This is a genomic window from Sphingobium sp. B7D2B (genome assembly GCF_025961895.1).
GTDB lineage: Bacteria > Pseudomonadota > Alphaproteobacteria > Sphingomonadales > Sphingomonadaceae > Sphingobium.
Map to the genome: position 1 here is coordinate 3,415,001 of NZ_JAOQOM010000001.1, position 57,236 is coordinate 3,472,236.

At 65.3% G+C, this 57,236-nt stretch carries 52 protein-coding genes (2 of these 52 running past the window's edge); 17 read left to right on the plus strand and 35 right to left on the minus strand.

Annotation, left to right across the window (positions count from 1 at the left end):
* From M2341_RS15740 to hisS, 4 genes are all read right to left on the minus strand, one after another.
* Positions 1–513 carry the 5' portion of a DUF4167 domain-containing protein gene (locus M2341_RS15740; protein WP_264577223.1) on the minus strand. It extends 273 nt beyond the left edge of the window, so the window shows 513 of its 786 coding nt (coding positions 1–513); its start codon is at positions 511–513; its stop codon lies beyond the left edge, outside the window.
* A 273-nt stretch (positions 514–786) separates the two neighbouring features.
* The gene (prmC, locus tag M2341_RS15745) at positions 787–1,656 is read right to left on the minus strand and encodes a peptide chain release factor N(5)-glutamine methyltransferase (RefSeq protein ID WP_413715650.1); all 870 of its coding nucleotides are present in this window, start codon (positions 1,654–1,656) and stop codon (positions 787–789) included.
* A 40-nt stretch (positions 1,657–1,696) separates the two neighbouring features.
* The gene (gene prfA / locus M2341_RS15750) at positions 1,697–2,776 is read right to left on the minus strand and encodes a peptide chain release factor 1 (RefSeq protein ID WP_264585877.1); all 1,080 of its coding nucleotides are present in this window, start codon (positions 2,774–2,776) and stop codon (positions 1,697–1,699) included.
* Positions 2,773–4,098, minus strand: coding sequence for a histidine--tRNA ligase (hisS, locus tag M2341_RS15755; protein WP_264585878.1), 1,326 nt, complete (start codon positions 4,096–4,098; stop codon positions 2,773–2,775). Before hisS ends, prfA begins: the two co-directional genes overlap by 4 nt.
* A 95-nt stretch (positions 4,099–4,193) precedes the next feature.
* On the opposite strand from hisS, the gene M2341_RS15760 reads away from it, so the two are divergent.
* The 4 genes from M2341_RS15760 (at position 4,194) to ppa (ending at position 8,801) form a co-directional block, all read left to right on the plus strand.
* Positions 4,194–4,601 carry a GFA family protein gene (locus M2341_RS15760; protein ID WP_264585879.1) on the plus strand — a complete coding sequence of 136 codons (408 nt, stop codon included), beginning with the start codon at positions 4,194–4,196 and terminating at the stop codon, positions 4,599–4,601.
* A gap of 122 nt (positions 4,602–4,723) precedes the next feature.
* A complete protein-coding gene (locus M2341_RS15765; RefSeq protein WP_264579895.1) occupies positions 4,724–6,187 on the plus strand; it encodes a carotenoid oxygenase family protein in 1,464 nt (487 codons plus the stop codon).
* Positions 6,188–6,274: 87 nt separating this feature from the next.
* The gene (locus tag M2341_RS15770; RefSeq protein ID WP_264586066.1) at positions 6,275–8,230 is read left to right on the plus strand and encodes a M61 family metallopeptidase; all 1,956 of its coding nucleotides are present in this window, start codon (positions 6,275–6,277) and stop codon (positions 8,228–8,230) included.
* Between the two features lie 19 nt (positions 8,231–8,249).
* Entirely contained in the window at positions 8,250–8,801 is a 552-nt protein-coding gene (ppa, locus tag M2341_RS15775; protein ID WP_181558429.1) for an inorganic diphosphatase, read from the plus strand.
* Positions 8,802–8,916: 115 nt separating this feature from the next.
* On the opposite strand, the gene M2341_RS15780 is transcribed toward ppa, so the two are convergent.
* Positions 8,917–9,339 (minus strand): hypothetical protein, encoded by a 423-nt coding sequence (locus tag M2341_RS15780; protein WP_264585880.1) that lies wholly within the window; start codon positions 9,337–9,339, stop codon positions 8,917–8,919.
* 156 nt (positions 9,340–9,495) lie between these two features.
* Between M2341_RS15780 and gyrB the strand changes: the two genes are divergently transcribed.
* The gene (gyrB, locus tag M2341_RS15785) at positions 9,496–12,030 is read left to right on the plus strand and encodes a DNA topoisomerase (ATP-hydrolyzing) subunit B (protein ID WP_264585881.1); all 2,535 of its coding nucleotides are present in this window, start codon (positions 9,496–9,498) and stop codon (positions 12,028–12,030) included.
* A 72-nt stretch (positions 12,031–12,102) separates the two neighbouring features.
* On the opposite strand, the gene M2341_RS15790 is transcribed toward gyrB, so the two are convergent.
* Genes M2341_RS15790 through M2341_RS15800 form a run of 3 tightly spaced genes read right to left on the minus strand, consistent with a single transcriptional unit; the run spans position 12,103 to position 16,279 of the window.
* Entirely contained in the window at positions 12,103–13,632 is a 1,530-nt protein-coding gene (locus tag M2341_RS15790) for a DHA2 family efflux MFS transporter permease subunit (RefSeq protein ID WP_264585882.1), read from the minus strand.
* Between the two features lie 27 nt (positions 13,633–13,659).
* Positions 13,660–14,814 (minus strand): HlyD family efflux transporter periplasmic adaptor subunit, encoded by a 1,155-nt coding sequence (locus tag M2341_RS15795; RefSeq protein WP_264585883.1) that lies wholly within the window; start codon positions 14,812–14,814, stop codon positions 13,660–13,662.
* A complete protein-coding gene (locus M2341_RS15800) occupies positions 14,807–16,279 on the minus strand; it encodes an efflux transporter outer membrane subunit (protein ID WP_264585884.1) in 1,473 nt (490 codons plus the stop codon). Before M2341_RS15800 ends, M2341_RS15795 begins: the two co-directional genes overlap by 8 nt.
* Before the next feature lie 90 nt (positions 16,280–16,369).
* Between M2341_RS15800 and M2341_RS15805 the strand changes: the two genes are divergently transcribed.
* Positions 16,370–17,008 carry a TetR/AcrR family transcriptional regulator gene (locus M2341_RS15805; protein ID WP_264585885.1) on the plus strand — a complete coding sequence of 213 codons (639 nt, stop codon included), beginning with the start codon at positions 16,370–16,372 and terminating at the stop codon, positions 17,006–17,008.
* Between the two features lie 92 nt (positions 17,009–17,100).
* Entirely contained in the window at positions 17,101–18,219 is a 1,119-nt protein-coding gene (ald, locus tag M2341_RS15810) for an alanine dehydrogenase (protein ID WP_264585886.1), read from the plus strand.
* On the opposite strand, the gene M2341_RS15815 is transcribed toward ald, so the two are convergent.
* Together M2341_RS15815 and M2341_RS15820 are read right to left on the minus strand one after the other, a co-directional pair.
* Positions 18,216–19,139, minus strand: a complete 924-nt coding sequence (locus M2341_RS15815; protein WP_264585887.1) for a hypothetical protein — start codon at positions 19,137–19,139, stop codon at positions 18,216–18,218. The two genes, ald and M2341_RS15815, sit on opposite strands and share 4 nt — an antisense overlap.
* Positions 19,140–19,141: 2 nt before the next feature.
* Positions 19,142–20,149, minus strand: coding sequence for an aldo/keto reductase (locus M2341_RS15820; RefSeq protein ID WP_264585888.1), 1,008 nt, complete (start codon positions 20,147–20,149; stop codon positions 19,142–19,144).
* A 169-nt stretch (positions 20,150–20,318) separates the two neighbouring features.
* Between M2341_RS15820 and M2341_RS15825 the strand changes: the two genes are divergently transcribed.
* The 4 genes from M2341_RS15825 (at position 20,319) to M2341_RS15840 (ending at position 24,233) form a co-directional block, all read left to right on the plus strand.
* A complete protein-coding gene (locus M2341_RS15825) occupies positions 20,319–20,879 on the plus strand; it encodes a nuclear transport factor 2 family protein (protein WP_264585889.1) in 561 nt (186 codons plus the stop codon).
* A complete protein-coding gene (locus tag M2341_RS15830) occupies positions 20,876–21,367 on the plus strand; it encodes a nuclear transport factor 2 family protein (protein WP_264585890.1) in 492 nt (163 codons plus the stop codon). The genes M2341_RS15825 and M2341_RS15830 overlap by 4 nt, the downstream gene beginning before the upstream one ends.
* A gap of 132 nt (positions 21,368–21,499) precedes the next feature.
* Positions 21,500–21,676, plus strand: coding sequence for a YezD family protein (locus tag M2341_RS15835; RefSeq protein ID WP_264571822.1), 177 nt, complete (start codon positions 21,500–21,502; stop codon positions 21,674–21,676).
* 106 nt (positions 21,677–21,782) lie between these two features.
* Positions 21,783–24,233 (plus strand): TonB-dependent receptor, encoded by a 2,451-nt coding sequence (locus M2341_RS15840; protein WP_264585891.1) that lies wholly within the window; start codon positions 21,783–21,785, stop codon positions 24,231–24,233.
* Between the two features lie 174 nt (positions 24,234–24,407).
* Here M2341_RS15840 and M2341_RS15845 read toward each other — a convergent pair whose 3' ends face one another.
* The gene (locus tag M2341_RS15845) at positions 24,408–25,874 is read right to left on the minus strand and encodes a carotenoid oxygenase family protein (RefSeq protein WP_264585892.1); all 1,467 of its coding nucleotides are present in this window, start codon (positions 25,872–25,874) and stop codon (positions 24,408–24,410) included.
* A 216-nt stretch (positions 25,875–26,090) separates the two neighbouring features.
* Between M2341_RS15845 and M2341_RS15850 the strand changes: the two genes are divergently transcribed.
* Complete coding sequence (locus tag M2341_RS15850) at positions 26,091–28,376, plus strand: S8 family serine peptidase (protein WP_264585893.1); 2,286 nt, start codon at positions 26,091–26,093, stop codon at positions 28,374–28,376.
* Positions 28,377–28,532: 156 nt separating this feature from the next.
* On the opposite strand, the gene M2341_RS15855 is transcribed toward M2341_RS15850, so the two are convergent.
* The 10 genes from M2341_RS15855 to M2341_RS15900 all read right to left on the minus strand — a co-directional run bounded on the left by M2341_RS15855 (position 28,533) and on the right by M2341_RS15900 (position 36,461).
* Positions 28,533–28,892, minus strand: coding sequence for a HesB/IscA family protein (locus tag M2341_RS15855; protein ID WP_264585894.1), 360 nt, complete (start codon positions 28,890–28,892; stop codon positions 28,533–28,535).
* Positions 28,893–28,986: 94 nt separating this feature from the next.
* Positions 28,987–29,484, minus strand: a complete 498-nt coding sequence (locus M2341_RS15860; RefSeq protein ID WP_264585895.1) for an SUF system Fe-S cluster assembly protein — start codon at positions 29,482–29,484, stop codon at positions 28,987–28,989.
* Positions 29,481–30,749, minus strand: a complete 1,269-nt coding sequence (locus M2341_RS15865; protein WP_264585896.1) for a cysteine desulfurase — start codon at positions 30,747–30,749, stop codon at positions 29,481–29,483. The genes M2341_RS15860 and M2341_RS15865 overlap by 4 nt, the downstream gene beginning before the upstream one ends.
* 244 nt (positions 30,750–30,993) lie before the next feature.
* A complete protein-coding gene (locus M2341_RS15870) occupies positions 30,994–31,746 on the minus strand; it encodes a SufD family Fe-S cluster assembly protein (RefSeq protein ID WP_264586067.1) in 753 nt (250 codons plus the stop codon).
* Positions 31,746–32,090: a hypothetical protein gene (locus M2341_RS15875; RefSeq protein WP_264585897.1), complete on the minus strand. Its 345-nt coding sequence runs from the start codon at positions 32,088–32,090 to the stop codon at positions 31,746–31,748. The genes M2341_RS15870 and M2341_RS15875 overlap by 1 nt, the downstream gene beginning before the upstream one ends.
* Positions 32,087–32,833 carry a Fe-S cluster assembly ATPase SufC gene (gene sufC / locus M2341_RS15880; protein WP_264577202.1) on the minus strand — a complete coding sequence of 249 codons (747 nt, stop codon included), beginning with the start codon at positions 32,831–32,833 and terminating at the stop codon, positions 32,087–32,089. Before sufC ends, M2341_RS15875 begins: the two co-directional genes overlap by 4 nt.
* Entirely contained in the window at positions 32,833–33,300 is a 468-nt protein-coding gene (locus tag M2341_RS15885) for a hypothetical protein (RefSeq protein WP_264571816.1), read from the minus strand. Before M2341_RS15885 ends, sufC begins: the two co-directional genes overlap by 1 nt.
* Before the next feature lie 153 nt (positions 33,301–33,453).
* Positions 33,454–34,941 carry a Fe-S cluster assembly protein SufB gene (gene sufB / locus M2341_RS15890; protein WP_264585898.1) on the minus strand — a complete coding sequence of 496 codons (1,488 nt, stop codon included), beginning with the start codon at positions 34,939–34,941 and terminating at the stop codon, positions 33,454–33,456.
* Complete coding sequence (locus M2341_RS15895; protein WP_264573823.1) at positions 34,938–35,426, minus strand: RrF2 family transcriptional regulator; 489 nt, start codon at positions 35,424–35,426, stop codon at positions 34,938–34,940. Before M2341_RS15895 ends, sufB begins: the two co-directional genes overlap by 4 nt.
* 156 nt (positions 35,427–35,582) lie before the next feature.
* On the minus strand, positions 35,583–36,461 hold the full coding sequence (locus tag M2341_RS15900; RefSeq protein WP_264585899.1) for an AraC family transcriptional regulator: 879 nt from the start codon (positions 36,459–36,461) through the stop codon (positions 35,583–35,585).
* Positions 36,462–36,832: 371 nt separating this feature from the next.
* Here M2341_RS15900 and M2341_RS15905 point away from each other — a divergent pair, with 371 nt between their 5' ends.
* The 3 genes from M2341_RS15905 (at position 36,833) to rpsT (ending at position 39,525) form a co-directional block, all read left to right on the plus strand.
* Positions 36,833–37,870, plus strand: a complete 1,038-nt coding sequence (locus tag M2341_RS15905; RefSeq protein ID WP_264585900.1) for a quinone-dependent dihydroorotate dehydrogenase — start codon at positions 36,833–36,835, stop codon at positions 37,868–37,870.
* An 89-nt stretch (positions 37,871–37,959) separates the two neighbouring features.
* Positions 37,960–39,156 carry an AI-2E family transporter gene (locus tag M2341_RS15910; protein WP_264585901.1) on the plus strand — a complete coding sequence of 399 codons (1,197 nt, stop codon included), beginning with the start codon at positions 37,960–37,962 and terminating at the stop codon, positions 39,154–39,156.
* 105 nt (positions 39,157–39,261) lie between these two features.
* Positions 39,262–39,525, plus strand: a complete 264-nt coding sequence (gene rpsT, locus M2341_RS15915; protein ID WP_181558404.1) for a 30S ribosomal protein S20 — start codon at positions 39,262–39,264, stop codon at positions 39,523–39,525.
* Between the two features lie 119 nt (positions 39,526–39,644).
* On the opposite strand, the gene M2341_RS15920 is transcribed toward rpsT, so the two are convergent.
* From M2341_RS15920 to M2341_RS15940, 5 genes are all read right to left on the minus strand, one after another.
* Entirely contained in the window at positions 39,645–40,718 is a 1,074-nt protein-coding gene (locus M2341_RS15920; protein ID WP_264585902.1) for an AI-2E family transporter, read from the minus strand.
* A gap of 70 nt (positions 40,719–40,788) precedes the next feature.
* Positions 40,789–41,583 (minus strand): DUF1206 domain-containing protein, encoded by a 795-nt coding sequence (locus M2341_RS15925; protein WP_264585903.1) that lies wholly within the window; start codon positions 41,581–41,583, stop codon positions 40,789–40,791.
* Between the two features lie 130 nt (positions 41,584–41,713).
* The gene (locus tag M2341_RS15930) at positions 41,714–42,610 is read right to left on the minus strand and encodes a transglutaminase family protein (RefSeq protein ID WP_264585904.1); all 897 of its coding nucleotides are present in this window, start codon (positions 42,608–42,610) and stop codon (positions 41,714–41,716) included.
* A 23-nt stretch (positions 42,611–42,633) separates the two neighbouring features.
* Entirely contained in the window at positions 42,634–45,117 is a 2,484-nt protein-coding gene (locus M2341_RS15935) for a circularly permuted type 2 ATP-grasp protein (protein WP_264585905.1), read from the minus strand.
* 14 nt (positions 45,118–45,131) lie between these two features.
* Positions 45,132–48,491 carry a DUF2126 domain-containing protein gene (locus M2341_RS15940; protein WP_264585906.1) on the minus strand — a complete coding sequence of 1,120 codons (3,360 nt, stop codon included), beginning with the start codon at positions 48,489–48,491 and terminating at the stop codon, positions 45,132–45,134.
* Between the two features lie 154 nt (positions 48,492–48,645).
* Here M2341_RS15940 and M2341_RS15945 point away from each other — a divergent pair, with 154 nt between their 5' ends.
* The gene (locus tag M2341_RS15945) at positions 48,646–48,924 is read left to right on the plus strand and encodes a hypothetical protein (protein ID WP_264585907.1); all 279 of its coding nucleotides are present in this window, start codon (positions 48,646–48,648) and stop codon (positions 48,922–48,924) included.
* Between the two features lie 7 nt (positions 48,925–48,931).
* Here the strand turns inward: M2341_RS15945 and M2341_RS15950 are convergent, their stop codons facing one another.
* Complete coding sequence (locus M2341_RS15950; protein WP_181558397.1) at positions 48,932–49,489, minus strand: NADPH-dependent FMN reductase; 558 nt, start codon at positions 49,487–49,489, stop codon at positions 48,932–48,934.
* A 186-nt stretch (positions 49,490–49,675) separates the two neighbouring features.
* Between M2341_RS15950 and M2341_RS15955 the strand changes: the two genes are divergently transcribed.
* Entirely contained in the window at positions 49,676–49,810 is a 135-nt protein-coding gene (locus M2341_RS15955) for an entericidin A/B family lipoprotein (protein ID WP_181558396.1), read from the plus strand.
* A 79-nt stretch (positions 49,811–49,889) separates the two neighbouring features.
* Here M2341_RS15955 and M2341_RS15960 read toward each other — a convergent pair whose 3' ends face one another.
* The 8 genes from M2341_RS15960 to M2341_RS15995 all read right to left on the minus strand — a co-directional run.
* Positions 49,890–50,642, minus strand: a complete 753-nt coding sequence (locus M2341_RS15960) for an SDR family oxidoreductase (RefSeq protein ID WP_181558395.1) — start codon at positions 50,640–50,642, stop codon at positions 49,890–49,892.
* 89 nt (positions 50,643–50,731) lie between these two features.
* On the minus strand, positions 50,732–51,412 hold the full coding sequence (locus M2341_RS15965; RefSeq protein ID WP_181558394.1) for an epoxyqueuosine reductase QueH: 681 nt from the start codon (positions 51,410–51,412) through the stop codon (positions 50,732–50,734).
* A gap of 69 nt (positions 51,413–51,481) precedes the next feature.
* Positions 51,482–52,270, minus strand: coding sequence for an SDR family oxidoreductase (locus M2341_RS15970; RefSeq protein ID WP_264585908.1), 789 nt, complete (start codon positions 52,268–52,270; stop codon positions 51,482–51,484).
* Between the two features lie 173 nt (positions 52,271–52,443).
* Positions 52,444–52,917, minus strand: a complete 474-nt coding sequence (locus tag M2341_RS15975; protein ID WP_181558392.1) for a nuclear transport factor 2 family protein — start codon at positions 52,915–52,917, stop codon at positions 52,444–52,446.
* A gap of 2 nt (positions 52,918–52,919) precedes the next feature.
* A complete protein-coding gene (locus M2341_RS15980; RefSeq protein ID WP_181558391.1) occupies positions 52,920–53,384 on the minus strand; it encodes a DUF3237 domain-containing protein in 465 nt (154 codons plus the stop codon).
* A 44-nt stretch (positions 53,385–53,428) separates the two neighbouring features.
* Complete coding sequence (locus tag M2341_RS15985; RefSeq protein WP_181558390.1) at positions 53,429–54,850, minus strand: MFS transporter; 1,422 nt, start codon at positions 54,848–54,850, stop codon at positions 53,429–53,431.
* A gap of 129 nt (positions 54,851–54,979) precedes the next feature.
* Positions 54,980–57,211 carry a PQQ-dependent dehydrogenase, methanol/ethanol family gene (locus M2341_RS15990; RefSeq protein WP_264585909.1) on the minus strand — a complete coding sequence of 744 codons (2,232 nt, stop codon included), beginning with the start codon at positions 57,209–57,211 and terminating at the stop codon, positions 54,980–54,982.
* Positions 57,212–57,214: 3 nt separating this feature from the next.
* A protein-coding gene (locus M2341_RS15995; RefSeq protein WP_181558389.1) for a nuclear transport factor 2 family protein crosses the window boundary here: on the minus strand, positions 57,215–57,236 show its 3' portion. It continues 458 nt past the right edge of the window; the window shows 22 of its 480 coding nt (coding positions 459–480); its start codon lies beyond the right edge, outside the window; it ends in the stop codon at positions 57,215–57,217.

Below are 57,236 nucleotides of genomic sequence, written 5' to 3' on the forward strand. Positions count from 1 at the left end.
GGGCCGCTCTGCCCGTTCCGCACGCTCGCCCTGGTCCTGACGCGGCTCCTGCCGTGCCGGGCGATCCTGCCCGTCCCGGTCCCGCCCACGATCGCGGCGCGGGCGCTCGTCCTGATTGCGATTGTCCTGCTGACGGAAATCCTGATGGCGCGGTGCGAACTCGTCGCCATCCTCGCTGCCGTCGATCAGCTCGTCATTGTCGAAGCTGTTGTCCTGATCGCCATCGTCGTTGCGACGGAAGCGGCCCTGCTGCTCCTCCTGCCGCGCACGGTTGTCGGCGAGGACGCGAAAATAGTGATCGGCGAACTGCAGATAATATTCCGCGTTCACCCGATCGCCGGACATCTGGGCGTCGCGCGCCAGATTGCGATATTTTTCGAGAAGCTGAGGCGCATTGCCCCGTGCGCGGCTGTCGATCCGGTTGCCCGAATCGCCGTTACCGCGATTGCCTCCGCCCCCTTGGCGCGGGTTATTCCGACCGCGACGGCGACCGGCCTGACGATTATTGATCAAAGGTTCGTCCCTATGCTCTCGACTAAAACCCGGCGTTCCCGATCAATGGCCCCAAGCGCTATACAACACATCGTTGGCGGAACGGTTTTGACACCGCTCTCGCCCCGCGCTTCGGCCAACGGCTCCAATTCCAGAACGCCGCCAAAACTGTGGGAGCAGACCACTCACGCAAGCGCTTCGCGCGTTTGCAACAGTGATCCTGAAACTGGCAGATAGTCGTTCCCGTGCATCAAACCAAGCGAAAATCGTTGGGAGCCGTGAAAAAGCGCAGCCCTATGCCCTGGTGAGCACCAGCGCCCGTGCCCGTCCGGCCAGATCGCGGCGCACCGCGACATGGAAGCCGGCTTCCCGAAACAGTGCGCCGGCCGTCTCCTCTTGGTCGAAACCGATCTCGAAGATCGCTGCGCCCCCTGCGGCGAGGCGGTCGCCCGTCTGCGCGGCAAGCCGCCGATAATCGTCCAGCCCGTCGGCTCCCGCGAACAGGGCGCTGGCTGGCTCATGATCGCGCACCTGCCGGGGCAGCATGGCGGACGTGCTGATATAAGGCGGATTGCAGAGGATAAGATCGAAGCGCTCGTCGATCCCCTCGGCCCAGTCCCCCCCGCGGATCTCCGCCCGCGCCTCCATCCCGCAAAGCCGGACATTCGCCCGTGCGATCTCGATCGCAGCCGCAGAGGCATCGACGCCGACACCGCTCGCCTCCCGCCAGACATCCAGCGCCGCCAGCAGCAGCGCCCCCGAGCCGGTGCCGAGATCAAGAATGCGTCCCGGCGGCCGCCTCCCCTCGAACTGCGCTATGGCCGCCTCGATCAGGGTCTCGCTGTCCGGTCGCGGCACGAGCACGCCCGGCGCGACCTTCAGGGTCAGCGTCCAGAAATCCCGCGTGCCGGTGATGTAGGCGATCGGCTCATGCGCCAGCCGCCGGGCGAGCAGCGCATCGGCGCCCTCGGGGCAGGAGAGCCGGGGCAGGGCAAGGATCATCTCCTCGCGGCTCATCGCCAGCGCGTGGGCGGCAAGCAGTTCAGCATCGAGCCGGGGCGTATCGCTGACCGCGCCCAGAGCGGTCGTGGCGGCGCGCAGCCAATCGGCCAGCCCGCTCACAAGCTCGTGCTCCTGCGAAGGCAGGAGCCCAGGGCAAAGCATCCCCCCGCTCCCGGCTTCATGGTCGACACACCCCCGCCGCTCACGCCGCCATGTCGAGCTGCGCCAGCCGCGCAGCCTCATCCTCGGCGATGAGCGCGGCGATCACCTCGTCTAGTCCAGGGCCTTCGAGAATTTCCGGCAGGCGATGCAGAGTCAAGTTGATGCGGTGATCGGTCACGCGGCCCTGCGGGAAATTATAGGTGCGGATGCGCTCCGAGCGGTCGCCCGAGCCGACCATCGCCTTGCGCGCGCCCGCATGCTCCGCCTGCGTGCGCTCGCGCTCGGCTTCATAGAGGCGTGTGCGCAGCACCTTCATGGCCTTCGCCTTGTTCTTGTGCTGGGACTTCTCGTCCTGCTGCGTCACGACGAGACCCGTCGGCAAATGGGTGATGCGCACGGCGCTGTCGGTCGTGTTCACATGCTGCCCGCCCGAGCCGGACGAGCGATAGACGTCGATCCGCAGGTCGGTCGCCTCGTTGATCTGCACGTCGACATCCTCGGCCTCGGGCAGCACGGCCACGGTCGCCGCCGAGGTATGGATGCGCCCACCGCTCTCCGTCACCGGCACGCGCTGCACGCGATGGACGCCGCTCTCGAACTTCATGCGCGCGAACACCCCAGTGCCGGTCACGCTGGCGATCACTTCCTTGAAGCCGCCCGCCTCGGACGCGCTGGCCGAGATGATCTCGACGCGCCAGCCCTGCGTCTCGGCATAGCGCTGATACATGCGGAATAGATCGCCGGCGAACAGCGCAGCCTCATCGCCGCCGGTACCGGCGCGAATCTCCAGCATGGCCGGACGCGCATCCGCCGCATCCTTGGGGAGCAGCGCCACGGCCAGCGCATGTTCGGCCTGCGGGAGCCGCGCGCGCAGGCTCTCCAGTTCCTCCTGCGCCATCGCTTTCATTTCGGGATCGGCAAGCATCGCCTCCAGCTCGCCCTGCTCGGCGCGCAAATCCACCACCGCTCGCGCGGCCTGCACCACCGGCTCCAGCTCGGCATAATCCTTGGACAGCCGCACGAACTCCGCCGGATCAAGATCCGGCCGCGCCATCTGCGCCTGCACATCCTCCTGCCGCCGGAGGATCGCAGCGATGCGATCAGGGGAGATGGTGGTCATGCCCCGATGTCGGTCAGCAGAACCGTTGCGTGAGGAACCAGACCATCCACGTGATCAATTTCAAAGCTTCGACGGATAATTGCTTCTAGTTTTTTGGGCTCAAGGGAAGTGTCGAGGTCTTCCCGGCCAAATGCCAAACGAGCACAAACAGCCCCGGATGGGGCCGAGCCGCGCAGATTGGTCTTGATGATCCAGTCCGAATTGAGGCTACGTGCCTTTTGATAACGCTTCTTGAGGGATCCCGACACGATCGGTTCAACGGTGATTCCGTTGCGCCGGAAAAGTGAAGCAATCTGGAGAGCGAACATCTCCGAACCAATATCGTCGGCAACCACTACGAGTTCAGGGCGCTGCTCTCTCGGCGCATCCAGCAGCATCCCCAGCCGCTCAATCCCCGCCGCCCAACCGACCGCCGGGGTCGCCGGCCCGCCCAGCGTCTCGATCAGCCCGTCATAACGTCCGCCGCCCAGCACCGTCCCCTGCGCGCCCAGCCGATCCGTGACGAACTCGAACGCGGTGTGCCGATAATAATCCAGCCCGCGCACCAGCCGGGCATTGCGGGTCCACGCCACGCCGGCCGCCTTCAGCCCGTCGGTCACCTTCTCGAAGAAGGCCTGCGCCTCCTCGGTCAGATAGGCGTCGATATCCGGCGCGTCCGCCACGACCGCCTGATCGCGCGGGTCCTTGCTGTCGAGGATGCGCATCGGGTTCTTTTCGAGCCGGGTCAGACTGTCTTCGCTCAGGCTCGCCTTGTGCCCCTCGAAATGCGCAACCAGCGCCGCGCGCCACGCATCGCGGCTCGCGGCATCGCCCAGCGTGTTGAGCGTCAGCGTCACGCCCTCGCTGATGCCCAGCTCCTTGAGCAACTGATCGGCGAAGATCAGCAGTTCGGCATCGGCCAGCGGCTCGGCCGCGCCGATGATCTCGGCATCGATCTGGTGGAACTGGCGATAGCGTCCCTTTTGCGGCCGCTCATAGCGGAACAGCGGCCCGTGCGTCGCAACCTTGAGCGGCGCATATTGCTGCCAGCCCTCGGTGATATAGGCCCGCGCGATGCCGGCGGTGAACTCCGGGCGCAGCGTGAGCGAATCCCCGCCGCGATCCTCGAAGCTGTACATCTCCTTGGAGACGACATCGGTGGTTTCGCCCAGCGAGCGGGAGAAGACCGCCGTCTGTTCGAACACGGGCACCTCGATCCGCCGGAAGCCATAGAGCTTGCGGACTTTCTCGAACGTTTCGACCACATGCGCGAAGCGGTCCGCGCTGTCGCCGATCATATCCTGAGTGCCGCGAACGGGCCGGGGTGTCTCGATTTTCGCCATGGCCGCGCCTCTAGCGGGAATCGCGCTTTAAGGAAACCGGCTTGCAAGTGCAGCTTGTTCTCTTTATGTTCCAAATTGGGCTTGAGGAGACGATGATGAGCGAGAGTTTGGAAGGTGGATGCCAATGCGGCGCGGTGCGTTACCGGGCGACAGGAGTGCCTGAGCATGTGGCGCTCTGCCATTGCGCAGACTGCCGCAAATCGTCCGGCGCGCCGATGGTGCTCTGGGCCGCCTTTGCCGAAAAGGCGGTGACGGTGCTGACCGGTTCTGTCAGCGATTATCAGTCCTCGCCGTCGGTGACCCGGAGCTTCTGTCCCGTCTGCGGCACGGGCCTGTTCTTCACAAATCCGGAGGCGCTGCCCGGGCTGATCGACATCCAGGCTGCCACGTTCGACGATCCCGAGGCGCTGCCGCCGCAAGTGCAGATCCAGACCGCCGAGCGGCCGCACTGGATGACCACGCTGGATGCCCTGCCGAGCTTCGCGCGCTTTCCTGGCGAATAAGGTTCGCCCCATCCACTTCACCTGAAGCGCGACGAGGCGGAGGGTTTGACACGGATCAACGCCGCCCCTGTCGAAAGCGGCCATTCACTCGACTTGTTGAGAGATCAATCAAGGAGAGTCGGATGGCCCACTACCCCAATACGCCCGGCATGACAGGCGTGCTGCGCCCGTTGCGCATCGAAGGTGACATTCTGGATATGGAAGTCGAGGGGGAAATCCCCACGCAACTCAATGGCACCTTCCATCGCGTCCACCCCGATGCGCAATTCCCGCCGATGTTCGAGAACGATCAGTTCTTCAATGGCGACGGCATGGTCAGCCTGTTCCACTTCCATGATGGCAAGGTCGATTTCCGCCAGCGCTACGCCCAGACCGACAAGTGGAAGGCCGAGCGGGCCGCCGGCAAGTCGCTGTTCGGCATGTATCGCAATCCGCTGACCGATGACGAGAGCGTCAAGGGCATGATCCGCGGCACGGCCAACACCAACGTCATGGTCCACGCCGGCAAGCTCTATGCGATGAAGGAGGACAGCCCCTGTCTCATCATGGATCCGCTCAGCCTGGAGACCGAGGGCTACACGAATTTTGACGGCAAGATCAAAAACCAGACCTTTTCCGGCCATGGCAAGATCGACCCCGTCACCGGCAATTTCTGCAACCATGGCTATGCCGCGACCGGCGTGCTGACCGACGATGTCAGCTATTTCGAGATCGATCCGCAGGGCAATGTGCTGTTCGAGACCTTCTTCAAGGTCCCCTATTATTGCATGATGCACGACTTCGGCCTGACGCAGGATTATGTGATCTTCCACATCGTGCCGATCACCGGCAATTGGGATCGGCTGAAGGCCGGCAAGCCGCATTTCGGCTTCGACAAGACGCTCCCGGTCTATCTCGGCGTGCTGAAGCGCGGCGCTGACGGCTCCGACATTCGCTGGTTCAAGCGCGACAACTGCTTCGCCAGCCATGTCATGAACGCCTATCAGGATGGCACCAAGATCCACTTCGATACCTGCGAGGCGAAAGGGAACAGCTTCCCCTTCTTCCCGGACATCCATGACGACAGCTTCGATCCGGTCGCGGCGCGTCCCTTCCTGACCCGCTGGACGGTCGACCTGGCCTCCAACGGCGACGAATTCACCAGCATAGAGAAGCTCACCGACTGGATCGACGAATTTCCCCGCATCGACGAGCGCTTCGTCGGCCAGCCCTATCGCCACGGCTGGGGCCTGGTGATGGACCCGGACATGCCGATGGACTTCCTCCGTGGTCGCGCCAGCGGCTTCAAGATGAACAAGATCGGCCATTGGGATCTCGTCGCACGCACCGAGGATTGCTGGTGGGCGGGTCCGGAATCGATCATCCAGGAGCCCTGCTTCGTGCCGCGCTCGGCCGATGCGCCGGAGGGCGATGGCTACATCATCGCGCTCGTGGACAATCTCATCACCAACTATTCCGACCTGGTGGTGCTCGACGCGCTCAACCTGCCCGCCGGGCCAATCGCCCGCGCCAAGCTGCCCATCCGCATCCGCTCGGGCCTGCATGGCAATTGGGCTGACGCCAGCAAGCTGCCGCGCGCAGCCTAAAGACCAAGCATAGGATATAGACCGAGGGGGTGGACGCCTTGCCACCCCCTTGTCATGCTGGGCGCATCTGTTTCCCGGAGTGCCATGATGCGCCGTTGCCTTTTGCCTGCCCTTCTTCTGCTGACCCTGCCCGCGAGCGCTCTTTTCGCTCAGGATGCCGCAGCGCCGCCGCCGCGCTCTGCCCCCACCGCTCTGCCGATCCTGAGCACCGTGCCGCAGGCGCGGGACATCGCCTGGACCAGTGGCACGCTCAAGCTGGAGGTGGACGCGACCGATGTGGACCGGCGCATCATCACCATTCGCGAGACCATCCCCATGTCGACCGGTGGTCCGCTGACCCTGCTCCTGCCGGAATGGCTGCCGGGCCACCACGCCCCGCGCGGGCAGATCGAGAAGATCGCGGGCCTGAGCTTCACCACGGCGGACGGCCGGCCGTTGCGCTGGAAGCGCGACCCGCTCAACGTCTACGCCTTTCACCTCTCCGTGCCGGACGGGGCAGGCGCCGTGATCGCCAATTTCCAGTTTCTGGCGCCCACCGCGGGAAATCAGGGCCGGATCGTGATGACCGACTCGCTGCTCAACCTGCAGTGGGACAGCGTCTCGCTCTATCCGGCCGGCTTCTACACCCGCCGCATCCCGATTCAGGCCAGCGTCACGCTGCCGGAAGGCTGGACCGCAGCGACTGCGCTGGCCAGTGAACGCGACGGCAAGACGGTCCGCTACGAGGAGACCGATTACGAAACGCTGGTCGATTCGCCGATCTTCGCAGGGCTCCACAGCCGCGAGATCGCGCTGGCGCCAGACGTGCGGCTGAGCGTCTTTGCCGATACGCCGGAAGAGCTCAAAGCCACCGAGCCGCAGATCAACCTGCATCGCCGCCTTGTCGATGAAGCCGTCGCGCTGTTCGGCGCGCGCCATTATGATCGCTATAATTTCCTGCTCTCCATCTCGGACAAGCTGGGCGGCATCGGCCTGGAGCATCACCGGCTCAGCGAAAATGGCGTCTCGCTGGGCTACTTCACGCAATGGGAGGCCGCGCTGGGCGACCGCGACCTGCTCGCGCACGAATTCACCCATAGCTGGAACGGCAAATATCGCCGCCCGGAGATGCTCTGGACACCCGATTTCGCCACGCCCATGCAGGACGACCTGCTCTGGGTGTATGAAGGACAGACCCAGTTCTGGGGCTATGTGCTCTCCGCCCGCTCGGGACTGCTGAGCAAGGCCGAGACGCTCGATGCGCTGGCCGCCATCGCCGCGCGGCTCGACGCGACCAGAGGCCGCACCTGGCGCCCAGTGATCGACACCACATACGATCCGATCATCGCGGCCCGCCGCCCCAAGGCCTGGACGAGCTGGCAGCGCCCGGAAGACTATTATAATGAAGGCCTGATGATCTGGCTGGAAGTGGATGCCATCATCCGCCGCGAAACCGCTGGCGCGCGCGGCATCGATGATTTCGCTAAGGCCTTCTTCGGCGTGAACGATCGCGACTGGGGCGTGCTGACCTACAATCGTCAGGATGTGATCGACACGCTGAACGGCGTCGTCGCTTATGATTGGGACGGGCTACTGCGCGAGCGGATAGAGCAGACCAATAGCGAGGTCACGAAGGCCGGGTTCGACCTAGGTGGCTACAAGCTGACCTACGGCCTTATCACCAATTCGACGATTCGGGCCGCCGAGACCGTGGGCAAATATGTCGACCAGAGCTTCGGCCCCGGGCTGATCGTCGGGGAAGATGGCGTCGTGCGCTCCGTCATCTGGGATAGCCCCGCCTTCAAGGCAGCCATCGCGGTCGGCGATTCGATCACGGCGGTTGGCGACACCGAGTTTTCCGCCGATGTCTTCCGCGAGGGGGTGCGGGCGACGGCCCAAAAACATCCGCTCGTCCTGACCCTGAGGCGGGACAAAAGATATCGCACGATCACGCTCGATTATTCCGGCGGCCTGCGCTATCCGCGCCTCGAAAAATCACAAGAGGGTTCAACCAGTCTCGACCGACTGCTGACAGCGCGGACCGGCGAGACTTCCGTCAATTAACCTGTGGGTGCGAAAAACCATGAACATCGATATGATTCCTGTCGGCAGCAATCCGCCGGAAAGCCTCAATGTCGTCATCGAGGTGCCGACCGGTGGCGAGCCGGTGAAATATGAGTTCGACAAGGCATCGGGCGCCCTGTTCGTCGATCGCATCCTGCACACGCCGATGCGCTACCCCGCAAATTACGGTTTCGTGCCGCACACGCTCTCGCCCGATGGCGATCCGCTCGATGCGCTGGTCGTGGCCCGCTCGCCCTTCATCCCGGGCTCAGTGGTGCGCGCCCGCCCCATCGCCGTTCTCAACCTCGAGGATGAGCATGGTGGCGATGAGAAGCTGCTCTGCGTTCCCGACGACGCGACCTTCCCTTATTACGCCAATGTGACCGAGAAGGAGCATCTGCCCGACATCGTGTTCAAGCAGGTCGAGCACTTCTTCACGCACTATAAGGATCTCGAGGCCGAGAAGTGGGTGCGTGTCGGCACCTGGGGCAACAGCGCGGAAGCTCGCCAGATCACGCTGGAAGCCATTGAGCGCTACCAGCAGAACAAGGCCGCGAAGAGCGCCGCCTGATCGTTTGGCCCCCGTGCGCGGGGCCCGCAGATACAAAAAGAGGCTCCCAGCGCACCGCCGGGAGCCTCTTTTTTTTGTAAGAACCATATTGAGCCCCCTGCCGGCGGCGACCGGGTCATAAGCTCGAGGTCTTCACCTTCTCATAGGGGACGAACTTGCCAAGGCTGACGAAGCCGCGCGGGAAGTGCCCGGCGCGATCGACCAGCCGTACGATATCGACATCGCACAGCTGCGAGCTGCTCGTCTTGGTGACGAGAATATCGTCATCATCAAGGGACGAGGCGCCGCTCACCGGCCGGTTGACGTAGAGCTTGCCGCCAACCTCATAGATGATCGCCGTCTTGTCGATGATCTGCGTCGAGCGCACGCTGCTCAGGCTGATGCACCGGACCGGCTCTCCGGCGGTGCGCCCTTCCAGCGCCTTGGCGAGCTTGGCGTCAGCCTTGGCCTGCGCCTCTGCTACGCGAGTCGATTGGGCGGCGGCGGGCACCGTAGCGACCATCGCGACCCCGATAATGCCTGTGAACAGGCGAGACATGAAACGCATCCTGCGTCCTTTCCGGTTTCCCATTTCCCGCGCCCGATTGCCGCTCTACCCCCTTCTGCCTGAATGGGCCATGAGCGCCCCTTCCCGCGCGGTGAAAAAACAGCATTTCGCTTCCGTTCGTCGCCCCCTTTTCCTATAGGCTGGGGCATGACGGACAATAGCAATACGACCCCCGCTCAGAACGCAAATGATTATGGTGCCGACAGCATCAAGGTGCTGAAGGGCCTAGACGCCGTGCGCAAGCGCCCCGGCATGTATATCGGCGATACCGATGACGGCTCCGGCCTGCATCACATGGTCTTCGAGGTGAGCGACAACGCCATTGACGAGGCGCTGGCCGGACATTGCGATCTGGTGCTGATCGAGCTGAACCCGGACGGCTCCGTTTCGGTCGAGGATAATGGTCGCGGCATCCCGACCGACATTCACCGCGAAGAAGGCGTCTCCGCCGCCGAGGTCATCATGACCCAGCTCCACGCCGGCGGGAAGTTCGAGAACACCTCCGACGACAATGCTTATAAGGTCTCGGGCGGCCTGCACGGCGTCGGCGTCTCCGTCGTCAACGCGCTGTCCGAGTGGCTGGAGCTGACCGTGTGGCGCGAAGGCAAGGAGCACTGGATGCGCTTCCGCTATGGCGATGCGGAAGGCCCGCTCGTCGTGCGCGGCGATGCGCCTGTGGTCGACGGCAAGCCCAAAAAGGGCACGCGCGTCACCTTCCTCGCCTCGACCGACACGTTCAAGAACGTCACCGAGTTCGATTTCGACAAGCTGGAGCATCGCTATCGCGAGCTTGCCTTCCTCAACTCAGGCGTGCGCATCCTGCTGCGCGACAAGCGCCATGAAGAGGTGAAGGAGCATGACCTGTTCTACGAGGGCGGCATCGCAGCCTTCGTGAAATATCTCGATCGCAATAAGAACGCGCTGATGCCCGACCCCATCGCCATCTCGGCGGACCGGGACGGCATCGGCATCGATGTCGCGCTGGAGTGGAACGACAGCTATTACGAGAACGTCCTCTGCTTCACCAACAACATCCCGCAGCGGGACGGCGGCACTCATCTGGCCGCCTTCCGCGCCGCGCTGACGCGCACGCTCAACAGCTATGGCGACAAGTCCGGCCTGCTCAAGAAGGAGAAGGTCAGCCTGACCGGTGAGGACATGCGCGAGGGGCTGACCGCCATTGTCTCGGTCAAGCTGCCCGACCCCAAGTTCAGCAGCCAGACCAAGGACAAGCTGGTCTCCTCCGAGGTGCGCCAGCCGCTTGAGAGCCTGATGGCCGACAAGATGCAGGAGTGGCTCGAGGAAAATCCCGGCCACGCCAAGTCGATCATCCAGAAGGTGGTTGACGCCGCCGCCGCGCGCGAGGCTGCCAAGAAAGCCCGCGAACTGACGCGCCGCAAGGGCGTGATGGACATCGCCTCCCTGCCCGGCAAGCTCGCCGACTGTCAGGAGCGCGATCCCGCCAAGTCCGAGCTGTTCCTCGTCGAGGGCGATTCGGCCGGGGGTTCGGCCAAGCAGGGCCGCGACCGGCATTTCCAGGCGATCCTGCCCCTGCGCGGCAAGATCCTCAATGTCGAGCGGGCCCGGTTCGACCGGATGCTGGCCAGCCGCGAGATCGGCACGCTCATCCAGGCGATGGGCACCGGCATTCGCGACGACTTCAATCTGGAGAAGCTGCGCTACCACAAGATCGTCATCATGACGGACGCCGACGTGGACGGCGCCCACATCCGCACGCTGCTGCTGACCTTCTTCTATCGGCAGATGCCGCAGATCATCGAGGCTGGCCATCTCTACATCGCCCAGCCGCCGCTCTACAAAGCCACGCGCGGGCGCAGCGAGGTCTACCTGAAGGACGAAGCCGCGCTCGACCAGTATCTGGTCGACAATGGCGTCGATACACTGGTGCTGGAGACGGAAACCGGCACCCGCTCGGGTCAGGACCTGCGCGACCTCATCGACCATGCCCGGCGCAGCCGCGCGCTGATGCGCTATGTGCCGCGTCGCTATGACGGTGCGATCGTCGAGGCGCTGGCGCTGGCTGGCGCGCTGGCCTTCGATCTCTCCGACGATGCCCGCGCGCAGGCCCTCGCCCGCGCGGCGGAATGGTTGGACCGGACCGACGAGGAAGGCCGCTGGACCGGCCGCCTCTCGGCCGAGGGCGGCTATCATCTCGAGCGGCTGGTGCGCGGCGTGACCGATCATCACATCATCGAGCCGGCCTTCCTCAATTCCGCCGAAGCCCGCAAGCTGGACACGCTGACCAAGGAGCAGGCGAGCCTCTACGCCAGTCCAAGCCATCTGCTCGCCGCGCGCGCTGCCGCGGCGCAGGCGCAGGCCGAGAGCGAGGCGGAGGACGGCGACGGCGAAGAGACCGCCCTGCCCGCCGCCACGCAGGCGCGCGGCGTGCGGATCACCCGCCCGTCCGAGCTGCTCGACGCCGTGCTGGCCGCCGGCCGCAAGGGCCTCGCGATCCAGCGCTACAAGGGCCTTGGCGAGATGAACGCCGACCAGCTGTGGGAAACCACGCTCGACCCCAATGTGCGCTCGATGCTCCGCGTCGAGATCGAGCAGGCGGACGTCGCCGACGAGATCTTCACGCGCCTGATGGGCGACATCGTCGAACCACGCCGCGAGTTCATCCAGGACAACGCCCTCAACGTCGCCAATCTCGACGTTTGAGGCACCCTCACTAACCAGTTTGGAATGAGGCACCCTCGGCCTGCTTGATATCGAGTCGGCTGAGGGTGCCCATCAGTGTGCCGCGCCCGGATCCACCGCCCTTTTCGGCCGGGGCGCGAACCATACTGCTGCGGCAGCGAACACGAAGGCGGCTGCGGACAGCAGGAACATGTGGTTGATCGCCACCGTCAGGCTTTCCTGCTGGACGGTCTGCTCGATCACCCCGCGCCCCTGGTCGAGCGAGAAGCCGGCGCCTTGCAGCGCCTCTCGCGTCGCCTCGCTGTTCATGGCGCCGACCATCTCGCTGCGCGCCGTCACAGCACTATTGGCCCACATGGTCGTCGCGACGGAGGTGCCGATGGCACCCGCCATTGTGCGCAGGAAGCTCATCACGCCTGCGGCCGACGCGGTCTCGTCCGGGTCCACCGCCGAGAGCGCAATCGTTGTGAGCGGAATGAAGAAGAAGGGCATGCCGATGCCCTGCATCAGCTGCGGGAAGGCCAGCGTCCAGAAGTCCGCGCCCGACGTCCAGTGCGCCCGCAGCAGCGACGTGAGGCCGAGCCACAGGATGCCGAATGTCACCAAAATGCGCGGATCGACTTTGTTGGTGAGCTTGCCGACGATGGGCGACATGATGACGGCAGCCACGCCCATGAAGGCGGTTACGTAGCCCGCATCGGTGGCGGTATAGCCAAGGTCGGTCTGCAGCCATTGGGGGATGAGCACCACCGCCGAGAACATCGTCCCGAAGGCAAGCGACAGGCTGAGCACCGCCGCTGAAAAGCCGCGATGCCGGAACACCCGCAGATTGACGATCGGTTGCGCCTCGGTCAGCTCCCAGGCGAGGAACAGCGCGAAGCCGATCAACGCGATGATCGCCAGGATTACGATCTTGCTGTCCCCGAACCAATCATGCTCGCGGCCGATGTCGAGGATGATCTGCAGCGCGCCGATCCACAGGATCAGTAGCGCCAGCCCGATCGTGTCGACACGCATCTTCTCGGTTCTGGTCTCCGCGTGGCGCAGGAAGCGGGTCGCGCCATAAGCGCAGAGCGCGGCGACCGGGATGTTGATGAAGAAAATCCAGTGCCAGGACCAGCTATCGCTGATGGTCCCCCCCAGGATAGGGCCGAGAATCGGCGCGATGACGGTGGTCATCGCCCACAGGCCCATTGCCTGCCCCCGCAGATGCTTGGGGAAGATGCGCATCAGCAAGGTCTGGCTGAGCGGCATCAGCGGCCCGCCGCACAACCCCTGGCCGATGCGGAAGGCGACCAGCATCCCGAGGCTGCTCGAAAGGCCGCAGAGCACCGAGAAAATGCCAAAGCCAATCATGCCGAAGGTGAAGGTACGCACGGTGCCGAAACGCCCCGCAAGCCAGCCGGTCAGCGGCACGCAGATCGCCTCTGCCACCGCATAGGAGGTGATGATCCACGTGCCTTGCGACGACGAGATGCCAAGCGACCCGGCGATATGCGCCACGGAGACATTGGCGATGGTGGTATCCAGCACCACCATGAAGTTGCTGAGCGCAAGGACGGCGCCGGCAATCACCAGCGCAGCGCCCGAGAGCGGCGTGAAATCATCCGCTTTGCTGGCCATGCCTGTGCCCTTCCCTACCCGTCGCGCTCAGTGCGCCGATGTATCGACCTCGGCGGTCATCGAGAGCCCAACCCGCAGCGGATGCGCGGCCAGCTCCTTGGCGTCGAGCGCGACGCGCACCGGCAGGCGCTGCACCACCTTGATCCAGTTGCCCGTCGCATTCTGGGCGGGGATCAGCGCGAAGGCCGATCCGGTACCACCCGAAAAGCCGACGACACGGCCATGATATTCGACGCTGCTGCCATACAGGTCGGAGACCAGCGTCACCGGCTGGCCCGGCTTCACCTTGGTGAGCTGGCTCTCCTTGAAATTGGCATCGACATAGACCTGACCGACCGGAACCACGCGCATCACCGTCGCGCCCGGCGCGATGCGCTGGCCGACTTGCACGGTCCGGTTGGCGATGACGCCATCGATGGGCGCGCGGATGACGGTTCGCTCAAGATCGAGCTCGGCCTGACGCACTTTTGCCTTTGCGGCGAGCACATCCGGATTGGTCTCCACGGTGCTGCCCTGGATCAACGCATCATTGGCGGCGAGATTGCCCGCGGCAACCCCGCGCGACGCGCTGGCCTGCGCCATGGCGGCCTTGGCCTGCTCCAGCGCCGCCCGGGCGCTGGCGAGCGCGTTGGTCGCCGCCGTCAGCTCATCACCGGAGACCGCACCATTGGCGGAGAGCGCCTTGCGCCGGCTATAATCGACCTGCGCCTTCTCGAACGAGGCCTGCGCCGCGACGAGTTGGGCCTGCGTGCTGCGAATGTCCGCGCCCCGGGCGAGAACCTGATCGGACAGCGCGTTACTTGTCGCGCTCGCCTGCCCGAACTGGCGGCGCGCCTTGGCCAATTCGGCCTGTGCGGTGGCGAGGGCAATCTGCGCGTCGCGATCATCCAGACGGACCAGGATATCGCCCGCCTTCACGCTGTCCGTGTCCGTCTTGAGCACGGCGGCGACTTGCCCGCCGACCATGGGGGTGATCTGCGCGGTATCCGCGCCGACATAGGCATTGTCGGTCTCGACATAATGGCTGCCGATGGCGGCATACCATCCGCCATAGCCGATGCCCGCGAGCAGAACCGCGCCGGCAATCGCCAGCAAAGCCGTCTTGCGCCGACTGCGGGAGGGCGCAGCGTCCGACGTTTGCGTTGCAGTAGCGGCAGGGAAGTGAGGGTCAGCTTCAGCCATGGGTAGCATCCTTGGTGGGCGTCGTTTGGGCAGCCGTGCCCGTATCGGTAAATCCGCCGCCGAGCGCGCGGACGAGTGCGACGTCGAGCGTGAAGGCCCGCGCCTGAAGATCGGCCACGGTGCGCTTGGCCTGCAGCGCACGGTCCTGCGCGGTAAGCACATCGAGAAAGGTGGAGAGCCCACCCTCGTAACGCTGCGTGGCAATCGCATAAGCCGCTTCGAAATCCGCGAGCGACTTGCGCGATTGCTCAAGCTGAACGGCAAGCGCGCGCTGGCTGACGACGGCATCTGCGACGGCGCGATAGGCGTCGGTCACTGTCCGGTCGTAGCTCGCAACGGCCTCGTCATAGCCGGCGCGGGCGCCTTTATACTGCCCTTGCAGCGCGCCGCCGCGAAAGATCGGTAGCGTGATCGCCGGACCAACGCTGCCATAGTCGGAGCCGCTCTTGAACAGGTTGGATAGCCCGAGCGACTGAAAGCCGAAGATCGCGGACAGGTTGATAGCCGGATAGAAATCGGCGCGGGCAACCTTGATACGGCTTGCCTCGGCCTCCACCCGCACCCGCGCGGCGGCAATGTCGGGCCGGCGGCCGACCAGATCGGTCGTGACATTCTCGGGAATGCCCCGCGCCGCGATGGTCACGGCTGGAGGCATGATCGCCAGACCGCGATCGGGGCCGGCGCCGAGCAGGGCTGCCAGCCGGTTGCGAGCCAGCCCGATCTGCTCATCCGTCGCGGCGAGATCGCTGCGGGCTGCGGGCACGGCGGCGCTGGCCTGCTTGAGCTCTGCCTGGGTATCGAGGCCGGAGGTCACGCGATCGCTCACCAGGCCCTGCGTCTTCTCGCGCACCTCCAGCGCCGTCTGCAGCACCGCCCGCTGCGCGAACAGCCGCGCCAGATCGGCATAGGCATCCGCGACATTAGTGGAGAGCATCAGCGCCGCCTGCTGATAATCGAGCTGCGCCGCCTCGGCATCCGAGCGGGCAGCGGCATAGGCCGCGCGATTGCGACCCCAGAGGTCAAGATCGAAACCGAGCGCGGCTTGGACATTGCCCGAGCTGTTCCAGCCCTGCGGCACGAAAGCCGGCGGAATGCCGTTATTATAGCTTTGCTTGGCAGCGGAGCCGCCGGCGGACACATCAAGCGAGGGCAAGCGGGCCGCGCCGGACTGCTGGGCGATCGCCTCGGCCCGGCGGACGCGCGCTAGCGCAACCGCGAGATCGGGCGATCCGGCCAGCGCCTCCTGAATCAGCCCGTCGAGCTGCGGGTCGCCATAGCTGGTCCACCAATCCGCCTTGACCCAGGGCGCGCCCGGGGCGGTCGGAGTCAGGCTCTGGCTCGCCGCGTAATGGTCGGCCGGCGCGATCGCCGGTGCCGGCCCCATATGGGGGACGGCCGCGCAGCCGGGGAGAGCCAGCATCGCGAGCAGGGCACCAGCGCGTCGGGACAGGAAAGTCGTGGCCATGAGTCGAAAAACCGTACTGTTGGGTACAGTCAGCGCTCTGATCCTCATCGACGGGGTTGTCAACAGAAAACTGTACTGTATAGTACGGTTATGGAGCAGGATACTGAAAAACTCCCCGTCACCCGCCGGGAAAGCCGCAAGCAGGACCGCCGGCAGGCCATTGTCGATGCTGCGCGCACCTCATTTCTGGAGCATGGTTATGCCGGCACGTCGATGTCCGGCCTGCTCAAGACGCTTGGCGGCTCCAAAGCGACGTTGTGGGGCTATTTCCGATCCAAGGAAGACCTGTTCGCCGCGGTCGTTGAGGAAGTCAGCCTGCAGTTTCGCGCCGAGATTCAGGATGTGCTGGCGACGAAGGCCGATCTTGAGTGCACGCTCATCGCCTTCTGTCGCGCCTTCCTGCGCAAGATCACGTCACCCGATGGGCAGGCCACCTGGCGGCTGGTCGTTGCGGAGAGTGGGCGCTTTCCCGAGGTCGGCAAGATTTTCCATGAGCGGGCCGCCCGGCCCGTCCAAGGCGCATTGCAGGCTTTCTTTGCCCGGCAAGTCGCCAGCGGCGCGCTGATCGAGGAAGACCCCGCAGTCATGGTCGAAGCCCTGATGGGCCTGTGCATCGGCCAGCACATGCGGGCGATCTGGGGATTCGAGCGACTGAACGACGCCGAGATTGACGTCTATGCGCTGCGCTTCACGCACATCTTCATGCGGGCCTACGCGCGGGGCACCTGAGATCCAGGCGGCGCATCGTCGCCCCCGCGCGGCCCGCCGCCTCATTGTCTCCAACACATCCTCTCCTATGTGCAGACGACAGGAGAAATTCGATGCGCATCGGGACAGTCAGGGAAATCAAGAACCACGAATATCGTGTCGGTCTCACCCCGGAGAGCGTGCGCGAACTGGTGGCGCATGGCCATGAGGTCTGGGTCGAACAGGCCGCGGGTCTAGGCATCGGCAGCAGCGATGAGGACTATCGCGCCGCCGGAGCGATCATCCAGCCCGATGCGCGGACGGTGTTCGAGCAGTGCGAGATGATCGTCAAGGTCAAGGAGCCGCAGGCGGAGGAGCGCGCAATGCTTCGGCCCGGGCAGATTCTCTACACCTATCTCCATCTCGCCCCCGATGCCGCCCAGACGGCCGATCTCGTTCGCTCCGGCGTGACGGCCATCGCCTATGAAACGGTAACCGGCCCGCAGGGCACGCTGCCCTTGCTCAAACCGATGAGCCAGGTGGCCGGGCGGATGAGCATACAGGCCGGCGCGACCGCGCTTGAGAAGGCGCATGGCGGGCGCGGCGTCCTGCTCGGCGGCGTGCCGGGCGTCCTGCCGGCGAAGGTGGTCATTCTCGGGGGCGGCGTGGTCGGCTTCAATGCCGCGCAAATGGCCACAGGATTGGGCGCCGACGTGACGATTCTCGACCGCAACCCGGATGTTCTGGAGCGCCTCGGCACCCACTTCGAGGGGCGCGCGAAGACCCGCTTCTCGGGCCGCGCGGCGCTTGCGGAAAGCCTTGTCGATGCCGATCTGGTGATCGGCGCGGTGCTGGTGCCCGGTGCTACCGCGCCGAAGCTGGTCTCACGCGACATGCTCTCGTCCATGAAGAGCGGCGCAGTGCTTGTCGATGTCGCGATCGATCAGGGCGGCTGTTTCGAGACCAGCCGGCCCACCACTCATGCCGAGCCGACCTTCATCGTGGACGGCATCGTGCATTATTGCGTCGCCAACATGCCCGGCGCTGTGGCCCGGACGAGCACCTACGCGCTGAACAACGTCACCCTGCCCCATGCGCTCAGCATCGCCGATCTCGGCTGGCGCGCCGCGCTTGCCCGCGACCCGCATCTGGCCAATGGCCTCAATGTCCATGCCGGCAAGGTCACCTGCCCCGCCGTCGCGGAGGCATTGGGTTATGAGGTGGAGCCGGTGAAGGCCGTGCTCGGGTTCTAGATCCCGGAAACGGTCGGCCCCTCGCCAAAGGGCATCAACGGGCTGACGCCCAGCACATCGGCCAGCGGTCTGCCATCGCTGAGCCGCCGGAACAGCGCATAGGCAATCCAGCGGGCGCGACCATCGACATTCGGCGCGCCGCGCCCTGCCAGATGATCGCTGATCCGAACAGTGCGCGTCTCCAGCGAGATGCGCGTCAGCCCGGTCCGGTTTTCCACCCCGACATGAGCGTGCTGCGCTGAAAAGGCGATGATCTCGCCCGGCGCGATCAGCACCGGCGTGCCTTGGGCCGCATCGATGGGGACGAGCGGGCGCGGCGCCATGCGACCGCGATCGGCTGAGGCGCTGCCGGTGCGGCGCCGGGCCATCACTTCGGCGAGATCGAAATCGGCGCTGTCATTGGGGATCGGCCGATCGAACAGCTCGGGCAGAAACGCGAAGGTGCGCCCGCTTGTGATCGGCCAGACCGGCGCCCACCAGTTGACCTGCGCCGCCAGATTGGTGCCCCAGCTATCGCGATGAAAGCCGACCGTCGCGGTGCTGCGCGCGCTGTGCGGCTGGTTATCCGCCGGCACGGGCGGCTGGAAGCGCAGCAGCAACCGGTCCCGCGCCACGTCGTCGGCCTGCAATCCCACCACTTCGAACAACGCGCGCCATAAGTTCTTGGCTTGCGCATCATTGGAGAAAGCGCGCTGCACGGCGTCGAGCGTCTCGGCTAGCGCCACCCTGTCCAGCGCCGCATGAATGCGCTCCGGATCGTGGGGCGCGAGGTGCTGCTCGACGAAGGCGCGAGCATGATCCGCGAGCGTGCGCATCGCCGGAAGGGTCCTAAAGCGGACGATATCGCCGCGATAGAGCTGATCATGCAGCGTATCGACCAATACCGCCGGCGCTGCGTAGATATCCGCCGCAGCGGCCATGCTCAGTCCCGCACCTGCCGGCCTTCGATGGGATAGGCCGGATCGGTATAGCCATGGGTGGAGGCATAACCGGGGGCCACCAACGCGTCGGCAAAGGCCTCGTCCTCGGGGCCCATCGGCACGCTCAGCGCATCCAGATAGGCATCCCACTGCGCCTCGGTGCGCGGGCCGGCAATCGCGGCGCTGACGAAGCGGTTGCGCAGCACCCAGGCCAAAGCGAAGGCGACGGTGCTCACCCCCTTGCCAGCGGCATGGGCATTCACCGCCTCGGCAATGGCCAGCGATTCGGTGCGCCACTCGGTCTGCTTGAGACGGACATCGCCTCGCGCGGCGCGGGAGTCCGCCGGCGGCGGCCCGTCACCGGCATATTTGCCGCTCAGCACGCCCCGGGCCAGCGGGCTGTAGGGCACCACGCCCAGGCCATAATGACCGGCGGCGGGCATCTGCTCCACCTCAACGAGGCGATCGACCATATTATACAGCGGCTGACTGGCGATCGGCCGATCCATGCCGATGGCGTCCGCCGCGCGGCAGATCTCGGCAATGCGCCAGCCGCGAAAATTCGACACGCCAAAATAACGCAGCTTCCCCTGCGCGATTAGATCGTCAATCGCCCGCAGCCCTTCCTCGAAGGGCGCATGAGGATCGGCCTTATGGAAATAAAGGAGATCGATATAGTCGGTGCCCAGCCGCTTGAGGCTCGCCTCGACATCCTGCACGATCCATTTGCGCGACTGCCCGCCCTCATTCGGCCCCTTCCCGAAGGCATGGCCGAATTTGGTGGCGACGACCCAATGATGCCGATGGTCGCGGATCGCCCGACCCACCACTTCCTCCGACTGGCCGCCATTATAGCCATCGGCGGTATCGAGAAAATTGATGCCCTGGTCGCGCGCCTTGTGGATGATCCGCGTCGCCGTGGGCTCGTCCGTCGCGCCGCCGAACATCATGGTGCCAAGGCAAAGCGGCGAGACCTTGAGGGCGCTGCGCCCCAGATAGCGATAGTCCATAGTCCCTCTCCTCTCCCTCCTGACACGATCGTGCGATTGGCAATCGCTACCATGCTAAGCAATCGCCGTCAGCCTTGAGGACAGCGCATCCATTCAAATTTCCATCTTCGGCCATTAGCCTCCGCTCGATGATGCCCGGCAAGGGCGCACAGAACAGAGGGAGAGTGCGATGCGTGATGCAATTATAGCTGCAGGCCTGCTGGCCATGGCCGGACTGAGCGGGGCGAGCCTGGCAGAGACGCCAAAAGCGCCGCTCACCGTCGAGCAACGGCTGCAGCGGGTGGAGGATGAGCTGGCGATCCGGCGCATCATCGTCGATTATGCCGCCACGCAGGATGCCCGCGACTATGCCGCCTATGCGAATCTGTTTGCCACCGATGGCGAATGGGCGAACGGTAAGGCCGTCCACAAGGGGCGCGCGGCGATCCGCCAGTTGCTCATCAACCTCTACGGCACGCCGCCCGCGGGCTTCGTGAACAACGAGAACTATCATCTCACCTCCAACATCCAGATCGACATCGACGGTGACCGAGCGACGGCGCACTCCCGCCACCTGCTCATCTGGCGCGGCCCGAATGGCGAGCCTGTCCCGGCGCTCGCGGGCCGTTATGAGGACGAATTCATCCGCGAGAATGGCGAATGGAAGATCCGGCGCCGCGTCGATTATCCGGTGATGCCCACCGCCGAGGAATGGATGAAGGTCGTCCGCGCGCGTCAGGCCGCGCAATGATCGCGTTGCACCCCATCGCCGCGATCGCGCTGCTCGCCGGCGCCGCTCTTCCGGCCAGCGCCCAGCGCGATGAAACCGCCGATCGCGCCGCCATCCACGCGCTGCTCGTCGCTTATGGCAGCACGCTCGATGCGCGCGACTTCGCGGGGTTCGGGCGACTGTTCGGTAAGGATGGCGTCTATGCCGCCGGCGGTGGCGCAGAAGCGCGGGGGCCGGCTGCCGGCGAGATGATGCGTAAGGTCTTCGCCGGCAATGCCATGGGCTTTGCAGAGCCGAATTATCACCTGTTCTTCAACGAGGTCGTGACGTTCACGGGCTCGGACAGCGCCAGGGCGACGTCCATGTCGCTCTACGTCGTGCCGGATGAGCGGAACCGGCCCACGCCCATGCTCATGGCCGCCTATGAGGACGATCTGGTCCGCGAAGACGGGCGCTGGGTCTTCGCGCGCCGGTCTGTGAAGGGGCTCATGCCTGCACGCCGACCTTAGCGAAGATTGGGCGGTGCAGGAGGAAGCTGCTGTTCCTCGCGGAAAAGCAAATGTTCATCGCAATCCTATTGTCAATATAATCGATTGAGTTAAGTTAGCGCCTCCGACCCGGCAAAACAGGAGGAACGGCCGATGTCCACACCCACGCCCCATTCCGCTGCCCAGAGCGGGGATGACCCCCATGGCAGCGCGCTCTCTCTGATTCGGCAGCATCTTGACCGCCTCAAATTCGGCGCCGTGCATCTGACTGTGCACGAAGGCCGCCTCGTCCAGATCGAGGTGACCGAGAAGACCAGGCTGACCGCCTGACCCTTTCCGTCGGGCCGCCTGGCCGCCCGCACCGATAACAGACCCATAGCATGATGCTGACCGGACCACTGGAGGCATCCCTTTTTTCAAACAAGGGGATTTCACCATGGTCAACAGACCGCTTCTTTCGCTGAGCGCGCTCGCCGCAGCTCTTCTCTTTCACAGCACCGCACAAGCGGACGAGACCGCGGGCGCAGCGGCCGCTAGCGGATCCCACAGCACGGCCGCCGCGCATGAAGACCGCAGCGCCCCGCAGGATATCGTGGTGACGGCGCGCCGGCGCTCCGAAACCTCGCAGGAAATCCCGATTGCCGTCTCCGTCGTCGGCGGCGCCCAGCTCGACAGCACCGGCGCCTTCAATGTCGGCCGTCTCCAGCAGCTCGCGCCGACGCTGCAATTCTATTCCTCGAACCCGCGCAACACTGCGGTGAACATTCGCGGCATCGGCGTGCCCTTCGGCCTCACAAGCGACGGCTTCGAGCAAGGGGTCGGCATCTATGTCGACGACGTCTATTATTCACGCGTGGCCTCAGCCACCTTCGACTTTCTCGACGTTGCGCAGATTGAAATGCTGCGCGGGCCGCAGGGCACGCTTTACGGCAAGAACACAACCGCCGGCGCGATCAATATCACCACCAACCAGCCGACCTTCGATTTTGAGGGCAAGGCGGAGGTCAGCGTGGGCAGCCTGAACTTCAAGCAGGCCAAGGCCGCCATTTCCGGCCCGCTCTCGGACACGCTGGCCGCACGCATCGCCGTCTCCAGCACCAGCCGGCGCGGCACGATCTATAATGTCACGACCGACCGGTGGATTCAGAGCCAGGACAATATCGGCCTGCGCGGGCAGTTGCTGTGGAAACCCACCGACACGTTCAGCGCCACCCTTGTGGGCGACTATAGCGAGCAGGATGCAGCCTGCTGCGGCTCGGTGTTCGTGCGCACCGGCGCCACCCAGCGCCCGCTCAATCGCCAGTTCGCCGCCTTGGCTGCGGCGCAGAACTACGCGCCACCCAGCCTCAATGGCTTTGACCGCCTCACCGATCTCGATGCCAGCCTCAATGCCGGCAACGTGATCGGCGGCGTCGCCCTGCGGTTGAAGTGGGATATCGGCCCCGGCACGCTGACTTCCGTGACGGCTTGGCGCAGCTGGAACTGGAAGCCGGAGAACGACCGCGATTTCACCGGCCTGCCGATCGTCACCCTCTCGCAGAACCCCTCCCAGCAGGATCAGTACACGCAGGAGCTGCGCTATAATTACAGCGGCAAGCAGTTCGATTTCGTTCTGGGCGCCTTCGCCTTTAACCAGCGGATCGACACGCAGGGAACCGAGCAGCATGGCGCGGCATCCAGCCGCTGGACGCTGAACCCGACCAGTGCGCTCGCCAGCAACCCGGCGGTGCTGAATGGGCTGACCGCGCGCAACACGCAATATCTCAAGAGCACCAGCCTGGCGCTGTTCGGCCAGCTGGCCTGGAAAGCTACCGACGCGCTGACCATCCAGCCGGGCCTTCGCCTCAACTATGACAAGAAGGAAGGCTTCTACCAGCGCCGCGTCTTCGATGGGCAGGGCGTGGAAATCTTCGCGACGGACACGGGCACTGTGCGTGCAGCGCAACTCGGTGTCTTCACGCCGCAGCTCAGCGCGCCGGAGGCCAGCGACTGGAACTTCAGCTACGACCTCACGGTGAGTTACCGCGTCGCCCCGGACATCCTGACCTATGCGACCTATGCCAAGACCTTTAAGACGGTCGGCATCAACCAGAACGGCCTGCCCACCGATGCCGCCGGCAATCCGATCCTCGCCGCCGGGCAGATCCGGCCCGAGCAGGTCCAGCATTTCGAGGCCGGCATCAAGGCGCAGTTCTGGGATCGCCGCGCGACGCTCAACCTCTCGGCCTTCCGCACGGACATTAAGGACTATCAGGCCACGGTGAACAACGGCCAGTTCGGGGTGCTGCGCGGTTACCTCGCCAATGCCGACAAGGTCCGCTCGCAAGGCGTGGAGGTCGACTTCTCGGTGCGCCCGAGCCAGCGCTTCAATGCCTATGTGAATGGCGCCTACACGGACGCGACCTATCGGCGCTTCGTCGACGCGCCCTGCCCGCCGGAGCTTTCTGGCGGCACGGCGGCCGGGAGCAATGCGCCGAGCGCGCCGGGCACGCCCGGGGGCTTGAGCCCGGCAAATTGCGACATCTCCGGCCAGCGCCTGCCGGGCGTCTCCAAATGGGCGCTCTCCTTCGGCGCGGAAGGCAATGTGCCGGCAACGCTGCTGGGCCAGACCGGCGAGGTGTATCTCGGCTACGACGGCAGCTATCGTTCCAACTTCTCGTCCAACGCCTCGCCCTCGGCCTATACCTGGATCGATGGCTACAGCCTGTCGAACGTCCGGCTGGGCTTCCGGACGGATGCCGGCCTCGACATCTTCGGATGGGTGCGAAATGCCTTTAACGAGAATTATTACGAGCAGCTGTTCGTCGGCCCCGGCAATACCGGCCTGATCGCCGGCCTGCCCGGCGACCCCCGCACCTGGGGGGCAACGGTGAAGGTCTCGTTCTGATGGGAAGGGGCGGGAGGCTAAAAATCTCCCGCCCTAATGCGCGCCAGAAACCACCCCTCCGTTCGTGTCGAGCGAAGTCGAGACACCAAAGCGCAGCGCTGGGCGTGTCTCGACTTTGCTCGACACGAACGGGATGTTGGGATGGCGGCCTTTAGAGGGAGTGCAACCTCGCCCTCAAATGCCCGCCAGCTGCGCCCCAGTCGACCAATTACCGTGCAACCCCTGCCGGATACGCACCGGCAGCTTAGCCCGGGCGATCGGTCCCTCGTCGACATGCTGGGCATCGAAGAAGCACAGCTCCGAATAATTGGTCACGTGATTGTCGACCAGCGCGATGACATAGCCCTCGCCTTCCGGCGCATCCGCTGATTTCGGAACGAAGCAGGGCTCCTGGATGCCGCATTGCGGCCCGGGCCACCAGCTCTTGGTGCTCCCGGTCGCCAGATCGATATGGGCCAGGCTGTTGATCATGCCGACGAACGGCCCGCCCGGGCCTTCATAGGGTTTCTCGCGATCCATCACGAGCATCCAGCCATGGCGATAGGCCTGCGTGGCGTAGCGGTCATCGATCCGGGGGAACTCGTCGGCGAGATTGGTCAGCTTTTCGATGCTCTCGAACTCGTCGTTGTTGGACGCCATGTCGACGCTCCACCGGCTGAGATAGCCCAAGCCGGCAATGGGGTCGAACGGCGCGCCGTGAATATCCGGGAAGAAGGGGAAGCTGTTGTTGGCCGCCACCGGATGATCGAAGTAGATCCGCGTGCCCTCGTTGAAGGCGTTCATCACATGCCCCACGAAGCAGTTGGATGGCGCCTTGAACCAGCGCATGTCCGCCGCCGTGGCGCCGGCCTGCCGGGGTAGCACGGCAAGCCAGACCGGCTGGGTGGTGTCGAACCCGAAATAGGGCAGGCGCTTTTCCAGCCGCTCCATGCTGGTGAGCAGCGGCATGACCGAGAAGACCGCATAATCTTCCGTCACGCCGAAATCGTGCATCATGCACAGATATTTGTTCTGGAAGGGAATCTCGAACAGCAACTCACCGGTTGGCGAGATTTCCATATAGCTCATGTCATGGGTCATCGGCCCTTTGGACATGTAGGAGAAAGCACACATATTGCCGGTCGCCGGGTCGATCTTCGGATGGGCGCAGAAGGTCTTGCTGTCGATCCGACCGCCGAAGTCGGTGTAGCCATGGGTCTCCAGCGTGTTCGGGTCCATGAGCAGGCAGGGGCTGTCCTCCTTCATGGCGTAGAGCTTGCCGGCATGGACCAGCACATTGGTATTGGCGGTGCCGCGAATCTGCCCCTCGACGCTCGGGTCGTCGGTCAGGTGATTGCGGTACATGCCGAACAGCGACTTGCCGGCCTTGTTCTCCAGCTTCCATTTGTCGGTCTGCGCATAACGCTGGCGGAAATCGACCTTGCCATCGTTGACCCGGAACATGCTGACCATGCCGTCGCCATTGAAGAACTGGTCGTCCTCGAATTTGGGCGCGAACTGATTGTCCGGGTGGACGCGGTGGAAGGCGCCATCCAGATCGGCGGGGACTTCCCCCTCAATCTCGACGTCGTGAATGTCGCCCTGCAAACGGAGCGGGCGAAGTGTACCGGTGAAACCGAACGTGTTGGGGAAATGGGCCATGCGTCGCTCTCCTCGATTCTCTCTCTCGCGCCTGATCTACCGGCCCGCGCATCCGCAGAAATTGATCGAGCGCAACACGCGCCTGGATCATCTCGTCGCCTGATTGGACAGGCTGGCAACCGCCCCCTCGCAGCCCTGTTTTTGCGAAACAGCCCGTTAACCAGGCGCCGCTAATGTCGCAGCGCGCATCGTCGCGCGGACGGGGAACCTGCAATCATGCGGCATGTGATCGCTTTTGGCTCGGTAGTGGCGCTGCTGACGCTGGCCGGCTGTGGGGGTGGCGGTGGCGCGCTTAACTCGACGCCCACACCCGCGCCGGCTCCCACACCGACACCGACTCCGACCCCGGCACCCACGCCCGCGCCGACACCCAGCACGGTCAATTACGACACCAGCGAATACCGCAACTCTTCCGGCCTGCCTTATCATGGCGCGATTACTGCCTATCAGGCGGGCGCCAGCGGCGCGGGTGTGACGGTGGGCGTGGTGGACAGCGGCCTCTCGGATCCGACCGGCGAGTTCACCGGCCGGATCAGCGCCGCCTCCGCCGACTTTGCCGGCAACAGCAGCTACACGGATGTGGAGGGCCATGGCACGGCAGTCTCGGCAGTGCTGGCCGCCGGACGCAACAACCGGCGCGTGATGGGGATGGCCTGGGGCGCGACCGTGATGGCGCTGCGGACCGACGACCAGTCCGACTGCGATGCCGATGGCTGCAAGCACAGCACCACGGCCATTGCCAACGCCATCGACCATGCCCGGATCAATGGCGCGCGGATCATCAACGTCTCGCTCGGGGGCGGCGCGGCTCCCAATTATCTGCTGCAGGCGGTGAAGCGCGCCACCCAGGCCGGCATCATCATTGTCATTTCCGCCGGCAATAACGAGGACGGCCAGCCCATGATGGCCGCGCCGGACGAGCTGGCGCAATCCTTTGCCAACCCGGCCTATAGCAACGGCCTCGTGATCATCGCGCCATCGGTAAACAGCAATGATACGGTGAGCAGCTTCTCGGCCGGTGTTGCCGGCTTCGAGAGCGTGAGCATCGCCGCGCTCGGCAGTCGCGTCCTGTCCTTCGATCACACCGGCACTGATTATCTCTATTCCGGGACATCATTCGCCGCGCCGCAGGTGGCCGGCGCCGCTGCGCTGCTGGCGGATGCCTTCCCCAATCTCACCAGCGCGCAGATCGTTGCGCTGCTCAAGAACAGCGCGCGCGATGTCGGCGCGCCGGGCGCGGATGCGCGCTATGGCGTGGGCATCCTGGATATCGCCAAGGCGTTCCAGCCTGTCGGCCCGCTCAGCATGGCTGGCACACAGATCGCGCTCTCACCCCTTTCGACCAGCATACTGTCCGCACCGATGGGCGATGCCACGCCTGCCGCGCTGGATGCGGTTGCGCTGGACGATTATCAGCGCGCCTATCGCGTGGACCTGACCCCGCGCTTCGCCCGCCCTGCACCGCGCCGGGAATTCGCCGCTGCGCTCGACACCGCCCAGCGCCATCTCAATCTGGGGACGCCGGCGCTCAGCCTGTCGCTCAATCTCCGCCCGACGGTCGAGGCCGCCACCACGCGCGATCCGTTTGCGTTCCGTCAGTCAGACGAGGCCCGCACCCGGCTGCTCTCCGGCACGCTGAGCGCGCAGATCGCGCCCCACGCGCGCGTGATGTTTGGCCTGCGGACGGGCATCGCCGCCCTGGAACAGCGCCTCGCCGACCGTGCCGGCCCCAGCTTCCTGATGGCGGATCATGGCTTCGATGCCGATCATGCCGACCGGCAGGCCCAAGCCGCCCTCACCGTCTCGCAGCAGCTGTCACCGGCGCTGACCGTTACCGGCGGGTTCGAGCGGGGCGATATGCAACGTGCCGCTCTCGCGGATGCCGAGCAGTGGCGCGCTACGCCCTATCACGCGGCGTCGCTCTCGCTCGACTATCAGCGCGGGGCGATCGGCCTCACTGCCGGGATGACGATGCTGGACGAACAGGCCACGCTGCTCGGCGCCCGCTTCTCCGCCAATTTCGGCGCGCAGTCGGCGCGCAGCCTGTTTACGCGGTTGGGGGCGCGCGCCGACCTGCCGGGCGCCGTCCGCCTCTCGGCCAACTGGCAGCGCGGCTGGACCCGCGCCGCGGCCGGCGGAGCCTTGCGCGAAGGCGGATCGCTGGTCAGCCAGAGTTGGTCGGCCGATCTGGCCCGTGGCGATCTCTTCGCGCCCGGCGATCTGCTGGGTCTGCGCATCTCCCAGCCGCTGCGTGTCATCGCCAGCCGCTTCACGCTGATCGTACCGCAGACCTGGGACTGGGAGCAGCAAATGGCGACCGACGCGCGCGTGCCGCTCAACCTTCTGCCGCGCGGCCGCCAGCGCGATTATGAGCTGAGCTATGGGCGCGGCATCGGCCCCGGCTGGCTCGGCGCCAACCTCTTCCTGCGCGAGCAGGGCGGCAACATCGCGGCCATACCCGACGAGCTGGGCATGGCTCTGCGTTGGTCGGTAGGGTTCTGAGGCTCGAGTGCTGCCGAATGGTGGGCTGGCCAAACCGAGAGCCCACCTGTTCCCGTCATTCCCGCGAACGCGGGAATCCAGAACCCAGCCGAACTGCGATTGCGCCCCTGGATTCCCGCGTGCGCGGGAATGACGAGAGGGGAGAATTGTCCGCCTTCAAACGGTGAAGCTTTCGCCGCAGCCGCAGGCGCCCTTGGCGTTGGGATTGTTGAACACGAAGCCGGCGGTGAAATCGTCTTCCACCCAGTCCATGGTCGAACCGATCAGGTAGAGCACCGAGGCGGCATCGATGAAGAACAAGCCGCCGGGCGTCTCGATCCGCTCATCGAACGGCGCGACCTCGCTCACATAGTCGACGGAATAGGCCAGCCCCGAGCAGCCCCGGCGCGGCGTGGAGAGCTTGACGCCCATCGCGCCCTCAGGCGCTTTGGCCATCAGGTCCGCAACGCGCTGCTCGGCGGCCGGCGTCAGCGTGACGGCGGCAGGCAGCGGGCGCTTGGTGGTGGTCGTGGTCATGGCTCCGTCCTTCACAGTAACTCCGGTCGGGCAGGTCGGGAAATAACCGCCAGCCCCCACCCCAACCCTCCCCTGAAGGGGAGGGGCTTAGTGTTTATAGCATCCCCAGTTCCAGCTTGGCTTCGTCGCTCATCTTCTGCGGGTCCCATGGCGGGTCCCAGACGAGATTGACGTCCACCAGCCCGACGCCAGGCACCGATCCGACGCGCATTTCCACTTCGCCGGGCATCGATTCCGCGACCGGGCAATGCGGCGTCGTCAGCGTCATGGTCACGGAGACATGATTGTCCGCGCCCACCTCAACCCCGTAGATCAGCCCCAGATCGTAGATGTTCACTGGGATTTCCGGATCGAAGATGCTCTTGAGCGCATCGATCACCGCATCATAGGTCGCGCCGCCCGGCTCACCTGCGGGCGCATCGCTGGGCTTCTGGGCGAGAAAGCCCTCCAGATAGTCGCGCTTGCGGGCGACCTTGTCCGAGGCGTTTTCCGCAACGCCGGAAGCATCCTCCACCACATCGCTCACGCGAGCGCGCGGCGGCGGAGCGACGCCTTCGACTTCCTCGGTCCTGATTCTGCTCTCGTCATTCATCCGAATATCGTCCTGACCCGATCGAGGCCACGCAGCAGCGCCTCGATATCGCTTTCATCATTGTAAATCCCGAAGCTGGCCCTCGCCGTCGCCTCGACGCCGAGATGCGCCATGAGCGGCTGTGCGCAGTGATGGCCCGCGCGGATCGCCACGCCGCTCTCATCCAAGATAGTGCCGATGTCGTGGGGATGAACCCCCTCCATCACGAAAGAGACGATTCCCGCCGCATCCTCCGGCCCGAGCAGGCGGATGGTGTTGATGCCGCGCAACGCCTCGCGCGTGCGGGCGACCAGTGCATCCTCATGGGCAGCCATGCGATCGAGCCCGATCGCCTCGACATAATCGATTGCCGCCGCCAGCCCGATCGTCTCGATGATCGCGGGTGTCCCGGCCTCGAACCGCGCCGGGGGCGGTGCATAAGTGGTGCGCGCAAAGGTCACCTTGTCGATCATCGCGCCGCCACCATGATAAGGCGGCATGGCCTCGAGAATATCGCCGCGCGCCCACAGCACGCCGATGCCGGTCGGGCCGTACAGCTTGTGGCCGGAGAAGAGGTAGAAATCGCAGCCCAGCGCCTGCACGTCGATGGCAAGGCGCGGCGCGGCCTGGCAGCCATCGATCAGCAGCAGCGCGCCGGCGCCATGGGCGATCTCCGCCGCGCGGCGAACGTCCAGTACGCTGCCGAGCACGTTCGAGACATGTGCAAGCGCCACCAGCTTGTGCTCCGGGCGGATCATCGCCGCCATGGCATCCAGATCGATGCGGCCATCGGGCGTCAGCGGCACCACGTCGATCTGCGCGCCGGTCCGCTGCGCGATGAGCTGCCAGGGGACGATATTGCTGTGATGCTCCAGCGTTGAGAGCAGGATGCGGTCGCCGGGCTTGAGATTGGCCCCGCCCCAGCTCTGCGCGACGAGATTGATCCCCTCGGTTGCCCCGCGCACGAAGACGATCTCATTCTCGCTCGGCGCGTTGATGAACCGCGCAACCCGGCGCCGCGCGGCCTCAAAGGCCAGCGTCATGTCCGCCGAGCGCGCGTAGACGCCGCGATGCACAGTCGCATAATCCGCGCCCATGGCCCGCACCGTGGCCTCGATCACCGCCTGCGGCTTCTGTGCCGTGGCGGCGGTATCGAGATAGTGCCAGGGCTTGCCGTCAACGGTGACGAGGCCGGGGAAATCGGCGCGACGGCTGAGGAGCGCGTTCGTGGTTGCGGCGGAGGGTGTCTCGACTTCGCTCGACACGAACGGGGTCTTGGTCGTCATCACGCTGACATCTCCGAACAGAGCGCGCGAGCGCGAACCCGAGGCCGGAATAACCCGATCAACCCCACCCTTCCGTTCGTGTCGAGCGAAGTCGAGACACACCCAGCACCGTCCCTTCCCGTGCTCCTGTCAAGGCAGGAGCCCAGGGGGGCAAGGGCAGTCGGTTGCGCCCTGGACTCCTGCCTTCGCAGGAGCACGGGGGCGGCAGAGGCCTGCGACCCATTCAGAAGAGCAGCACGCCCCATCATCCCAGCGCCTCCAACCGAGCCCGCGCCACGGTCGCGAACCGCTCGCGCTCGGCCTCGTCGGCCATGTCGTCGAACAGCCCGGCGATGAAGGCTTCGAGCAACAGCGCCTTGGCGCTCGCCGGATCGATCCCGCGCGAGGCCATGTAGAACAAGGCAGCGGCATCGAGCTGGCCAATGCTGGCGCCATGGGCGCACTTCACGTCATCGGCGAAGATCTCCAGCTCCGGCTTGGCATTGGCCGTGGCGGTGCGGCCGAGCAGCATCGCCTTGAAGCTCTGCGCGGCATCGGTCTTCTGCGCATCGCGCGCGACGCGGATCTGCCCGAGATAGTTGGTTGTCGCCTTGCCCGCCGCGATCGCCCGCACGGTCTGTGCACTGGTCGCTTCCGGCTCGGCATGGTTGAGCGTCGTCACCAGTTCGATGGTCTGCGCGGCGCCGCCGATCAACGCCGCCTTCAGCTCGAAATGCGCATGGCGGGCGAGCGTTACGTCGAAGGTGACACGGCCCAGCGTGCCGCCGCTGTTCAGCAGATGGACGTTGAGCGTGCCGCCCGCGCCGATCTCGACCAGATGATCGCGCACGATGCTCTCGCCGTCCGCGCCATCCTGCAGCAGCGCCAGCGTGCGCACCTCACCGGGAGCGACGACGATCCGCTCGGGAGCGCCCACGGGCCAGACCTGCGCCGCGGCATCGAGGTCGCTATAGCGCCAGGCCTCGTCGCGGCGCGTGGGGAGCGTTGCCGATGCCATCATGCGCCGCCTCCCGCACGCTCGGTCGACAGATACTCGCGAATGCGCGCGACCAACGAGGGCCGGGCCTTGTCCACACAGGCGCGCACCTCGTCCTGCGACGCCTTGCCCTTGCGCACGCATTGCGTGGTGGCCTTGCACAAGGCCGCGTCGAGCTTGCGCACGCCGGTCGATTCACTCAATCCGCAATGATATTTGCCCGCCGCGTCACGGGTGATGCCCACTTGGACGCCGCGCAGGCGCTGCGCGATGACGGTGATGTCCTCGTCGGTCGCGCCCTCATTCGGCACCGGCGGCGCAGCGACGGCGCTCTGGGCGAGCATCAAGGCGGCAATCAAACTCATGCGGCGACCACCTCGGCATAGCCGTCCTTCTCCAGCGCCAGCGCCAGTTCCGGTCCACCCGATTTCACGATGCGGCCGGCGGCGAGCACGTGCACGAAGTCCGGCTGCACATAATCGAGCAGGCGCTGATAATGGGTGATGAGCAGCACGGCCTTGTCCGGCGCGCGCATGATCGCGTTGATCCCTGCGCCCACGGTCTTGAGCGCATCGATATCGAGGCCGGAATCGGTCTCGTCGAGAATCGCCAGCTTCGGGTCCAATATGCCCATATGGACCATCTCGGCGCGCTTCTTCTCGCCGCCGGAAAAGCCCACATTCACCGGGCGCTTGAGCATCTCCATGTCCATGCCGAGCAGCGCCGCCTTCTCGCGCGCCAGCCGCAGGAAATCGGCGGCGGACAGCGGCTCTTCACCGCGGACGCGGCGCTGGCTGTTCAGCGCCTCGCGCAGGAACTGGACATTGGAAACGCCAGGAATCTCGACCGGATATTGGAAGCCGAGGAACAAGCCGGCGGCGGCGCGCTCATGCGGCTCCATGTCGAGCAGATCGGCGCCGTTGAACGAGACGCTGCCCTGCGTCGCTTCATAGCCGGGCCGGCCGCCAAGCGTATAGGCCAGCGTGGACTTGCCCGCGCCGTTCGGCCCCATGATCGCGTGGATTTCCCCCGCATTGATCGAGAGGCTGAGGCCCTTGAGGATGGCCTTGCCGTCGATTTCGGTGTGGAGATTGTCGATGATCAGCATCAGCGCGCGCCTTCCTGCTCGTGCTGGCGGATGAGCGTGCGGGCCGTCCAGAAGGCCATGTCGCGCACGTCGCCGGGGGCGGGGAACAGCGTGTCGATGTGCCGCTTGATCGGCATATAGGGCCACCAGTCGGCGCCCGGCTCCGGTGCGCCCTTCTCCAGCAGGCCCACGACGAACTCGCTCACCGGCCCCATGCGCGCGAGGTTGGGCGCCTTCGCCTTGTGGAACGCCTTGTCCGTCCGCAGCCGCTCGGTGAACGTCGCATCGCCCTTGGCCAGCGCCTCGCGGCACTGCGCCTGATAGGCATCGAGATCGCCGAAATCCTGGACGGCACGCGGCTGAAGCTCGCCCTCTTCCAGTTCATAATCCTCGGTCAGGATGCGGATGGCCGCCGTCCACGACTGGCCATTGCCGACATCTTCCGCGAAATCGGCGAGGGCATCCTGGATATCGTCTTCGTCGCTCAAAAGTCTCGTTCCTGTAAAAGCCCGCTCAGGGAGAGGGTGTTTAATGTTCGTCACCCCGGACTTGATCCGGGGTCCAGCTGCCCTTCGGCGCCGCGTCGTAAGAAGCGGGATGCCGGATCAGGTCCGGCATGACGTGGGAGGACAAGGTAGAAGTCACCCCACCGACCCTTCCAACGAAATCCCGAGCAGCTTCTGTGCTTCCACCGCGAATTCCATCGGCAGTTGCTGGAGCACGTCCTTCGCAAAGCCGTTGACGATAAGGCTCACCGCCGCTTCCTGATCCAGCCCGCGCTGCAGGGCGTAGAAGAGCTGATCGTCGCTGATCTTGCTCGTCGTCGCCTCATGCTCGACGATGGCGCTCGGGTTCTTCACCTCGATATAGGGCACGGTGTGGGCGCCGCACTGGTCACCCAGCAGCAGCGAATCGCACTGGGTGAAGTTGCGCGCCCCTTCCGCATTGGCGCTCATCCGCACAAGGCCGCGATAGGTGCCATTGGACTTGCCGGCGCTGATGCCCTTGGAGACGATCGTCGAACGGGTGTTCTTCCCGTTGTGGATCATCTTGGTGCCGGTATCGGCCTGCTGGCGATTGTTGGTCACAGCCACCGAGTAGAACTCGCCGACGCTGTTCTCGCCGTTCAGCACGCAGCTGGGATATTTCCACGTGATCGCGCTGCCGGTTTCCACCTGAGTCCAGCTCACCTTGCTATTGCGCCCCTGGCAGAGCGCGCGCTTGGTGACGAAATTGTAGATGCCGCCCTTGCCCTCAGCATCCCCGGGGTACCAGTTCTGCACGGTCGAATATTTGATCTCGGCATCGTCGAGCGCGACCAGTTCGACCACGGCAGCGTGGAGCTGATTCTCGTCGCGCTGCGGGGCGGTGCAGCCTTCCAGATAGGAGACGTAGCTGCCCTTGTCGGCGACGATCAGTGTGCGCTCGAACTGGCCGGTATTCTCGGCATTGATGCGGAAATAGGTGGAGAGCTCCATCGGGCAGCGGACGCCCTCGGGAATGTAGACGAAGGTGCCATCCGAGAAGACCGCGCAGTTCAACGTGGCGAAGTAATTGTCATGCATCGGCACGACCTTGCCGAGCCACTTCTTCACCAGATCGGGGAACTCGCGGATCGCCTCGCTGATCGAGCGGAAGATGACGCCGGCTTCCTCCAGTTCCTTGCGGAAGGTGGTGGCGACCGAAACGCTGTCGAACACGGCGTCCACAGCGACCCGGCGCGCGCCCGCGACATTGGCGAGCACTTTCTGCTCCTCGATTGGAATGCCCAGCTTCTCGTAAGTCCGGCGGATCTCCGGATCGAGCTCGTCCAGGCTCCCCAGCTCGACCTTCTTCTTGGGCGCCGCATAATAATAGGCGTCCTGATAATCGATGGGCGGCACGTTGAGCTTCGCCCAGTCCGGCGAGTCCATCGTCAGCCAGTGGCGATAGGCCTTGAGGCGCCACTCCAACATCCATTCCGGCTCGTTCTTCTTGGCCGAGATGAAGCGGACAGTGTCCTCGCTCAGGCCCTTGGGCGCGAACTCCTGCTCGATGTCCGAACTGAAGCCCCACTCATAGTCGCTCACCTTCTTGGCGGCGGCGAGCGCATCTTCATTCTTGGGGCGGGTATCGACCGGGGCAGTCATTGCACGGACTCCATGGCGGTTGCGCTTGCAGGGCCAGTCAGGCCCGGAGGCGAGAAAGCCGCAACCGGCAGCGTTTCAGGGGAAGCGATGAGATGAGCCAGCGTGACATGCGCCAGCGCATCGCGGACCAGCGCGTTGACGCCGATCCAGTGCGGGCGGATGTCACAGGGCTGCGAGAGGGCGCAGCATTCCGCCCCGTGCGGCTCGAGGCAGCCAGTGAGCGCGATCGGTCCATCGACCGCTTCGATGATGTCGGCCAGCGTGATCGCCGCCGCCGGGCGCGCCAGCTTGATGCCGCCGCCGCTGCCACGCGTCGCCTTGATCAGCCCGGCCCGTCCGAGCAGGCTCGCAAGCTTCTGTCCCGTCGGCACCGGAATGCCGGCCTTGGCCGAGAGGCTCGCCGCATTCGCCCGCGCGCCACCGCACTGCGAGGCGGCGGTCCGCATCATCAGCACGGCATAATCGGCAAGGCTCGACAGGCGCATGTTTGCAAACGACTCTCAAATCGGAGTAAATCGGTCTGATTGCGCAAATGGGCCGGCGCTCGCCGGAAATCAAGCCCGAAAGCAGAGCAATTCGCAGCGCGGGCGCTTCTGTTGCCTTACGCCATCAGGGGCGGGCAGGCGACAGCGGCTGGCGAGTCAGCTGATCTGGCTCAACCTGGCGATCCCGCCCTTCAGCTCCGCGCGCTTCATCGAGAGGCGAATCACGATGCTGGCCCGCTCGCGCAGTTCGGTGGGCGTGAGACCCGTGAAATGCTTGATCTCGCGGATGAAATGCGACTGGTCATAGAAGGCATCGCCGCTCACTTCCGCCCATTCCAGATCTTCGCGCGCCAGAACCTGGGCACAGCGCAGCGCCCGATACTTTCGCGCCAGATATTTGGGCGGCGCGCCGTACAGGCGGTTACACCAGCGCGCGAGCTGGCGCGCGGAAAGGCCCGTCGTCTCCTGCAGCACCTCGACCCGCGGCGACTGTTCGTCTGCCAGCCAGCGGTCCACGACCTCGATGAATTTGCGCTCTGCATCCGGGACGGGATGAAGGTGATCGCGGATGAAAGCCCAGAAGATAGCTTCCGCGCTGCCGGGATCATCGATCCTCCGCAGCGCCGAGAGCATGTCGGTCCAGCCCGGGCCGAACCGGGCAGCGAGATCGACGACATCATCGGATGCCGCATCCGCATCGCCCGCCCGCAGCGCCGCCCAGCCCAGCGGTAGAACGGAAACGCCGAACACCTGCAGCGGCCCGTGCACATCGAAATGCGTCGCCGCGCTGGTCGCGCCGAGCAGGCAGCATTCAGGGGTCTCCGCCCGGTGCCCGTCCACGAACCGATAGGCGCCCGAACCGGCGAGCATGAAGCGAATTTGCGCGAAGTCCGCACGGGTATGGTCCGCCACGCGCGGCTGGTCCGCCGTGAACAAGTACATTGCGCCAAAATAATGTGCCAGATCGACAGGCGGAACGAAGTAGCTGAGCGCTACCATGTCCGCAGTATCGGCAACGGAGAATCTGTGACGCACGCGCGACCCTGACCACTCTCCAGGGAAAGACGAGCCGAAATGTTCGATCGGAAGGACTGGCAGTTCGGCAGGGCCAAGGCCACGCCATCGCGTGCTCCACCCTGACCGACCTTTCGCACAAATCGCTGATGCGGCAAATAAAAAAGCGGCCCGGCAGGCAATATCACCCGCCAGACCGCTAAAGTTCAAGGTCTCTGAGCCAAATGACCAAGAGCCCTTCGGGTCGCAGTCTCGCCGTAACGCGATTCGTTCAGCTTGGATTGGACGGAATCGTCATGATAATGCGAATCGTAGCCCGGTGGACATTCCACGCCACGGCTCCGTCGCGCTGCCCTTTGACCGCTTGACCGAGCGCTGGCATAGCGCGCGGCATGTACCAGAAGCTCCGCCCTCTCCTGTTCGCGCTCGACGCGGAGCGCGCCCATGGGCTCGCCCTTGCCGCGCTGCGCCTGCCTTTGCCCTCCGCCCCCAAGCCGGACCCAGTTCTGGCCCAGCGGCTGTTCGGACTGGACTTCGCCAGCCCCGTCGGCCTCGCTGCCGGGTTCGACAAGAATGGCGAGGTGATTGACCGGGTCGGCGCGCTGGGCTTCGGCTTTGGAGAACTGGGGACGCTGACCCCACGCCCACAGGTCGGCAATCCACGCCCGCGCATTTTCCGGCTGGTCGAGGATGGCGGCATCATCAACCGGCTGGGGTTCAACAATGGCGGGCAACCGGCGGCCTGCGCCCGGCTCGGTCGACGCGGCAAGCCACGGGGGCTGATCATCGGCATCAACATCGGCGCCAACAAGGACACCGAGGATCGCATTGCCGATTATGAGGAAGGTGTGCGGGCCATGAGCCCCCATTGCCATTACCTCACCGTCAATGTGTCGTCGCCCAATACCCCCGGCCTGCGCGCCCTGCAGGACCGGGGCGCGCTCGACGCCCTGCTCGGCCGCGTGATGGCCGCGCGTGCAGAGGATGGGCCGCCGATGCTGCTTAAGATCGCACCCGATCTCGAGCCGGCGGACGTCGACGACATCGCGGAACTGGCTTTGCAGCACCGCATCGACGGACTGATCGTAACGAACACCACGATCAGCCGTCCGGCCTCCCTCCGCTCCGCCAATGCCGGGGAATCGGGTGGCCTGTCCGGCGCACCGCTGCATGATATGGCCCTTGGCCGCCTGCGCGATTTCCGCCAGCGCCTGGGCGACCGGCTGCCGTTGATCGGCGCCGGTGGCATCCGTACCGCCGAGCAGGCCTATGCCCGCATCCGCGCCGGCGCGAGCCTCATCCAGCTCTATTCGGCGATGGTCTATGAGGGGCCGTATCTGCCCGCGCGCATCAATGCCGGGCTCGCCGATCTCTTGCGCCGGGATGGGTTCACGTCGATCAGCCAGGCCGTCGGGGTCGACACGCGCTGAGGAATTGGCGGCCTCAACGGATCGACATTGCCTTTGCGCTGTTTTTGCGATGAGGTCGCGCCAGACGAACTGAACGGAATTCGCCCATCATGGATGCCAGCCCGCCACCCCGCAAGATCGAGGATCACGCCTTTCTCGCGCTGGTCATCCTCATCACGGTCGCCTTCGCGTTCATTCTGGAGCCTTATTTCCAGGCGATCCTGTGGGGCGTGATCATCGCCATCCTGTTCCAGCCGGTGCATCGCGAGATTCGCGACATCATGCCGCGCTGGCCCAGCGCCGCTGCCGGCCTGACGTTGCTGCTCATCATCGCACTGGTGATCGTACCGGCGCTGCTGCTCACCATCGCGCTGATCCAGGAAGCGAGCATGTTCTACGCGCGCATTCAGTCCGGCGAGATCAACTTCGCGCAATTGTTCGATGATCTGCGCGCCAGCATGCCCGCTTGGTCCGAAAGCTGGCTCCAGCGTTACGGGCTCGACAATTTCAATGCCGCGCAAGAGCGGCTGCGCGAAGCGGCGGCAGACAGCTTCCAGTTCGTGGCAGCGCAGGCCGTCAACATCGGCCAGAGTGCGTTCAGCCTGTTCATCGCGTTCACCGTCATGCTCTATCTCACTTATTTCCTGCTGCGCGATGGCGAGACTCTGATGGAGAGCGTGATCAAGCGGACGCCGCTACGCGATGGCCCGCGCCGGGAATTGCTCCGCCAGTTCGTACTGGTGATCCGCGCGACCGTGAAAGGCAGCATTATCGTCGCCATCGTGCAGGGCTTCATCGGCGGGGTCGTGTTCTGGCTGCTGGGCGTCGAAGGCGCCTTGCTGTGGGGCGTGATGATGGGCTTCTTCTCGCTGTTGCCCGCCGTGGGCACCGGCATCGTCTGGGTGCCGGTCGCGGTCTACCTGCTAGTCAGCGGCGCGCTGGCCCAAGCGCTCATCCTCATCTTCTGCGGCATCTTCGTGATCGGGATGGTGGATAATCTGCTGCGGCCGATCCTAGTCGGGCGGGATACCAGGATGCCGGACTATCTGGTGCTCATCACCACGCTGGGCGGGCTGCAACTGTTCGGCTTCAGCGGGCTGGTGATCGGTCCGGTCATCGCTGCCCTGTTCATCGCCACCTGGAACATCGTAGCCGGGATGCGCGGGCAGGATGAGGCCGCGCTCCCCATCACGGAGCCAGACGACCTGCCGGATGCCGCTTCCGTGCCGGTCGGCGAGGTGGAAGCGCGCTTGCGCACGGATACGGCAGGCACGCAGAAGCCGGCTTCGTCGCCACAAGGCGGTTGACGCTGTCCCGGATCAGGGCTAATGGCCCGGCCTTCGCGCGCCTGCGGCTTCCGCCTGGCGAGTCGGGCCGCGCGCCCAAAAACAGTTTCGAGTTCGAGGAATTTCATGGCCAATACGCCGCAGGCAAAGAAGCGCATTCGTCGCAACGCACGTCGCGCCGAGATCAACGGTAGCCGCATGAGCCGCATCCGCACCCTCGTGAAGAAGGTGGAAGCAGCGGTCGCAGCGGGTGACAAGTCGGCGGCGCAGGCAGCCCTTTCCGCCGCGCAGCCCGAGCTGTCGCGTGGCGTGGCCCGTGGCGTGCTCCACAAGAACACCGCCTCGCGCAAGTTCAGCCGCCTGACCAAGAGCGTCGCCGGCCTGGCCTGAGCGCTCTCGCGGATTTCGAGACAAGAACGGCGTCGGATTTTCCGGCGCCTTTTTTGTTGTCCGGACGAGCGGCTGGCCCCTTCCGTCCCTCATGATCAGCCGCGCCTCTCGCGGGCTCGTCAGTCCTGCCCGGCGATCTTGATCTTCTTCCCAAGCAGGGTCCGCACATAGATCCGCTGGACCATCACGAACACCACCACCGTCAGCGGCGCAGCCAGCAGCATGCCCATGAAGCCGAACAGAAGCCCGGCCGCCACTACCGCGAAGAGCAGCACGGCGGGCGGCACGTCCACGGCCTGTTTCTGAATCATCGGCTGCAGGAAATTGCCCTGCAATTGTTGGATGATGAGGAACACCAACGTCGTCCACAGGGCGGTCATCGGCGACACGGTGAAGGCGAGCAACACGGCCGGCACGCCCGCGATGATCGGGCCGATCATCGGGATCACATCCAGCAGACCCGCAATGATGCCAAGGCCGCCTGCTGCGGGCACGCCTAGCGCCGCGAGCCCGGCCCAGGTCAACGCCGCCACGACCACCGACGAGACAGCCTGTCCCATCATCCAGCCCCGCAGGCCGCGCGCCGCATCATCGAGTGCCTCGCCGAGCGGGGATTCGGCCCGCCGGGGCATGAGCAAGATGAGCCCGCGCCGATATACGGCGGGATCGCTGGCGATGAAGATGGCGCCAACGAACAGCAGCACCAGATTGGCGATGCCATTGCCCGCCGTCAGCGCATAACCTCCGGCCTGAGACAGAAGATTGGAGAGGTCGCCCTGCCCCTGCTCGATCAGGTCGCGGGTGGCGTCGCCGAGGCCAAACCGCTCCAGCAGCGCCTGCACCTGGTCGATGGCGGGCGGAATGCTGTCCCGGATTGTGTCGAACTCACCCACGATCTGCGTGCCGAACAGCGTGAAGGCGCCGGTGATGACCGCCAGCAGCGTCACCACTGCAAGCGCCAGCCCAAGCCCGCGCGGCAGCCCGGGGATGCGGCAGATGACGCGGGTTATGGCATCGAGAATGGCCGCCAGCACCAAAGCCGCGAAGACCAGCAGCAGCAGGCCGGACATTTTGACGAACAGCCACGCAGTGCCCACCACTGCCAGAATGATCACGGTCGCCATGGCGATCCGCGCGCCCGGACCTTGCCGTTCGCGCGGCTCCTGATGCGCCTCGCGTTGCTGAACTGTCATGACATCCCCCTTATCGTTCGCCGCAGCTTAATGCTTAGCGATGCCTGTGCAATGTACCGTTGGTTCCCGCTCACCAGCCGAAGCGTGACGCGCCGCTTGCCAAAGGGCCGGCCGAAACGGTCTGCAGGCGCCGGTAACGTGCTTCGATCAGGCTGAACATGCCAAAGCCGAGCAAGCCGATGGCAATCAGAATGTCCCAGGGATTGGTCAGCCAGGCGAGCGCGTCCGACATGCCGCCGGCCTCGCTTGCCTGAGAATCCAGCCCCGCAGAGATCAGAAAGCCGCCGGTAATCAAAAACACTGCCCCGCGCGCGGCATAGCCCAACCGTCCGGTCCACTGCGCCCAGGCCTTGCGCGCGACCTGCGGTTCCAGATGCTTAAGATAGCTGCCCTTGGCGGCCTTGACGAGCTGGTACAGTCCCGTACCGATCAGGATCAGGCCGCCGATGATGAGCAGGATAAAGCCACCGGGCAGTTGGAGGGCGCTCTGTGCGCCTTCCTCCGTCCCGCCGCCCGAGCCACCGGAGGTGCCCTGCATCAACCGGATCGCCTGCCACGCCAGAAACAGGTGGATCAGGCCGCTCGCCGCCGCGCCGACGCGGCTGATCTTGCCCTTGGTATCATCATCATGCTGCTCGATGTTGAAAGCGGCGTCCGACAGCCGCCAGAGCCCATAGCCGATCAATCCCGCCGCCATCAGGCCAAGGAGAATCATGCCGCCGCCATCGCCGAGATATTCAAGCGCGCCCGACGGATCCTCGGCCCGCCCGGCCCGCAACACGAGAAAGGCAATGACGATGTAAAGCGCGCCACGGGTCGCGAAGCCGGCGCGCGCGAGCATCGTCAGTCTGGCTCCGGCATCCATGTACGCATCTCCCTGTTCACCGACGCTAACGATCAGGGCGCAGCGACGTTCCGCGCCGATGCGTCGATCGGATAAGGTTCGCTCGACCGGGAGAGGTCGCTCATAAGGGAGGCCTTGGACCGTGCAAAGGTCAGGCGGTGGTGGCGCGGCTGTCCATGGGTGACACGTCCACCGAATTGAAGGTCTTCTGGGAATGGCCGCCGACGAACACGCCGTCGATGGGCGAGATGTCCGAATAATCCCGGCCCATGCCGACGACGAGATGATCGCCATTGGCGAGCACGCCATTGGTCGGATCGATCCCCACCCAGCCGCGCAGGGGACCGCACCACAAGGCCACCCAGGCGTGCATCGCGTCCGCGCCGACCAGCCGCGCTTGCCCCGGCGGCGGATCGGTCCGCAGATAGCCGCTCACATAAGCCGCCGGCAAACCGGCGGCACGCAGCGCGACGATGAGGATGTGCGCGAAATCCTGGCAGACGCCGCGCCGGATGGAGAAGGCCTCGGCCACCGGCGTATCGGCTTCGGTTGCCTTGGTGTCGTAATGGAAGGTCGCCTGAATGTGCCGGGCCAGCGCAAGTGCCGCGCTCAGGCAGTCCGCGTCGGGCGCCAGATGCGGCCGCGCCCAGGCGGCGATCTGCGGCACGAGCGGCAATAAGCGGGATGGGAAGAGATAGGTCACGGGGGACATCGGCCCGACATCCATGACGGCTAGCGCCGCCTGCGCCACCTCCGTCACGCTCATCTGGGCGCCAAGCAGATCCAGCTCGGCCTCGCTCACATCGGCGATGAACGTGGAGCGCACTTCCAGCGAGGCCACGGGCTTAAGCATCTCGATGCGGGTGAGATTGAACGGATAGGCCCCGACGCGCTCTTGGCGCACGTCCGGCACAGGATCGACGATGAGGCGATAGTCCCGCACCTGCTGACCCGGCCATGCGATGGGCGCGAGCCGCAGATTGAAATGCGCCAGCCGCACGGGCGGATCATAATCGACGCGGATGATGTGGCTGACCCGATATCTCATCGCCTGTTATACATCCGCCTCATCTATGCCAGCCGCGTCATGCCGGAGGCGCGCGGCGCATCCTCGCCCTTGAGGAAGAAGCGATCGTCGATCCGGTCGGAGAGATCGAGCAGCGCCGTCTCGATGACCTCCAGATCGCGCGCCGTGAGCATCTCGGCGGAGGCGGCGTGCAGGCGGGCGGAGAGCGCCAGAGCGAGTTGCACCGGCGGCTCGGGCATCCCGTCGTCGCGCAGCGTCGGCAAGGCGCGGAGATGATCGAGAATCGCATCGACCTGAAAAGCCAGCGAGCGCGGATTGCCCGGCTCCAGCAGCAGCATGTCGCGCACCGGCGCCAGCGCCAGACCGGAGAGATAGCGGGTGCGATAGCTGATCTGGCAATCGCACAGATCCAGAAACAGATTGAGATCATGCCCATTGGCGTCGTCGCCGGCAAAGGTGCGCGCGAGCCGGCAAAGGTGGATGGCGCGCTCCAGCCGCCGGCCCAGCTCCAGGAAACGCCAGCCGGCGCCGCGCACCATATTCTCGGCGGACAAGCCGGAGAGCGCCGCGCAACGATCCAGCAGCCGCGCGACATGCGCCATGAGCTGCGACTCGCGCGCTTCGCTCACCCGGTCGATCTGGCGGCTGAGCAGGCGCCAGAAGTCCACCGCCAGCCGCTCGCGAAGGCCGCGACCGATCGCTTCGGCCGCCTCGAACAGGGATTGGACGCTACCCGGCATCTCTGGATCGCTGAGTGCATGGACGCAAAGCTTGCCGGTGCCTTCACCCAGCTTGTCCTTGCGCGCGCTGCCCCAGGCAACCAGCGTATCGGCCACGCGGCCGAGCGTCGGGCGGTCGAGCGCGGAGGCTGCCTCGCCTTCGATGCTGCCGCCGATCAGCACGCGGATCATGCGCAGCACCATTTCGCCACGTTCCAGATAGCGCGCGAGCCAAAAAAAGTTATCCGCCGCCTTGCTGGGCAGCGTGCCGGCGACGCGGCGAATAGCGACGGGCGCGCCGCTGTCGAGCGTGACCACCGCCGTCTGCGGTTCATCGGCAACGATGCAGACGTCGGCGGACATGTCGCCCTGCCCCATCAGCACCGCCCGCATGTCGTCATGGGCCGCCAGTCGCGCGAATCCGCCCGGCATCGCGCGCCACCGGCCATGCGCATCACGGGCGAGAAAGGCGCGCAGGATGAACGGGCGGGGCAGCAGCACGCCATCGACCAGCGCCGGCGTGGTGGACAATTGCACCAGCTCCTGCCCGATATAATCCATCGGGCGCTGCTCCAGCTCGGCGAGGAACGCGGCATTCTCGGCCGGACTGAGGCGCGAGGCCAGGCGCGCGCGGCCATGGGGGATCGCCGGCACCGGCAAGCCGAAGGCAGAGCCGATGGCCAGCCGGTCCGCCTGCTCGCGGACGTGGGCGCGCTCCTTCGCTTGCCCGCACCACCATGTCGCGACATTGGGAATACGCAGCGGCTCGCCGAGCAACTTGCGGCAGAGGCGCGGCAGGAACGCGGCGAGCGCCGGCGTCTCCAGCACCCCGGCGCCGGGCCAGTTGGCGATGACAAGGCCGCCATGGCGCATCGCCTCGAAAATATCCGGCACACCGATGGTCGAGCGTGAATCGAACGCCAGCGGGTCGAGCAGGTCCGTGCCCATCCGCCGCCACAGCCCATCGACCCGCTTCACGCCCTCGACGGTGCGGACGTAAAGCTGCCCGTCGCGCACGGTAAGATCCTGCCCCTCGACCAGCAGAATGCCGAGATAGCGCGCGAGGTGCGCCTGCTCGGCATAGCTCTGGTTGTAGCGCCCCTGCGTCAGCAGCGCGATGCGCGGATCGGGCCGGGCGCAGATGGCGGCGAGGCCCTGCCGAAAATCGGAGAAGAAGGGCGCCAGCCGCACGAAATTGACGATGCCGAGCGCATCGTCCGTCGCGCGCGTCATCGCGAGGCGGTTTTCCAGCGCATAGCCGGCACCGACGGGCGTGCGCACATAATCCGCCAGCACCCGCCATTCGCCATCCGGCCCGCGCGCCAGATCGACCGCGTAAAATTGCAGCCGGTGGCCGCGCGGCGGCGGCAGGCCGCGCATCTGCCGCCAATAATCCGGCGCACCGGCCACGATCGCCGCCGGCAGCTCGCCGCTGGCGACGAGGCTGCACGCGCCATAGAGATCATCGAGCACATGCTCGAGCAGATCGGCCCGCTGCGCCAGACCCGCCTCGATGCCCTGCCACTGCGTCGCGTGGATCAGCATCGGCACGGGACTGAGCGGCCAGACGCGCTCCTCGACCTCGCCGGTCAGGCGGAAGGCCATGCCGAGATCGACGACCTGCTGGTCGGCCCGAGCCTGCAGACCGGCGAAGCCGCCCCGCGCGGCGCTGGCAATGGCACCGAACATCGCTTCCCAACGATGCGCCATGGCAGGATCGCCCTGCGCCGAGAGCATGAGGTCACCGCGCCCGGCTTCCCGCGCATAGCGCGCGAGGGCCTGGCCGATGTCCTCTTCCCCGGCAGTCATGGCAAGCGACGCATTCAAAGGGTCGCGGGCCGTCGCAGATCGAGCGTCAATGGAAATTCCCCCGTTTTCTCATCCGGCGGCAGCGCCATGGAGCCCGGCGTATGGCCATGATCTTGGAACCGCGCCTTGCGCCGCGCCTCGGCCTCATAGGCATTCACCGGCACGTCGTCATAATTGCGTCCGCCCGGATGCGCCACATGATAGACGCAGCCGCCCAGCGACCGGCCGCTCCATGCGTCGAACACGTCGAAGGTCAGCGGCGCGTTGACCGGTAGGCGCGGATGGAGACAGTCCGAGGGCGCCCATGCCTTGTACCGCACGCCGGCCACCGCCTCGCCCGCCACGCCAGTGGCTGCCAATGGGACCCGACGCCCGTTGCAGGCGACGACATGCCGCCCCTCGACCAGCCCGGAGACGCGCACCTGCAGCCGCTCGGTTGAGCTGTCCACATAGCGCACGGTCCCGCCGATCGCGCCGGTTTCGCCCAGCACATGCCAAGGCTCCAGCGCGTGGGAAATCTCCAGCTCCAGCCCGCCGGCCCGCACCGCCCCATGGACCGGGAAGCGGAACTGCTTCTGCGCCTCGAACCAGTTGGGATCGAAATCATAGCCGGCCCGGCGAAGGTCGCCGAGCACATCGAGAAAATCCTCCCAGACGAAATGGGGCAGCATGAAGCGATCGTGCAGGCGCGTGCCCCAGCGCACCAGATTGCCCTCCTGCGGCGCACGCCAGAACCAGGCAGTGAGCGCGCGCAGCAGCAATTGCTGCGCCAAACTCATCCGCGCATCCGGCGGCATCTCGAAGCCGCGGAACTCGACCAGCCCCAGCCGCCCGGTCGGCCCATCGGGCGAGAACATCTTGTCGATGCAGATCTCGGTGCGGTGCGTATTGCCGGTCACGTCCACCAGCAGGTTGCGGAACAGCCGGTCGACCAGCCAGGGGGGTGGCGTGGCGCCTTCCCCCGGCCCTGAATTAAAGGGGTGGGGCACCTGCGCCAGCGCCACTTCCAGCTCGTACAGCCCGTCATGCCGCGCCTCGTCGATGCGGGGTGCCTGGCTGGTCGGGCCGATGAACAGGCCGGAGAAGAGATAGCTGAGCGAAGGATGCCGCTGCCAGTAGAGCACGAAGCTCTTGAGTAGGTCCGGCCGGCGGATGAACGGCGAATCGGTGAGGCTCGGCCCGCCGAGCACGAGATGATTGCCGCCACCCGTCCCCACCGCGCGCCCATCGACCATGAACTTGTCGGCCGTGAGCTTGAGCGCCCGCGCAACATCGTAGAGCGTCTCGGTCAGTTCAACCGTCTCGCCCCATGTCGCCACCGGTTGCACATTGACCTCGATGACGCCCGGGTCGGGCGTGATCTTGAGCACCTGCAGGCGCGGGTCGGGCGGCGGGGCGTAGCCTTCAATCCGCACTTCGACGCGCATGGCGCAGGCTGCGGCCTCCACCTGCGCCATCAGCTCTAGATAATCCTCCAACTCGCGCACCGGCGGCAGGAAGACGGAGAGATAATGCGCCTTGGGCTCGACGGTGATCGCCGTGCGCACCGCGCCCTCGATGATCTCCTGCTCCACCCGCTCCTGCGCTGCCGCGCCGCCGGCCTCCGCGCGGGAGGCGACCATCTGCTCGCGCACATCCGGCCGGTGCGCCCGCTCCGCACGCTGGACATGATAATCCGCCAGCGGCTCGCGCGGTTCGCTCGTGTCCCGCGGGTGGATGTAGGGGAAGTCGGCCGGCGGCACGAAGGGCAGAGAGCCCAACGGCAGGCGATAGCCGAGCGAGCTATCGCCCGGCACGGCGTGGAGCTTGCCCCGGCGCACCGCCCACACTTCGCTCTGCCAGCGTGGCTTGGCTTGCGCGGCCTGCCAGCGCTGGATGGGCAGGGCATAGCCGACGGGCTCGACCAGCCCCATCGCAAACGCCTTCTTCATCCGCTCGCGCGCCTCGACATCGCTGAGCTTGTTATCGTCGGGCGTCACATTGACGGGCAAATCTTCTGCCTTGCGTGCCCACTCCTGCTCATCCTCATAGACCGGCGCGACATAATCGGGCTGAACCTCAAGGCCTGCGGCGATAGTCGCCAGAAAGCGCGCGGCAAGCGCCGGCGTCGCGAGCGGCTTGCCCTCGGCCTCTTCCCGCGCGATCAGCATCGGGTCGCGCCACACTGGCACGCCATCCTTGCGCCAGTAGACCGCATAGGCCCAGCGCGGCAGGCTCTCGCCGGGATACCATTTGCCCTGACCGTGGTGGAGCATCCCGCCCGGCGCGAATTTCTCCCGCAGCGCCCGCACCAGCTTGTCCGCATAACCCTGCTTGGTCGGGCCGACGGCGCCGCCGTTCCACTCATCCTCCTGCCCGCCATTCTCGGCGACGAAGGTCGGCTCGCCGCCGGTCGTCAGCCGCACATCCTGCGCGACGAGGTCGGCGTCGACCTGTTCGCCCAGCGCCTGCACGGCGTCCCAGCGCTCATCGGTGAACGGTTTGGTGATCCGCACCGCCTCGGCAATGCGCGAGACGCGCATCTCGAAGCGGAAGTCCACTTCCGCCGGCTCCGCCAGCCCCTCGATGGGCGAAGCCGAGCGATAATGGGGCGATGCACAGAGCGGGATATGCCCCTCCCCGGCGAACATGCCGGAGGTCGCGTCCAGCGCGATCCAGCCGGCGCCCGGCACATAAACTTCCGCCCACGCGTGGAGATCGACCACGTCGCGCGTCACGCCCTTGGGGCCTTCCACCGGCTCGACATCCGCAACGAGCTGGATCGAATAGCCCGAGACGAACCGCGCCGCGAAGCCAAGCCGCCGCACCAGCTGCACCAGCAGCCAGGCGCTGTCCCGGCAGGAACCGGTGCCGATCTGCAAGGTCTCTTCCGGCGTCTGCACCCCGGTTTCCATGCGGATGACATAGCCGATGCGCTGTTCGAGCTGGCGATTGATCTCCACCAGAAAATCGATGGTGCGGCCCTGATGGCCCGCATGCTGCGCGACCAGCGCCTCGAACAGCGACCCCTGCGCCTCGACCTCGAAATAGGCGGCCAGATCCGTCTTCAGCGCCTCGTCATAGGCGAACGGATACTCCTCGGCATAAGGCTCGACGAAGAAATCGAACGGATTGATGACGTCGAGATCCGCGAGCAGATCCACTTCGACTACGAAACGGTCGACCGGATCGGGAAAGACCAGCCGCGCCTGCCAGTTGCCGTGCGGGTCCTGCTGCCAGTTGATGAAATGGCCCTCGGGTTCGATCCGCAGGGCATAGTTCGGTACCTTGGTGCGACTATGCGGCGCGGGTCTCAGCCGGATGATCTGCGGCCCGAGACGGATCGGCCTGCTATAGTGATAGGCCGTGCGATGATAGACTGCAGCTTTGAGCATCCGCACAGTGAATGCGAATATTGTGCAATGCGCAATAGACAATGCGCACCGGGTGCGGCAACGGCTCGGCCCGGCCTTTCCAAAACGTTAAGAAACGGCGGTCAGGGATTGCACCAGCAGGACGGCGCGCAAGCCGGACGCAACAGAGGAAGGCATGGCGGAACGGGATTTCAGGCGACAGGAATATATTTCCGGGGCGCTCATCGACTGGGAGCGGCGCGGCGCGGACCATGGCGTCATCCTGACGCTGCATATCGCCGAAAGCGGCATGCGCGGCGGCCATCACCGGGTGTCGACGGCACTCAACGACCGCCAGTTGCGCGCGCTGACCCGCGATCTCATGCGGGCAGCTCGTGCGCGTGGCCTCAGCATCGAATCGCGCACGCCGCTGCGCACGCGAATCTGGCGACGCCTCAAGTCGATCGTGAACTGAGCGGCGGTCAGCCCGCCCGGTCGATCAGCTTGCGAAATGCGTCGAGGAAGCTGCGGAAAAAATCCTCCGTCTTCTTGTCCGTCAGCCGGCCGTCATCCTCGAACAGCTTGGCCGCATTGCCGACATAGGCCTCGGGCTGCTGGAGGATGGGTGTATCTTGAAAGACCAGCATCTGGCGCAGATGGTGATTGGCGCCGAACCCGCCCAGCGCTCCGGGCGAGACGGTCATGATCGCCGCCGGTTTGCCCATCCACACGCTCTGGCCATAGGGCCGCGAGCCAACGTCGATAGCGTTCTTGAGCACGCCCGGCACCGAGCGGTTATATTCGGGCGTGACGAACAGCAACGCGTCGGCCGGGGCGATCTCCTTGCGAAAGCGCGTCCACGCTGCCGGCGGGCTGTCGGTCTCCGCATCTTCATCATAATGCGGCAAATCGCCGATCTCCACGATCCGCAGCGCCATATCGTCATCGGCGAGGCGCGCCAGCTCCAGCGCCGCCTTTCGATTATACGAGTCCTTGCGCAGACTGCCCACGATTACCGCGACATCGATCTTCCCGCTCATCACTGACCCTTTCATCTGGTTGCTATCCGGCGCGACCGAGGCGCGGCCGTCTCACCTTCCTGAACGGCCTGACGAGGCACGCGTTCCCTGAACACGGTCCTGTAACCTGCGCCTGCCGAGCGGGAATCGCAACCGAACCGTTGCTCAAGCATTTCATCGCCCGGAACAAACAGAAGGAAGACGATCATGAAACAGCGCGGCACATTGATTCTGCTGCTCGGCGCGGCCCTCGCACTCCAGGCTTGCGCGACTGTCAAAGGCGCCGGCAAGGACATTGAATCGGTTGGTCAGGCCGGGCAGGAAGTGATCGACGGCAACTAAGCGAGAGTGACACGGGCGGCCTTGATAAGGCCGCCCGATCCTTCAAGAGCCCGCCCGCCGACTGCCAACGTCCCCAGCATCACAATTTGACCGCGGCATTGCCCCCATCCGCCCACAGCGCCGAGCCAGTGACAAAGCTCGCCATGTCGCTGGCCAGAAATAGCGCCGCCTGCGCGATTTCTTCTGGTTGTGCGATCCGCTTCATCGCGTGAAGACTAGCCGCCCAGGCCTGCTGATCGGCATCGCCTGCCATCCCTGTCGCTGTCCCGCCCGGTAGCAGAGCGTTGGCGCGGATGCCCTGCGCGCCATAATCTGCCGTAATGCCGCGCACGAGGCCAAGCAGCCCGGCCTTCGCCGCCCCATAAGCCGACATGCCCGGCAAGCCGACGCTGTTGCCCACGAAGCTGCCGGTGAAGACAAGCGCGCCGCCGCCTTGATCGAGCATGGCGGGAATCTGCGCGCGGGCGCCGAGGAAAGCCGCCGTCAGGTTGACCGCCAGCACCTGCGACCAATCCTCCGGCGTGAGATCTGCCAACGGCTGCATCGTCCCGACAAGCCCGGCATTGTTGAACGCGATATGCAGCCCCCCGAAGGTCTCACAGGCGACCGCAACGGCTCGGCGGTGCGTCTCCTCCTCGCGCACGTCGCCCGCGACAATGGCCGCACGACCACCCTGCGCTCTGATGGACTCGGCCACGCTCTCAAGCGCCGCCTCGCGTCGGGAAACCAGCACGAGGGCCGCGCCCTGTTGCGCGAACAGCAGCGCAGCGGCGCGCCCGATCCCCGAACTCGCGCCAGTGATGATGGCGACTTTGCGATCCAGTAATGTCATGATCCAGCTCCATAAGTGGAGCCGGTCAGCTAGACGCGCGGCCGGAAGGACGCGTCCCGTTTCTTGTCGTCAAACCCCTCCCGCGCGGCTCAGTCCTGCGCGGAAGGCTCGTCCCCATAATACAGCTCGCCGATGCGGATTTCCTCACGGCCTTGGCTCACCCGGTGCGCATTGGTATCCCGCAGCGAGAAGACGCAGCCGCAATATTCCTGCTGATAGAAGCGCTCGCGCTTGCTGATCTCGATCATCCGAGCCGCGCCGCCGCCCTTGCGCCAGTTGAACGTCCAATATTTGATGTCGGGATAATGCGCCGCCGCGCGCTCCCCGCAATCGTTGATCTGGTTCATGTTCTTCCAGCGCGAGATACCGAGCGAGGAGGTGATGACCGGGAAGCCATGCTCATGCGCGTAGAGCGCCGTGCGCTCGAACCGCATGTCGAAGCACATCGTGCAACGCGCGCCCCGCTCGGGCTCATTCTCCATGCCCTTGGCGCGCTTGAACCAGTTCACCGTGTCATAGTCGGCATCGACAAAGGGGATATTATGCTGCTCGGCAAAGCGGATATTCTCCTCCTTGCGCAGCAGATATTCCTCCTTGGGGTGGATGTTCGGATTGTAGAAGAAGATGGTGTAGTCGATGCCGCTCGCGGTCATCGCTTCCATCACCTCGCCCGAGCAGGGCGCGCAACAGCTGTGCAGCAGCACCTTCTTCTCGCCATCGGGCGGCGTGATGACCGGGCGTTCGTAATCGAGGCTATTGGGGTTCGTCATGGCGCGCGCCCATAGCAGATCGCCGCGTGCGCGTCACCTGTGAGCGACTTCAGCAGCGCGTGCCCGCCCCTAAAAGGTCGAGGTCGTGGCACCGCCGTCGATGGTGAGGCTCTGCCCCGTGGTGTAGTTGGCAAACTCGCTGCAGAACATCGCCACGAAAGCCCCGACATCGTCCGCATTGCCGAAGCGCCCGCTGGCGATCCGCCAGTCTCGCACGAACTCGGCGACCTCATCCTCATAGGTTGTGCCCTTGGCCTTCGCGCGGGCATTGAACTGGTCCTCGACTGTCGCGGTGTGGTGCATGCCCGGCAGCAGGTTGTTGATGACGACATTGTGCTTGGCTACCACCTTCGAGACGGCGACGCTGTAGTTCACCAGCGCCGCCCGCGTGCTGCCCGAGAGCGCCCGGATTTCGCCAGGATATTTCGCCGCCACCGTGGCGATATTCACCACCCGGCCCCATCGGCGCTCCACCATGCCATCGAGCACCCGGCGCATGAATTCGATAGGCGAGAGCAGCGAAATTTCGATGGCGCTCTGCCATTGTTCGTCCGTGATCGCGCGATAGTCCGGCGTCATCGGCGGGGGCGCGCAGGTGCCGACGAGAATGTCCGGCTCCGGGCAGGCCGCCAGAATGCGCTCGCGCCCCTCGGCGCTGGCATGATCGGCGACGATTGGCAGGACCCGCGCGCCGGTCTCATCGGCAATCTCCTGCGCCGCGCGCATCAGCCGGTCCTCGCCCCGCGCCGAGATGAACAGGTCCACGCCCTCGCGGGCCAGCGCCATCGCCGCGCTCTTGCCCATGCCGGCGCTGGCGCCGTTGACGATCGCCTTGCGGCCCCTGATGCCCAGATCCATGGCTTGCCTCTCCTGTATTCTTCGTTCGGCGCCAGCCTAGCGTCGGCGAGCAGCAGACACCACCACCCTCCGTCATTCCCGCGGACGCGGGAATCTAGGAGCGCGATGGAAATTCGGCTCGGTCCTGGATTCCCGCGTTCGCGGGAATGACGAACGGAAATGTCGTATCCCTCTTATCCCAAAGGCCGCCCACTTGCCGTTTCCGCCGGCATCGCTTGCGTCACGTCCCAATGCTCCACGATCAGCCCGTCCTCGATGCGGAAGATGTTCATGACCGCACTGCCGCCATCCTCCGGCCCCATCCGTCCGATGATCTGCACGGTGGCATAGTCGCCATCCACCAGCACCCGCCGGACCTGAATCTCCGTGCCCGGTTTGGAGAAGACCGGCTCCAGCCATTTGAGCGCATTTTCGCGGCCATCGGCAATGATCGGATTGTGCTGGATATAATCCTCATGGACATATCGCTCAAAGGCTCGGCGGGGATCGCGCTGTTCATAGAGGATCGTCACGAAGTCGATCATCAACGCCCGGTTGCGCGCCGTCAGCGCGACATGATCGGCGCTCCCGGCCTGTGCCGGATCGACGACCGCGCCCTGCGCGATCGCCCGATCCACCGGAAACAGCCCTGCAGAGGACTCCGCCATGTTCAGAGCACCGCCCAATAGTTGAACACGGACTTGGTCTTCTGCCGGTCTGTCTTGCCGATGAACACGGTCCGGCTGAGCCAGCCATGCGGCCCTTCCGGTGCATCGAACTGCGGCGTCACCCGCATATAATATTCGGAGGGGTCGACGGGCTCATAATTCTGCAGGCGATCCAGCACTTCCTTGGGTCCATGGCGCACGCCGGTGTTGCGCAGTTGGATCAGCGTGCCGTCATCGGCCTCGATCAGGTAACGCGCATTGAAGTCGCAGGTCTGGTCCGGACGGATGCTGGGCCAGTCCCCGCCGGTGTGGGGCACGATGCGCCCGTTGAGGCGCGGGCCGGTGATGCGGCCGCCGAGCACGCCCACATAGCCGCGCTCCAGCCCGTCCGTGGTCGGGCCGTAGCGAAAGCGGGGGCTCAGATCGATCTCGATGGTGAAGACATATTCCAGTTCAGGCGGTTGCATACCGGTTCCTTGCATGTGGGTGTGAACGGAGGGGGTGGCGGCGCTCAGGCGAACGGCGGCGGCTTGGCGTTGACCTTGCCGGAAACGAAATCGTCCTCGTCCGTCACCATGCGGACGCCATGGGTTTCGTATCGCAGCATCGAGGTGGCGAGGAAGCCGATGACGGCAAAGGCGGCGAGCGTGAGGAAGCCGGGCGTGATCGCGGCTTCCGTTGCCTGCGGCGAGAGCAGATTGCCGCTGCCGGCGATCAGCGCGAGAATGATCGGCCCGAGCAGCTTTCCGAAGCCGCTGACCATCTGGACGAGGCCGCCGCCCAGCCCGGCGAGGCGGACCGGGAACAATTCCGTTCCGTAAGGCGAGCTGTTGGAGGCCCCGCCATCGTAGAATAGCGATCCGCACATCAGGCACAGCAGGAAGACCGGCACGCCGGCCACGAAATAAGGGTGCAGGAAGGCCGCCGCGCTGATCGTCACCGCCGTGCCGAACAGGCAGATAAGCGCGGAGCGCCAGCGACCGATGAAATGCGGGGTGACCGTCCACAGCGCCCGACCGGCGATGCCTGCGATGCTCACGAACACGAAATAGGCAGCCGCCTCGGCCGGCTGGATCTTGAGCAGCATGGTGAGCACCGTTGGGCCCCACAAGGCCACGCCGAAGCCCGCGATGCCGAGCCCCGAGCTGGTCGCCACGATCAGCCAGAAGCGACCTGGATACAAGGCGATGTCGCGCAGGCGCGCGCGGCGCACTTCCTTGGGCACGCGCGGCAGCGGGATCTGGTCCTTGGGCAGATCGACATATTTGGCGAGCACATCATGCGCTTCGGTCGCGCGGCCCTGGGAGACCAGCCAGCGGACCGATTCCGGCACCAGGAAGTAGAGTGCGAAGGCGATGACGAGCGGGAAGAAACCGAGCAGGGCGAGGCCGCGCCAGCCGATGGTCGGCAGGAAATTGGCGACCAGCAACGAGGCCAGCAACACCCCGCCGGGCGCGATCAGGCCGCTCGCACTTGCGATCATGGTGCGCCAGCGCGTCGGCGCGATCTCTATCAGCAAGGTGATCTGCGTGCCGCCATAGCCCACCCCGACGATGAAGCGCAGGAGCGCGAACAGCACCCAGCTCCCGTCCGGCACGAAGGCCGCGCAGCCGGCCGCCAACGAATAGAGCACGATGCCGGAAATCAGCGCCGGCTTGCGCCCGTAACGATCCGCGAACCAGGCGAAGGGTAGCGCACCCACCAATTGACCCACGCCCGCCGAGAGCAGCACGATAGAGACCTGGCCGAAGGTGAGGTTCCATTCCGGCCCGATGACGCTGACCAGAAAGCCGATGATGTAGAAATCGAAAAACTCGAACAGGCCCTGCGTCATCAACAGGACGACGAGCAGCCAGTAGCGCGGCTTGAGCCGGGCCGATTCGAAAATGTCGATGCCATCCTGCTCGGGCAGGGCCGTCGCTGCGCCGGTCATACGCGACCACCCGCGTCCGAGGCCGGGCAGACAAGGATGCTCATCCTCAGGGGACGCCTCTCCACATCTCTCGAGAGCGATACCCTTCCGAACAGTGAGAATATATCATCCATCTCGCTCATGCTCTCATCAGTTGGCCGTGGTGATGCGGGAGTAGATCGGGGTTTCCGGCGGCGCTCCGGCCTGCTGACGGGCATATGCCTTGCTCTGCAGATCGATCAGATGGGCGTGGATCGCCTGCACGTCGGCGCGCGTCAGCAGATCGTCCCAGCGCGGCATTCCGTTGGGCAGCAGCAGCCCTTCCAGCACGATCTGCTCGAACGCCTGATGCGCGCCCTCGCTCATGCGGGTCAGGCTCGGCAGCGGCGCGCGCGGCATGTTGGAATGGCAGATCGAACAATTCTTTGAGAAGAGCACCCGTCCCTTCGCCAACCGATCGGCATCGGTGCCGGAGATCTGCACGGGCGGGGCCGGGATCGGCCCCTCCGGCGGGACGTCCGGCGGGATCGGCACTGGTCCGCCATCCAGCCGAAAGACCAGGATGCGATTGGCGTTCCCCTTGGCATAGGCGGCGGAATAATCGGGGACCAAGCCCCAGCCGCCCCCGCCCCAGCCGGTCTGCACCGCGATATATTGCACGCCCTTCACCCGGTAGGTCATGGGGGCGGCAAGGATCGAGCGACCGGTGTCGATCGTGCGCAGCACCTTGCCGGTATCGGAATCCAGGATGACCAGCTTACCCGACAGCGTGCCGAAGATGGTGAGGCCGCTCTGCGTCGCGAGTACGCCACTGCGGTCCTGCCAGCCGTCCTCGCGCGGATAGCTCCAGATCGTCCTGCCGGTCACCGGATCAACGGCGCGCACATCGGCCGCCCAGGGCTTATCCTTCACCCATTGCCATTGCGGCAGATCGGTGATGGTCTTCTGCACATCCTTGGGCAGACCGGGGAGCGCCGCTTCCAGAAAGGGCGCGAAGATCGATTCCGTGCCCGCGTTCAGCGCCAGCTTGCGCCGCGGCATCGCCAGATTGGCGGGCGGCACCATGATGAGATTGCCCATGTCGAGAAAATGGGCGACGTACATCTTGCGCTGCGGATCATAAGCCGCGCCATACCAGTTGCGCGCGCCGGGCGGGGCCGGGAAGACCAGCTTGGGGCCGGCATTGATGTCCGAATATTCCGGCGTGGCGATCGGCTTGCCGGTCTTGAGGTCCCAGCCCGATGCCCAGCTTGTGCGCACCATTCTGTGCACCGCAAGCGGCTTGCCCGTCGCCCGGTCCAGCATGAAGAAGAAGCCGTTCTTGGGCGTGTGCAGCAGCACGGGGCGCTCGGCGCCGTTCACGGCCATGCGCGTCAGGATCATCGGCTGGACGGAGGTGAAATCCCAGTTGTCGCCCGGCGTTTCCTGAAAATGCCATTTCATCGCACCCGTCTTGCGGTCGAGCGCGACCAGCGAACTCAGGTAGAGATTATCCCCGCCGCCCGGCGAACGGATCGCCTGCGCATAAGGCCCGCCATTGCCGACGCCGATGATGACCTGATCGAATTCGGGATCGTAGGTAATCGCATCCCAGGCCGTGCCGCCGCCGCCGATATCCCAGCGGCTTTTCGGGTTCCAGGTCTTGAGCGCCGCCTCCAGCGCCTTGCTTTCCTGCGGCCCCAGCGCGGGATCGCGCGGTATGGTGTAGAAGCGCCAGACCTCTTTGCCGGTGCGGATGTCGAACGCGATGACATAGCCGCGCGTGTCATATTCTGCGCCGGCATTGCCGATGATGACGAGGTCGCCCGCCACTTCCGGCGCGCCGGTGCTGGTATAGGCCCGACTGCGATCGAGAAAACTGTCGACCTTCCAAACGACCGCACCGGTCTTCTGGTCGAGCGCATAGAGCCATCCGTCGAGCGCGGCGACGAACACTTTCCCGTCCGCCACCGCCACCCCGCGATTGGCCTGATCGCAACAGGCGTAGCGATTGACCTGCATGTCGACCTCGGGCGAGAAAGCCCAGAGTTGCCGGCCCGTTGCCGCGTCCAGCGCATAGGCCCGGCCGAGATTGCCGGACGTATACATCACCCCGTCGATGACGACCGGTGTCGCTTCCTGCACGCGGGTGGTGCCGAGATCATAATCCCAGGCGAGGCCGAGCCTACCGACATTGGTCTTGTCGATATCGGTGAGGCGGGAATAACGGCTTTCCGCCCAGTCCCCGCCCGGATTGTCCCAATCGTCGCCCGCACCGAACGGAGGCGGTCCCGCCATGCTGCCGGGTGGCGCGTTCGAGCAGGCCCCCAGCAGGGCAAGGCCCAGCAAAGCGCCAAGCAGGCTCGACACACCGGATGGCGGCACGGCAGGACGCCCGGGCACTGCTCAACCCATCTGCGTGACGGGG

Coding starts and splice junctions, on each gene's coding strand:
- prmC (WP_413715650.1), bottom strand. CDS start 1,656: ATGCTTTGCCCTGGGCTCCTGCCTTCGCAGGAGCACGAGCTTGTGAGC.
- prfA (WP_264585877.1), bottom strand. CDS start 2,776: ATGACCACCATCTCCCCTGATCGCATCGCTGCGATCCTCCGGCGGCAG.
- hisS (WP_264585878.1), bottom strand. CDS start 4,098: ATGGCGAAAATCGAGACACCCCGGCCCGTTCGCGGCACTCAGGATATG.
- M2341_RS15760 (WP_264585879.1), top strand. CDS start 4,194: ATGAGCGAGAGTTTGGAAGGTGGATGCCAATGCGGCGCGGTGCGTTAC.
- M2341_RS15765 (WP_264579895.1), top strand. CDS start 4,724: ATGGCCCACTACCCCAATACGCCCGGCATGACAGGCGTGCTGCGCCCG.
- M2341_RS15770 (WP_264586066.1), top strand. CDS start 6,275: ATGCGCCGTTGCCTTTTGCCTGCCCTTCTTCTGCTGACCCTGCCCGCG.
- ppa (WP_181558429.1), top strand. CDS start 8,250: ATGAACATCGATATGATTCCTGTCGGCAGCAATCCGCCGGAAAGCCTC.
- M2341_RS15780 (WP_264585880.1), bottom strand. CDS start 9,339: ATGTCTCGCCTGTTCACAGGCATTATCGGGGTCGCGATGGTCGCTACG.
- gyrB (WP_264585881.1), top strand. CDS start 9,496: ATGACGGACAATAGCAATACGACCCCCGCTCAGAACGCAAATGATTAT.
- M2341_RS15790 (WP_264585882.1), bottom strand. CDS start 13,632: ATGGCCAGCAAAGCGGATGATTTCACGCCGCTCTCGGGCGCTGCGCTG.
- M2341_RS15795 (WP_264585883.1), bottom strand. CDS start 14,814: ATGGCTGAAGCTGACCCTCACTTCCCTGCCGCTACTGCAACGCAAACG.
- M2341_RS15800 (WP_264585884.1), bottom strand. CDS start 16,279: ATGGCCACGACTTTCCTGTCCCGACGCGCTGGTGCCCTGCTCGCGATG.
- M2341_RS15805 (WP_264585885.1), top strand. CDS start 16,370: ATGGAGCAGGATACTGAAAAACTCCCCGTCACCCGCCGGGAAAGCCGC.
- ald (WP_264585886.1), top strand. CDS start 17,101: ATGCGCATCGGGACAGTCAGGGAAATCAAGAACCACGAATATCGTGTC.
- M2341_RS15815 (WP_264585887.1), bottom strand. CDS start 19,139: ATGGCCGCTGCGGCGGATATCTACGCAGCGCCGGCGGTATTGGTCGAT.
- M2341_RS15820 (WP_264585888.1), bottom strand. CDS start 20,149: ATGGACTATCGCTATCTGGGGCGCAGCGCCCTCAAGGTCTCGCCGCTT.
- M2341_RS15825 (WP_264585889.1), top strand. CDS start 20,319: ATGCGTGATGCAATTATAGCTGCAGGCCTGCTGGCCATGGCCGGACTG.
- M2341_RS15830 (WP_264585890.1), top strand. CDS start 20,876: ATGATCGCGTTGCACCCCATCGCCGCGATCGCGCTGCTCGCCGGCGCC.
- M2341_RS15835 (WP_264571822.1), top strand. CDS start 21,500: ATGTCCACACCCACGCCCCATTCCGCTGCCCAGAGCGGGGATGACCCC.
- M2341_RS15840 (WP_264585891.1), top strand. CDS start 21,783: ATGGTCAACAGACCGCTTCTTTCGCTGAGCGCGCTCGCCGCAGCTCTT.
- M2341_RS15845 (WP_264585892.1), bottom strand. CDS start 25,874: ATGGCCCATTTCCCCAACACGTTCGGTTTCACCGGTACACTTCGCCCG.
- M2341_RS15850 (WP_264585893.1), top strand. CDS start 26,091: ATGCGGCATGTGATCGCTTTTGGCTCGGTAGTGGCGCTGCTGACGCTG.
- M2341_RS15855 (WP_264585894.1), bottom strand. CDS start 28,892: ATGACCACGACCACCACCAAGCGCCCGCTGCCTGCCGCCGTCACGCTG.
- M2341_RS15860 (WP_264585895.1), bottom strand. CDS start 29,484: ATGAATGACGAGAGCAGAATCAGGACCGAGGAAGTCGAAGGCGTCGCT.
- M2341_RS15865 (WP_264585896.1), bottom strand. CDS start 30,749: ATGACGACCAAGACCCCGTTCGTGTCGAGCGAAGTCGAGACACCCTCC.
- M2341_RS15870 (WP_264586067.1), bottom strand. CDS start 31,746: ATGGCATCGGCAACGCTCCCCACGCGCCGCGACGAGGCCTGGCGCTAT.
- M2341_RS15875 (WP_264585897.1), bottom strand. CDS start 32,090: ATGAGTTTGATTGCCGCCTTGATGCTCGCCCAGAGCGCCGTCGCTGCG.
- sufC (WP_264577202.1), bottom strand. CDS start 32,833: ATGCTGATCATCGACAATCTCCACACCGAAATCGACGGCAAGGCCATC.
- sufB (WP_264585898.1), bottom strand. CDS start 34,941: ATGACTGCCCCGGTCGATACCCGCCCCAAGAATGAAGATGCGCTCGCC.
- M2341_RS15895 (WP_264573823.1), bottom strand. CDS start 35,426: ATGCGCCTGTCGAGCCTTGCCGATTATGCCGTGCTGATGATGCGGACC.
- M2341_RS15905 (WP_264585900.1), top strand. CDS start 36,833: ATGTACCAGAAGCTCCGCCCTCTCCTGTTCGCGCTCGACGCGGAGCGC.
- M2341_RS15910 (WP_264585901.1), top strand. CDS start 37,960: ATGGATGCCAGCCCGCCACCCCGCAAGATCGAGGATCACGCCTTTCTC.
- rpsT (WP_181558404.1), top strand. CDS start 39,262: ATGGCCAATACGCCGCAGGCAAAGAAGCGCATTCGTCGCAACGCACGT.
- M2341_RS15920 (WP_264585902.1), bottom strand. CDS start 40,718: ATGACAGTTCAGCAACGCGAGGCGCATCAGGAGCCGCGCGAACGGCAA.
- M2341_RS15925 (WP_264585903.1), bottom strand. CDS start 41,583: ATGGATGCCGGAGCCAGACTGACGATGCTCGCGCGCGCCGGCTTCGCG.
- M2341_RS15930 (WP_264585904.1), bottom strand. CDS start 42,610: ATGAGATATCGGGTCAGCCACATCATCCGCGTCGATTATGATCCGCCC.
- M2341_RS15935 (WP_264585905.1), bottom strand. CDS start 45,117: ATGACTGCCGGGGAAGAGGACATCGGCCAGGCCCTCGCGCGCTATGCG.
- M2341_RS15940 (WP_264585906.1), bottom strand. CDS start 48,491: ATGCTCAAAGCTGCAGTCTATCATCGCACGGCCTATCACTATAGCAGG.
- M2341_RS15945 (WP_264585907.1), top strand. CDS start 48,646: ATGGCGGAACGGGATTTCAGGCGACAGGAATATATTTCCGGGGCGCTC.
- M2341_RS15950 (WP_181558397.1), bottom strand. CDS start 49,489: ATGAGCGGGAAGATCGATGTCGCGGTAATCGTGGGCAGTCTGCGCAAG.
- M2341_RS15955 (WP_181558396.1), top strand. CDS start 49,676: ATGAAACAGCGCGGCACATTGATTCTGCTGCTCGGCGCGGCCCTCGCA.
- M2341_RS15960 (WP_181558395.1), bottom strand. CDS start 50,642: ATGACATTACTGGATCGCAAAGTCGCCATCATCACTGGCGCGAGTTCG.
- M2341_RS15965 (WP_181558394.1), bottom strand. CDS start 51,412: ATGACGAACCCCAATAGCCTCGATTACGAACGCCCGGTCATCACGCCG.
- M2341_RS15970 (WP_264585908.1), bottom strand. CDS start 52,270: ATGGATCTGGGCATCAGGGGCCGCAAGGCGATCGTCAACGGCGCCAGC.
- M2341_RS15975 (WP_181558392.1), bottom strand. CDS start 52,917: ATGGCGGAGTCCTCTGCAGGGCTGTTTCCGGTGGATCGGGCGATCGCG.
- M2341_RS15980 (WP_181558391.1), bottom strand. CDS start 53,384: ATGCAACCGCCTGAACTGGAATATGTCTTCACCATCGAGATCGATCTG.
- M2341_RS15985 (WP_181558390.1), bottom strand. CDS start 54,850: ATGACCGGCGCAGCGACGGCCCTGCCCGAGCAGGATGGCATCGACATT.